Origin of the sequence: Nonomuraea sp. JJY05 (genome assembly GCF_043496855.1) — a bacterium.
Taxonomy (GTDB): domain Bacteria; phylum Actinomycetota; class Actinomycetes; order Streptosporangiales; family Streptosporangiaceae; genus Nonomuraea.
The window spans coordinates 1-57,671 of the sequence record NZ_JBIEIS010000045.1 but is presented as its reverse complement, the minus strand read 5'-3'; the positions used below and the strand labels follow the sequence as shown (position 1 = coordinate 57,671).

47 protein-coding genes (1 of these 47 running past the window's edge) are annotated in these 57,671 nt (G+C 70.3%); 29 read left to right on the top strand and 18 right to left on the bottom strand.

Annotated elements, in window-relative coordinates:
- The 4 genes from ACFKCF_RS48140 to ACFKCF_RS48125 all read right to left on the bottom strand — a co-directional run.
- Positions 1 to 489: the start of a DUF4132 domain-containing protein gene (locus ACFKCF_RS48140; RefSeq protein ID WP_394502245.1), read on the bottom strand. The gene continues 1,590 nt to the left of window position 1, outside the view; 489 of the gene's 2,079 nt are visible here — the first part of the coding sequence; its start codon is at positions 487 to 489; its stop codon lies beyond the left edge, outside the window.
- A 14-nt stretch (positions 490 to 503) separates the two neighbouring features.
- Entirely contained in the window at positions 504 to 2,954 is a 2,451-nt protein-coding gene (locus ACFKCF_RS48135) for a DUF4132 domain-containing protein (RefSeq protein ID WP_394502243.1), read from the bottom strand.
- Between the two features lies 1 nt (position 2,955).
- Complete coding sequence (locus ACFKCF_RS48130; protein ID WP_394502241.1) at positions 2,956 to 3,348, bottom strand: hypothetical protein; 393 nt, start codon at positions 3,346 to 3,348, stop codon at positions 2,956 to 2,958.
- 238 nt (positions 3,349 to 3,586) lie between these two features.
- The gene (locus tag ACFKCF_RS48125) at positions 3,587 to 6,658 is read right to left on the bottom strand and encodes a DUF3427 domain-containing protein (protein WP_394502239.1); all 3,072 of its coding nucleotides are present in this window, start codon (positions 6,656 to 6,658) and stop codon (positions 3,587 to 3,589) included.
- A gap of 64 nt (positions 6,659 to 6,722) precedes the next feature.
- On the opposite strand from ACFKCF_RS48125, the gene ACFKCF_RS48120 reads away from it, so the two are divergent.
- Both ACFKCF_RS48120 and ACFKCF_RS48115 read left to right on the top strand, forming a co-directional pair.
- Positions 6,723 to 7,601: a phosphorothioated DNA-binding restriction endonuclease gene (locus ACFKCF_RS48120; protein WP_394502238.1), complete on the top strand. Its 879-nt coding sequence runs from the start codon at positions 6,723 to 6,725 to the stop codon at positions 7,599 to 7,601.
- A 222-nt stretch (positions 7,602 to 7,823) separates the two neighbouring features.
- A complete protein-coding gene (locus ACFKCF_RS48115; protein WP_394502236.1) occupies positions 7,824 to 9,875 on the top strand; it encodes a YncE family protein in 2,052 nt (683 codons plus the stop codon).
- A gap of 145 nt (positions 9,876 to 10,020) precedes the next feature.
- Here ACFKCF_RS48115 and ACFKCF_RS48110 read toward each other — a convergent pair whose 3' ends face one another.
- Positions 10,021 to 10,518 carry a winged helix-turn-helix transcriptional regulator gene (locus tag ACFKCF_RS48110; RefSeq protein WP_394502234.1) on the bottom strand — a complete coding sequence of 166 codons (498 nt, stop codon included), beginning with the start codon at positions 10,516 to 10,518 and terminating at the stop codon, positions 10,021 to 10,023.
- A gap of 74 nt (positions 10,519 to 10,592) precedes the next feature.
- On the opposite strand from ACFKCF_RS48110, the gene ACFKCF_RS48105 reads away from it, so the two are divergent.
- The 3 genes from ACFKCF_RS48105 to ACFKCF_RS48095 all read left to right on the top strand — a co-directional run bounded on the left by ACFKCF_RS48105 (position 10,593) and on the right by ACFKCF_RS48095 (position 15,197).
- A complete protein-coding gene (locus tag ACFKCF_RS48105) occupies positions 10,593 to 11,189 on the top strand; it encodes a dihydrofolate reductase family protein (protein WP_394502232.1) in 597 nt (198 codons plus the stop codon).
- The gene (locus tag ACFKCF_RS48100; RefSeq protein ID WP_394502230.1) at positions 11,183 to 12,019 is read left to right on the top strand and encodes an MBL fold metallo-hydrolase; all 837 of its coding nucleotides are present in this window, start codon (positions 11,183 to 11,185) and stop codon (positions 12,017 to 12,019) included. Before ACFKCF_RS48105 ends, ACFKCF_RS48100 begins: the two co-directional genes overlap by 7 nt.
- Positions 12,020 to 12,572: 553 nt before the next feature.
- Complete coding sequence (locus ACFKCF_RS48095; RefSeq protein WP_394502228.1) at positions 12,573 to 15,197, top strand: DUF6493 family protein; 2,625 nt, start codon at positions 12,573 to 12,575, stop codon at positions 15,195 to 15,197.
- 286 nt (positions 15,198 to 15,483) lie between these two features.
- Here the strand turns inward: ACFKCF_RS48095 and ACFKCF_RS48090 are convergent, their stop codons facing one another.
- From ACFKCF_RS48090 to ACFKCF_RS48080, 3 genes are all read right to left on the bottom strand, one after another.
- Positions 15,484 to 15,954, bottom strand: a complete 471-nt coding sequence (locus ACFKCF_RS48090; protein WP_394502226.1) for a carboxymuconolactone decarboxylase family protein — start codon at positions 15,952 to 15,954, stop codon at positions 15,484 to 15,486.
- Between the two features lie 420 nt (positions 15,955 to 16,374).
- Positions 16,375 to 16,809, bottom strand: a complete 435-nt coding sequence (locus ACFKCF_RS48085) for a cupin domain-containing protein (RefSeq protein WP_394502224.1) — start codon at positions 16,807 to 16,809, stop codon at positions 16,375 to 16,377.
- A 145-nt stretch (positions 16,810 to 16,954) separates the two neighbouring features.
- Entirely contained in the window at positions 16,955 to 17,923 is a 969-nt protein-coding gene (locus ACFKCF_RS48080) for an NmrA/HSCARG family protein (RefSeq protein ID WP_394502222.1), read from the bottom strand.
- 94 nt (positions 17,924 to 18,017) lie between these two features.
- Here ACFKCF_RS48080 and ACFKCF_RS48075 point away from each other — a divergent pair, with 94 nt between their 5' ends.
- Positions 18,018 to 18,491: a MarR family transcriptional regulator gene (locus ACFKCF_RS48075; RefSeq protein WP_364027324.1), complete on the top strand. Its 474-nt coding sequence runs from the start codon at positions 18,018 to 18,020 to the stop codon at positions 18,489 to 18,491.
- Positions 18,492 to 18,742: 251 nt separating this feature from the next.
- Here the strand turns inward: ACFKCF_RS48075 and ACFKCF_RS48070 are convergent, their stop codons facing one another.
- From ACFKCF_RS48070 to ACFKCF_RS48060, 3 genes are all read right to left on the bottom strand, one after another.
- The gene (locus ACFKCF_RS48070) at positions 18,743 to 19,831 is read right to left on the bottom strand and encodes an MBL fold metallo-hydrolase (protein WP_394502220.1); all 1,089 of its coding nucleotides are present in this window, start codon (positions 19,829 to 19,831) and stop codon (positions 18,743 to 18,745) included.
- A gap of 67 nt (positions 19,832 to 19,898) precedes the next feature.
- Positions 19,899 to 20,321 (bottom strand): antibiotic biosynthesis monooxygenase family protein, encoded by a 423-nt coding sequence (locus ACFKCF_RS48065; RefSeq protein ID WP_394502219.1) that lies wholly within the window; start codon positions 20,319 to 20,321, stop codon positions 19,899 to 19,901.
- A 696-nt stretch (positions 20,322 to 21,017) separates the two neighbouring features.
- Complete coding sequence (locus ACFKCF_RS48060) at positions 21,018 to 21,392, bottom strand: hypothetical protein (protein ID WP_394502217.1); 375 nt, start codon at positions 21,390 to 21,392, stop codon at positions 21,018 to 21,020.
- An 840-nt stretch (positions 21,393 to 22,232) separates the two neighbouring features.
- Between ACFKCF_RS48060 and ACFKCF_RS48055 the strand changes: the two genes are divergently transcribed.
- Positions 22,233 to 22,835, top strand: coding sequence for a sigma-70 family RNA polymerase sigma factor (locus tag ACFKCF_RS48055; protein WP_394502215.1), 603 nt, complete (start codon positions 22,233 to 22,235; stop codon positions 22,833 to 22,835).
- A gap of 444 nt (positions 22,836 to 23,279) precedes the next feature.
- Here ACFKCF_RS48055 and ACFKCF_RS48050 read toward each other — a convergent pair whose 3' ends face one another.
- The gene (locus tag ACFKCF_RS48050; RefSeq protein ID WP_394502213.1) at positions 23,280 to 24,017 is read right to left on the bottom strand and encodes an SDR family NAD(P)-dependent oxidoreductase; all 738 of its coding nucleotides are present in this window, start codon (positions 24,015 to 24,017) and stop codon (positions 23,280 to 23,282) included.
- 406 nt (positions 24,018 to 24,423) lie between these two features.
- On the opposite strand from ACFKCF_RS48050, the gene ACFKCF_RS48045 reads away from it, so the two are divergent.
- From ACFKCF_RS48045 to ACFKCF_RS47990, 12 genes are all read left to right on the top strand, one after another.
- Positions 24,424 to 27,183, top strand: a complete 2,760-nt coding sequence (locus ACFKCF_RS48045) for an ATP-binding protein (RefSeq protein ID WP_394502211.1) — start codon at positions 24,424 to 24,426, stop codon at positions 27,181 to 27,183.
- Between the two features lie 120 nt (positions 27,184 to 27,303).
- A complete protein-coding gene (locus ACFKCF_RS48040) occupies positions 27,304 to 28,080 on the top strand; it encodes an SDR family NAD(P)-dependent oxidoreductase (RefSeq protein WP_394502210.1) in 777 nt (258 codons plus the stop codon).
- Positions 28,081 to 28,112: 32 nt separating this feature from the next.
- Positions 28,113 to 30,392, top strand: a complete 2,280-nt coding sequence (locus ACFKCF_RS48035; RefSeq protein ID WP_394502208.1) for a helix-turn-helix domain-containing protein — start codon at positions 28,113 to 28,115, stop codon at positions 30,390 to 30,392.
- A 203-nt stretch (positions 30,393 to 30,595) separates the two neighbouring features.
- Complete coding sequence (locus ACFKCF_RS48030; RefSeq protein ID WP_394502206.1) at positions 30,596 to 31,780, top strand: low temperature requirement protein A; 1,185 nt, start codon at positions 30,596 to 30,598, stop codon at positions 31,778 to 31,780.
- Positions 31,781 to 31,789: 9 nt separating this feature from the next.
- Positions 31,790 to 33,520 (top strand): L-aspartate oxidase, encoded by a 1,731-nt coding sequence (locus ACFKCF_RS48025; RefSeq protein WP_394502204.1) that lies wholly within the window; start codon positions 31,790 to 31,792, stop codon positions 33,518 to 33,520.
- 78 nt (positions 33,521 to 33,598) lie between these two features.
- The gene (locus tag ACFKCF_RS48020; RefSeq protein ID WP_394502202.1) at positions 33,599 to 34,378 is read left to right on the top strand and encodes a class I SAM-dependent methyltransferase; all 780 of its coding nucleotides are present in this window, start codon (positions 33,599 to 33,601) and stop codon (positions 34,376 to 34,378) included.
- A complete protein-coding gene (locus tag ACFKCF_RS48015; protein ID WP_394502200.1) occupies positions 34,375 to 34,605 on the top strand; it encodes a hypothetical protein in 231 nt (76 codons plus the stop codon). The genes ACFKCF_RS48020 and ACFKCF_RS48015 overlap by 4 nt, the downstream gene beginning before the upstream one ends.
- Positions 34,589 to 35,794, top strand: coding sequence for a ferritin-like domain-containing protein (locus tag ACFKCF_RS48010; protein ID WP_394502198.1), 1,206 nt, complete (start codon positions 34,589 to 34,591; stop codon positions 35,792 to 35,794). Before ACFKCF_RS48015 ends, ACFKCF_RS48010 begins: the two co-directional genes overlap by 17 nt.
- A gap of 20 nt (positions 35,795 to 35,814) precedes the next feature.
- A complete protein-coding gene (locus tag ACFKCF_RS48005) occupies positions 35,815 to 36,531 on the top strand; it encodes an alpha/beta fold hydrolase (RefSeq protein WP_394502196.1) in 717 nt (238 codons plus the stop codon).
- Between the two features lie 42 nt (positions 36,532 to 36,573).
- The gene (locus tag ACFKCF_RS48000; RefSeq protein ID WP_394502194.1) at positions 36,574 to 37,488 is read left to right on the top strand and encodes an RNA polymerase sigma-70 factor; all 915 of its coding nucleotides are present in this window, start codon (positions 36,574 to 36,576) and stop codon (positions 37,486 to 37,488) included.
- 46 nt (positions 37,489 to 37,534) lie between these two features.
- Positions 37,535 to 38,218 carry a hypothetical protein gene (locus ACFKCF_RS47995; protein WP_394502192.1) on the top strand — a complete coding sequence of 228 codons (684 nt, stop codon included), beginning with the start codon at positions 37,535 to 37,537 and terminating at the stop codon, positions 38,216 to 38,218.
- Entirely contained in the window at positions 38,209 to 38,715 is a 507-nt protein-coding gene (locus ACFKCF_RS47990; RefSeq protein WP_394502190.1) for an Ohr family peroxiredoxin, read from the top strand. The genes ACFKCF_RS47995 and ACFKCF_RS47990 overlap by 10 nt, the downstream gene beginning before the upstream one ends.
- A gap of 7 nt (positions 38,716 to 38,722) precedes the next feature.
- Here the strand turns inward: ACFKCF_RS47990 and ACFKCF_RS47985 are convergent, their stop codons facing one another.
- Complete coding sequence (locus ACFKCF_RS47985; protein WP_394502189.1) at positions 38,723 to 38,989, bottom strand: WhiB family transcriptional regulator; 267 nt, start codon at positions 38,987 to 38,989, stop codon at positions 38,723 to 38,725.
- A 67-nt stretch (positions 38,990 to 39,056) separates the two neighbouring features.
- Entirely contained in the window at positions 39,057 to 39,875 is an 819-nt protein-coding gene (locus tag ACFKCF_RS47980; protein ID WP_394502187.1) for an alpha/beta fold hydrolase, read from the bottom strand.
- Between the two features lie 275 nt (positions 39,876 to 40,150).
- Here ACFKCF_RS47980 and ACFKCF_RS47975 point away from each other — a divergent pair, with 275 nt between their 5' ends.
- Positions 40,151 to 40,783, top strand: a complete 633-nt coding sequence (locus ACFKCF_RS47975) for a sigma-70 family RNA polymerase sigma factor (protein ID WP_394502184.1) — start codon at positions 40,151 to 40,153, stop codon at positions 40,781 to 40,783.
- A 275-nt stretch (positions 40,784 to 41,058) separates the two neighbouring features.
- Here ACFKCF_RS47975 and ACFKCF_RS47970 read toward each other — a convergent pair whose 3' ends face one another.
- Together ACFKCF_RS47970 and ACFKCF_RS47965 are read right to left on the bottom strand one after the other, a co-directional pair.
- On the bottom strand, positions 41,059 to 41,883 hold the full coding sequence (locus ACFKCF_RS47970) for an alpha/beta fold hydrolase (RefSeq protein WP_394502182.1): 825 nt from the start codon (positions 41,881 to 41,883) through the stop codon (positions 41,059 to 41,061).
- A 34-nt stretch (positions 41,884 to 41,917) separates the two neighbouring features.
- Complete coding sequence (locus ACFKCF_RS47965; protein WP_394502180.1) at positions 41,918 to 44,734, bottom strand: helix-turn-helix transcriptional regulator; 2,817 nt, start codon at positions 44,732 to 44,734, stop codon at positions 41,918 to 41,920.
- 410 nt (positions 44,735 to 45,144) lie between these two features.
- Between ACFKCF_RS47965 and ACFKCF_RS47960 the strand changes: the two genes are divergently transcribed.
- The 7 genes from ACFKCF_RS47960 to ACFKCF_RS47930 all read left to right on the top strand — a co-directional run bounded on the left by ACFKCF_RS47960 (position 45,145) and on the right by ACFKCF_RS47930 (position 55,133).
- The gene (locus tag ACFKCF_RS47960; RefSeq protein WP_394502178.1) at positions 45,145 to 45,936 is read left to right on the top strand and encodes an SDR family NAD(P)-dependent oxidoreductase; all 792 of its coding nucleotides are present in this window, start codon (positions 45,145 to 45,147) and stop codon (positions 45,934 to 45,936) included.
- Positions 45,937 to 45,963: 27 nt separating this feature from the next.
- Positions 45,964 to 48,783 carry an AAA family ATPase gene (locus ACFKCF_RS47955; RefSeq protein ID WP_394502176.1) on the top strand — a complete coding sequence of 940 codons (2,820 nt, stop codon included), beginning with the start codon at positions 45,964 to 45,966 and terminating at the stop codon, positions 48,781 to 48,783.
- A 70-nt stretch (positions 48,784 to 48,853) separates the two neighbouring features.
- Complete coding sequence (locus ACFKCF_RS47950; RefSeq protein WP_394502174.1) at positions 48,854 to 49,606, top strand: SDR family oxidoreductase; 753 nt, start codon at positions 48,854 to 48,856, stop codon at positions 49,604 to 49,606.
- A 9-nt stretch (positions 49,607 to 49,615) separates the two neighbouring features.
- Positions 49,616 to 50,026 (top strand): cupin domain-containing protein, encoded by a 411-nt coding sequence (locus ACFKCF_RS47945; RefSeq protein WP_394502172.1) that lies wholly within the window; start codon positions 49,616 to 49,618, stop codon positions 50,024 to 50,026.
- A gap of 133 nt (positions 50,027 to 50,159) precedes the next feature.
- Positions 50,160 to 51,179, top strand: coding sequence for a ferritin-like protein (locus tag ACFKCF_RS47940; protein ID WP_394502170.1), 1,020 nt, complete (start codon positions 50,160 to 50,162; stop codon positions 51,177 to 51,179).
- A 23-nt stretch (positions 51,180 to 51,202) separates the two neighbouring features.
- Positions 51,203 to 52,162 (top strand): alpha/beta hydrolase, encoded by a 960-nt coding sequence (locus ACFKCF_RS47935; RefSeq protein WP_394502169.1) that lies wholly within the window; start codon positions 51,203 to 51,205, stop codon positions 52,160 to 52,162.
- 1,132 nt (positions 52,163 to 53,294) lie between these two features.
- Entirely contained in the window at positions 53,295 to 55,133 is a 1,839-nt protein-coding gene (locus ACFKCF_RS47930; protein WP_394502167.1) for a fibronectin type III domain-containing protein, read from the top strand.
- A 420-nt stretch (positions 55,134 to 55,553) separates the two neighbouring features.
- Here ACFKCF_RS47930 and ACFKCF_RS47925 read toward each other — a convergent pair whose 3' ends face one another.
- Positions 55,554 to 55,811 carry a winged helix-turn-helix transcriptional regulator gene (locus ACFKCF_RS47925; protein ID WP_394502165.1) on the bottom strand — a complete coding sequence of 86 codons (258 nt, stop codon included), beginning with the start codon at positions 55,809 to 55,811 and terminating at the stop codon, positions 55,554 to 55,556.
- A 148-nt stretch (positions 55,812 to 55,959) separates the two neighbouring features.
- On the opposite strand from ACFKCF_RS47925, the gene ACFKCF_RS47920 reads away from it, so the two are divergent.
- On the top strand, positions 55,960 to 56,670 hold the full coding sequence (locus ACFKCF_RS47920) for an enoyl-CoA hydratase/isomerase family protein (RefSeq protein WP_394502164.1): 711 nt from the start codon (positions 55,960 to 55,962) through the stop codon (positions 56,668 to 56,670).
- A 154-nt stretch (positions 56,671 to 56,824) separates the two neighbouring features.
- Positions 56,825 to 57,208 (top strand): hypothetical protein, encoded by a 384-nt coding sequence (locus ACFKCF_RS47915; RefSeq protein ID WP_394502162.1) that lies wholly within the window; start codon positions 56,825 to 56,827, stop codon positions 57,206 to 57,208.
- A 231-nt stretch (positions 57,209 to 57,439) separates the two neighbouring features.
- On the opposite strand, the gene ACFKCF_RS47910 is transcribed toward ACFKCF_RS47915, so the two are convergent.
- Positions 57,440 to 57,671: hypothetical protein (locus ACFKCF_RS47910; protein ID WP_394502160.1), on the bottom strand; the 232-nt coding region annotated here is incomplete at its 5' end.

Here is a 57,671-nt window from a genome sequence, read left to right as displayed (position 1 = left end):
GCGGGCCTCGGCCGTCTCCAGGGCCGTCCGGGCGAAGTCGAGGTAGCCGGGCAGGCCGCCGAGCCATTCGGTCACGCCGCCGGGCAGCGGCTCGTCCCACCGGACCCGCACCGCCTCGGCGAACAACGCCCGGCGCTCCACGTCCCAGCCGAGCAGCACGTCCGCCTCGGCGACCGCGATCGGCCCGCACTCCCCGACGAGCCGGGCACGCACTTCGGCGTCCATGCCCGCCAGCCCTGCCGCCACCAGCGCGGGGAGGCGTTCGTACGGCCGGGCCCCGTCCTCCGGCAGCAGGAACCCGACCAGCTCGCGGGCCGGCGCGGCCAGCTGCTGCCTGGCGCGCTCGTCGATCGCGTACTGCCCCGGCGCCGAGCCGCCGACGCCGGTCAGCCCGACGTTCAGCTGGGAGGCGTCGGGCCAGCGCGTGGGGTCGTTCGCGGTGCCGTTGATCAGAGCCAGCAGGCGCTGCGCGAGGGGGGAGAGGTGCATGCCGGTGGGTCCTGTCAGAAGTGGAGCTGGCGGGTGATGGACGGGTCGGTGATGGCGGCGTCGGCGGCCAGCAGGAACGCCTTGGACAGAATGACCGACAGCCTGCCGCCGTCCTCCTCGAAGGGCAGGAAGACCTGGTCGCCGGAGCCGTGGGGGACGATGCACAGGTAGGCGTCGTTGGGCTCCATGAGGATGTTGCCCGAGCCGAGATGGATCTTGTAGGTGCGCAGGTCGCCGCGTACCCGCAGGAACCGGTCCGCCAGGCTGCAGCGGTCCGCGATGGTCAGGCGGGGCAGCAGCCGGGCCAGGGCGTCACGCCGGACCTCCGCGCTCTCGGTCAGGTCGCCGAAGCCGTAGGACTGCCAGTAGTCCCCGTGGCCCTCGGGGTCCAGGCCGGTGGAGGTGACGCCGACGGCCAGGTCGGCGTCGCGCAGCGCCTCCGACAGGGTGAGCGGCGGGACCTCGGTCAGCGGGACCGGCGAGGTGCCGGCTTCGGCCAGGGGGACCGGTGAGGTGACGGCCCGGAAACGAAGGTCGCCGCTGACGCAGATGGAGGCGGTGGTGCCGTAGCCGTCGCGTTCGTAGGAGTGCTCGTCCAGGTAGAACTCCCAGGTGGCGGTCAGGCCACCGGGCAGCTCCTTGATGGCCTCGCACTGGCCGGACCCTCCGGCCGCGTCCCAGTGGCCCAGCGACATGCCGCTCCAGCCGCGCTCGGTGAGCAGCGCCTTGGCCTGGCCGTACCGGAGCAGGTGGCCGGAGAAGCGGCGCGAGCGGTCGTGCGTCGCCTCCTCGGCGGGGGTGAGCAGGTAGACCTCGCGGAAGGCCTGCTTGAACGGCTGGCGCAGGCCGACCGCCAGCAGGTGATCCCGCCAGGCGCGGACCTCCTCGGGAGTGCGGGAGATGGGATGCCACAGCCGGACCGGGGTCTGCGGGAGGGGCCGGATGCGGCGCCCGGCCGGATCGGTCAGCTCCCACGCCCCGTCGACGTGGACGGGAAGCCCGGCAGAGCCCTGGATGACCTCCCAGATCAGGGTACGGGCGAAGGCGCCGGTGACCGGGTGGTCGAGGTAGAACTCGCACACCTCCCGCCAGGGCCAGGTCCGGCCGGTCGCCAGCGCACGCTCGACGCGGAGCCGTTCGGCGGGGACCGTCTTCTTCAACTCCTTCGCCGTGGCCCTGAACTCGGCCAGCAACTCCCGGTCGACGCTCCTGGGGACGGTCTTGCGGCCGTTGTAGGTGATCGCGCCGGTCACGGCCAGGGTCAGCCCCTGCTCGGTGCGCGTGCCGTCGTGGCCCAGGCCGAAGGTGGGGACAGTGCGTTCGACCAACTGCTCCGGAGACAGCCCGGTCTGTACGGCTATCGCGTCGAGGATCTGCTTGACCTTGGTCAGGATGCTCTTCCTGCGTACCTTGGCCTGGATGCGGGCGAGCTGGGCGACCACCTCCGTGCCCCCGCGCCGGGCCAGCACGCCGAGGGCCGCGTTGGCCACTCGCTCGCTGCGGGAGTTCGGGCCTGATCCGCCCATCCCGATGCCGGTGGCCAGGGCCACGTCACCCAGGAGCCCCGTCACCCAGGGCTCGTCGATCAGCTCGCAGGTCCAGATCATCCCGCGCAGGAGCTCGGCGGTGCGCTCGTGGAGGTAGGTGACGACCTCGCGGTAGCCGTTGTGCCAGAGCCCCTCACGGTAGGCGGGCACGCGCCCCAGGATCTCCTGGATCAGCTCGGCGGCGTGGGGTGTGAGCAGCTCGCCCGCGCCTGCCGTCCACTGCGGCGCCGGGGTGGCGGAGGTCGCGGTGGCCCAGTGTCGCACGAGTGGGAGGGCGTCGGGCTCGCCCAGCCGCTCGCCGTACTCCTCGCGCAGCAGCGCGGCGAAGCCGTCGCAGTCGGGTACGAGGGAACGCGTGGCAGCGGCGGGGTCGTCGGCGAGGTGCTCGGCGATGAAACCGTCCAGCAGCCGCCTGATCGTCCAGCCGGCCGAGAGCGGGATCGCCTCCATCTCCCGCTGCGCCTGCATGAGGAGCGGCAGGAGCGGTTCGCGCTCGCTCGCCGGTAGCTCCTTGATCGAGGACATCGGAATGCGGTAGATGAGGTCCTTCCAGTGCGGCTCCGGCCGGCTGAGCGTGGTCCGCCAGAGCAGCTCCCGCTCCCGCGCGGACCAGCACAGCTTGCGCTGGGCCAGCCTGGTGAGGAGCGTCTCGCCGGCGATGCCGCCGTCGGTGGCCCGCGTGAGCAACTGCGCCCACAACGCGGTCGTCCGCCATTCGGCCTCGCCCCAGCCGATGGAGAGCTTCTTCAGCAGCGCCTCATCGACGAAATGGTAGGTCTCCTGAGGGCGCAGGGTGGCGTCGAGCCGGCGGAACATCTCCAGAGCCGCCTGACCCGATCCACCCTCGCTTCCGCTCTCGCTTCCGCCTTCGTCGAGCCAGCCGCGGACGTCGGCCGGGAGGCCGTGGAGGACGCCCATGTCAGCCTCCGACCAGCGGGACCAGCTTGACGAAGGAGACGACGGGGTCGGCGACCAGGTCGATCTCATCGTCCAGATCCAGGATCTGCCGGTCGCCGACCAGCAGCAGGAAGCCGTTGCGGGCGAACGCGGCCTCGGCGGCGCCGGCCTGCTTCTCCCAGTCCAGCCGGCGCGCGCTCCGCAGCCGGTAGCCGTTCAGCTCGGCCTCGGCATCGGTCGGTTTGACCAGACCGCGGAAATGATGAGAGGGGGAGGCGTTGTAGCGGGCCACCTCCTCGCGTACGCGCAGCCGTACCAGCTCCCGGGCCGAGATCCGCTCGGGCAGCTCGGGCACGGAGAACTCCTCCAGAGCCCGGCCGGTCGCGGTCTCGTCGCGAAACGTCACTGATGCCATCGGACACCCTGCTTCCATGAAGATCAGGCGGTGCGGCAATCTATAGCAGCGGCGAACGACAGAAACCCCGATGGCGGCGGGCTCGCTGTTCGAGACCTGCGCCCTCTTCCCTGAGGGCCGAATCCGTCAAGGACGTCGTGGCCTGGGCAGCGCCGCGACCCTCGGGGACGCCTCCGAGTCGCCGCACCGAGGAACGCTGTCCACTTCGACCTGCCGGCCTCATGACGCCCGCGTCCGCTCAGCCCGCGGTGGCCTTGGCGTAATGGAACACCTCGGGTGGGAGCGGGTGGTCCAGGCGCCAGACGAAGCGGATGGGTCGCTCGCCCTCGTGGCTCACGTACCGCATGGGCCCGGCGTACGTGTACGGCGGAGCACCAAGCCCTTCGTCACGTTTGGACTGCCGGATCAGGAGATGGACCGTGGACTCACCCGTCAGATAGCGGCGGGCGGTGGCGGCGGAGGCCCGTACCGTGCTCTGCGACTCCCACTGGAACAGCTCTTCGCTGATCGCCCGGTCGTGGTAGAGCGTGGTGGGCGAGTAATGGTCCTCGGATTTGTCGACGGTCACGAAGAACAGGTCCGCCCGATGCTCCTGGACGTACTTGACCCCTTCCCGCATGTGCGCGGGCCGGTCGATGCCGAAGGCCGCCAGCACCTCGTTCTTGCTGTAGCGGGCATGGACGTGCAACGGCACGACCGGGTCCAGCGGCGGGGCGACGTGCCGGATTCCCGAGCGGAGCACGTCCGCCAGTTCCCCGAGCTCCGCGGCACGGGCACCGGTGAGCCGCGCGAGGCGGGCTTCCATGCCGGAGACGGGCTCGGTGCCGCCCCACAACATCGCATCGAGCATGGCCATGAGGCGTAGCTCGCGCGGTGACCGGGGAGCGCGCCCGCCCAGCACCTCGCGCACAAAGGTCAGGCGCTCGACGTCGTCGATGTGCAGCATTCGGCCCAGGGCGCGCCCGAGCCCTTCGTCCGGGGCCGCGACCTCGAGTCCCGCGGTGTGCCGCAGGGCGGCCCAGCCCTGACGGCGCCGGTAGAGGTCCTCCACGTCCAGTCCGGTCTCCCGCAGGAACGCGGACATACTGACGTCCCCCAGCTCGCGGAGCTCGCGTGCCAGGTCCCGCCAGTTCAGGCTGAGCGCCTGCCGTACGTTCTCGAGGACCAGTCGGCGCACGTCGCGGTCCAGATCGATCACGCACCCGGCCGGCAGTGTCGGGAACCCCTGCTCGATCTCCCGCGCGATGCCGGTACGGCTCGCGCCCGTGAGCGCCCGGTAGCGCCGGTCGAAGCGGAACTGCTTGTGCTGATGGCCGACGAAGTCGAGCACGGTCAGGCACGGCTTGTCATCGGCCAGCCGCAACCCACGCCCGAGCTGCTGCAGAAAGACGGTGGCGCTGTCGGTGGGCCGCAGGAAGAGCACGGTGTCGATCTCCGGGACGTCGACGCCCTCGTTGAAGAGGTCAACGGTGAACACCGCGTTGATCCGACGCTCTCGCAGGTCACGCAGCGCCTGGTCACGCTCGTCGTTCCGGCTGTGCGTGGTGACGGCCACCGACGGGAGCCCCGCGCGGGTGAACCGGTCGGCCATGAACCGGGCATGATCGACGCTCGCGCAGAACCCGATGGCCCGCATCCGCCCGACGTCGCCGACCTTGCGCCGCAGCGTCTCCAACACCACGGCGGCGCGGCGGTCGTTGCCGGTGTAGACGTTCGAGAGCTGGCCGAGGTCGTAACCCTGGCCCCGGCGCCAGCCGAGCTGGCGCAGGTCGGTGCCGTCGTGGACGCCGAAATACTGGAACGGGGCCAGCAGCCCGCGCTCCAGCGCCTCCCACAATCGCAGCTCGGCGGCGATCCGGCCGTCGAACCAGTGCTTGATGTCCTGTCCGTCGGCGCGTTCCGGCGTCGCGGTCAGCCCGAGGAGCACCTTGGGCCGCACGCCGGAGAGCAGCTGCCGGTACGTGGCGGCCTCGGCATGGTGGAACTCGTCCACCACCACCATGTCGAACCGGTCCGGCTCCGGCAGCGGGTTGGCGTGCAGCGTCTGAACCGAGGCGAACACGTGCCGCCACTGCTCCGGGCGGGCGCCGTCGACGTACAGCTCGCCGAAGGTCTCGTCCCGCATCACCTGCCGGAACGTGAGCAGGCTCTGCCGCAGGATCTCCTTCCGGTGGGCGACGAACAGCAGCGACTCCGCCTGCCCGGCCGCACGCAGCCGCCGGTAGTCGAGCGCGGCGACCACGGTCTTGCCGGTGCCGGTGGCCATGACGACCAGGTTCCGCCACCGGTCGTGGATCTGCCGTTCCGCGGCGAGCTCGTCGAGGATCTCCCGCTGGTAGGAGTACGGGCGGACATCCACGTGCGCGAAGTCGAGCACGACCGCCCGGCCACCGGCCCGCTCGGCCGACAGGGCGCGGTCGAGCCGCTCGGCGTCCCGCGCCGGATCGTAGGGTTCGAAGGACGGGTCGCCCCAATAGTCGTCGAACGTGGCCGCGAACGTGTCGATCAGGTGCGGTTGTTCGGCCTGAGCGAGGCGTACGTTCCACTCCAGGCCATGGCTGAGGGCGGTGCGCGACAGGTTGGAGGAGCCCACATAGGCCGTGGACAGGCCGTTGTCCCGCTGGAACAGCCACGCCTTCGCGTGCAGCCGGGTCATTCGCGTGTCGTAGGAGACGCGGAGCTCGGCGCCCATGGCCACCAGCCGGTCCAGGGCCAGGCGGTCGGTGGCGCCGATGTACGTGGTGGTCACCACCCTCAGCCGGCCGCCCCGCGCCACGAACTCCTCGATCGCCTCCGCCAGCACCCGCACGCCGTTCCACTTCACGAACGCGCAGAGCAGATCCACCCGATCGGCCGAGGCCAGCTCCCGCTTGAGCTCATGGCCGATCTCCGGCTGTCCGCGGCCGTTGACCAGCAACGCGCTGCCGGTGAGGGGGATCACCGGCCGCGCCGGAAACCGTACCCGACCGGCCGCATCCCGATCCCGGCTCCTGGCGACGCCCAGCAGCTCCTCGGCGGCCTCCAGGAGCTCCTCGGGCGAGGCGGCCTCGGGCACCAGATCGCCGATGAGGTCGGCGACCCGGTTGACGATCTCCACCTGCCGCGCCAGCCGTACCGCGTCGTTCTCGCCCCGTACGGAGCGCAGCGCCCGGCGCGTGAGCGCGGCCAGATGCCGGGCCAGCGTCTCGTGGGAGTCGGCGATGTCCAACGATCGCCGGTCGACCAGGTCGCGATCGGGAACGGCACGCAGCAGGCCGTCCAGCTCACGGGTGATCAGATGCTGGTAAACGCCCGGCCGGAGATCGCTCACTCGGTGACTATAGGGCGCGGCCGGCCACCGCGACCCACGGAATATCGCCTTACACTGGCCGATCGTGGACTGGATCGAGCGGGTCGCCGAGATCCGGCGCTGGACCAGGGGCGGCGAGCGCGCACCGCACAAGCCGCTCCTCCTCCTGTACGCCCTGGGCCATTTCCAACGGCACGGTAACCGGCCCATCCCGTTCAGCGCCGCCGAGGCCGAGCTCAGGAAACTGCTCAAGGAGTACGGTCCGCCCCGCGACACCAGCCCCGGTTACCCCTTCCACCATCTGACGAACGACGGCCTCTGGCTGGTCGACACCCGCCACGGCGCAGGCAGCCCGGGCCCGGAGCTGGGCCGCCTGCGCGACAGCCAGGCCACCGGCCGCCTACACCCCGACCTGGCCCGCGCCCTGTCGGAGGAGCCCGGCCTGCTGGGGCGGATCGCCCGCCACCTCCTGGACGCCAACTTCGCCCCGTCCCTGCACCCGGACCTGTGCCTGCTGGCCGGCCTCGACCTGGAGCCGGGCGAGGCGCTCAGGACACCGCCGGTCGCGCGCCGTGACCCGGGCTTCCGCGACCGGGTGCTCATGGCGTACGAGTACTGCTGCGCGTTCTGCTCCTACGACGGCTGGCTCGACGGCGCGGCGGTGGGCCTGGACGCGGCACATGTGCGCTGGTGGGCCTTCGACGGGCCCGACGACGTGGCGAACGGCCTGTGCCTGTGCGCGATCCACCACAAACTATTCGACAAGGGCGTCCTCGGCCTGACCATCGACCGGACCATCGCCGTCTCCGCCAGGTTCGTGGGCCGGTCGCAGGCGTCCCGCGACATGGTCCTCTCCCTGTCCGGCCGCCCCGCCCGAAGCCCCCAGCCCGGCCTGGACGCGGTGGAGCCTGACCACATCAGCTGGCACAGCCGCCAGGTCTTCCGCACCCCCGCCCGCAGCTGACACCACCGGACCGCCACGGTCTGGGTTGACGCCGTCGGCATGATCCGCCCGCGCCGAGTACGCCGACTCTCCGATCAACGGGGCTTGACGGTCGTCGGCAGCGACCGGAACCCCCGGATGTTGGGATGGTGCACGCGCGTCGGTCGCGATGTGCGCCTGATCGACCCGCAGTTGTGACCCGACTGCGGTCCGTCAAGCTTGACATCCGATCACTGTCATGGCTTGATCGTATGGCTTCTCGCACTGATGAACGATTTTGAAGGAACCATGTTGTCAACGCGACGCCTTGATCGCGCTCCATCATCGCCTCGACCCGCGGTCATTCGATTAGCCCGCCGGCTGCTCACCCTCTGCACCGTACCGATCGTCGCAGCAGGCCTGATCGTGGCCCAAGCGCCCGCCGCCAGCGCGGCCGACTCCAAAACGGACCTCGGCGTTTCTCTCCCGTCCGGCCTGAGAAGCGGCGACATCGCCGCGGGCCGCGACAAGCTGTTCGTTTCCGCCGCCGACCGCATCGCCGTCGCCAACGCCCAGGGCTCTGTCACCGACACCATCCATGACCTCCCGGGCGTGTCAGAGCTCGCATCGGTGGCCGACGGCTCGCGCCTGTACGCGGCGGTCAGGGGCGCGAACCAGGTCGTGGAGATCGACACCGAAACCCTCGCCATCAAGCGGCGCATCGACCTGACCGCCTATCCGTGCCCGTCGACGATGTCGCTGGCAGGCAGTCGCCTCTATGTCGGTTACGGCTGCAGCATCTACGACAACAAGAACGGTGTCGTCAGCTTCGACGTGTCCGCGGCGGAGCCGGGGTTCACGCAGGTCGAGACCGGGCTGCCCAGCCCTCCGCTCCTGGCCGCCGCAGGCGGGACGCTGGCCGTCGGCATCACCGGCAGGACCCCCAGCGATCTCTTGATCTACGACGTGTCCGGTGCCACCGTCACCCGCCGCGGTGTCATCAGCGGCGTCACGAATGACCTGTCCAACCCGAGCGACCTCACCATCACCTCGGACGGCGCCACGCTGTTCTCCGCTTTCGGCTACCCGTACAGGGTCGACAGCTGGGACACCACCGCCATGACCCGTGTCCGCAGCTACGGCACGCAGCCGGGGAGCGCCATCACCCTCGATCCGGACGGCTCCCATCTGGTGGGCGGAATGGCGCGTCGTCCGACCGTCGAGATGTTCGACGTCGCCACCGCGGAGCGGACGTTCGAATACACGCACCAGGCCGACCAGGCATCCGTTGTCCCTGGCGGCATCGCCATCTCCGGCACCACGGTCTTCGTCGTGCTGAGGGGACAGTCGGACCGGCTCTACCTGGCACGGCTGCCCGACGTCACGCTTCCCGCGGGTACGCTCAGCCTGACCGCTCCCACGCGGGCGACCGTGCTCGAACCTCTCACGCTGACCGGTCGGCTCACCTTGCCGGACGGCTCGACCCCCGGCGTACAGACGTTGTCCGTCATCCGTCAGCGACCGTACGGCATCGTGGAATCCCTGCCCGAGGTGAAAACCGCCGAGGACGGCACGTTCACTGTCACCGACACCCCACAGGCCGTCGACTTGCACAGGTACGAGGTCGTCTGGGAGGGCACTTCGACCTTCCGGTGGACCACGGCCTGGTCGCCGTGGTTCACCGTGGACAAGCGCTCCTCCTCGGTGACGGTGACGTCGTCGCCCGAGCCGGCCGTCTTCGAACCGCTTACCCTGACCGGCCGCCTCGCCCTGGCAGGCGGCTCGGCTCCCGGCGCGCAACGCCTGGCGGTATCCCGCAAGCTTCCCGGCGACGTCAAGAAGCCCCTCACCGAAGTGACGACCGCCGATGACGGCACATTCACCGTCACCGACACACCGTCGGTGGGCGGCGTCATCTACTACGAGGTGAGCTGGGCTGGGGACTCCGTCTATAGCTCGTCCCTGGCCTGGTTCCCGGTGACGGTTGCCAAACGCCAGACGGTCCTCACCCTGTCGGGCCCCGAGAAGGCGATCGCCGGAGAGCAGCTCGAAGTCAGCGGCAAACTGGACGGCGGTGGCCGGCTCCCTTCACCGAATGCCGTGCTCACGGTGCAACGCACCTTTGTCGGCCGCGACGGCACCGTCAGGAAGGCGTTGCCGGACGTGACGGTGTCCGATGACGGGTCGTTCACCTTCACCGATACACCTGATGATGGCGGCGAATACACCTACAGCGTCAAGTGGGCCGGCGACTCGACATTCGCGGCTGCCGCGGAAGCCACCCACCTGGTTACGGTTCGCGGGCGACCCGGTTAAAGAACGGAGCCGCTGAGCCGACGATCCCCGGGCGGCCCGGGTGGCTGCCCCGCCACCCGGGCCGCCCGTTTCGTGCTCACGCGTCGGACAAGTCGCCTTGTCATCGGCCCCAAACATGCGGGAGACCACCGCCCGGCCCGCTTGATCACGACAGGTGTTCTTGCTCAGCGGCCGCGGCGTAGGCGGCGTCGAGGCGCTCGAACGGGCCCGGACCGTCGTGCGGCTTCGGCGGGGCGCCGAGGTGGCGGACGCGAAGCTCGTCCATGAGCTCCTCGATGAACGCCGGACCCTCATCGCGCATGAGTTGCTGCCGGCTCCGGAGCTCGGCGCTGCCCGGGCGCCAGTCGAGGCTCCAGTTGCCGAGGGCGTACATGATCGGAAGAGTCTGGATACCGGCTTCAGTGAGGCTGTAGCGAGCGCGCTGCCCCCTCGCGGCGGTGCCGCGGGTGAGGATCCCCGCGTCGACGAGCCGCACGAGGCGGTCGGCGAGGATGTTCGAAGCGATGCCCTCGATCGATCCGGTGAGCAGCGCCCGAAAGTAGCGGCGGTCGCCGAAGATGACGTCGCGCAGCACGAGCAACGACCAGCGATCTCCGAGCACCTCGACGGCGGCGTTGATCGGACATCCGGACCGTGGTTCCACGATTCCTCCTTGACAGGTATTTCACCCCACCTATAGTAGTTGCATAATACAATCACTTTTGGGAAGAGGAGCTGATGGGCCGCCTTATCTACTCGATGCAGGTGTCCCTCGACCTGCGGATCGAGCAAGTGCCGGGGGACAACGGTGCTGGCGAGTGGCTGCGCATCGACGAGGAACTGCACCGCGAGTGCAACGCGCTGACGCAGACGCTCGCGCTCATGGTTCAGGGCCGGGTCTACTACGAGGTCATGGAGGAGTACTGGCCACGGGCGCGCGAGGACGCGTCGCTGCCGGACTACATGCGTGAGTACGGCGAGATCTGGACCGCCAAGCCCAAGGTGCTCGTCTCCCACACCCGCCGCAGCGCCGATCACAACACCCGGATCATCGGCGGAGACGACGCGATCGAGCAACTCGCCGCCCTGCGGGCCGGGACCGACGGCAGCATCAGTGTGGGCGGCGCGGCGCTCGCGACGCAGCTGCTTCGGGCGGGGCTGCTCGACGAGCTGCTGCTCTTCACCCATCCCGCGATCCTCGGCTTCGGCAGGCCGCTGTTCGACGACTACGACGTGCCGATCGAGCTCGACCTGCTCGAGCAGCGATCGTTCAAGCAGGGCGTCACGATGCACCACTACGCCATCCGGGACGCAAGGGAGGCGAGCTCGTGCTGAGGCAGGTCGCGGAGGGTGTGCTGGTCCACGAGAGCGAGTTCGTGCAGAGCAACGCCGTTGTGGTCCAGGGCCGGGCCGGTGCGTTGCTCATCGACCCCGGGGTGACCGGCTCTGAGATCGACTGCCTCGCGAACGACCTTCGCGAGTTGGGCCGGCCCGTTGTGGCAGGGTTTTCCACGCATCCGGATTGGGATCACCTGCTCTGGCACGCCCGGCTCGGCGAGGCGCCCCGTTACGGCACGGCGCGCTGCGCGGCCACTGTCCGAGATCAGCTATCGGACGCAGGTGCGAAGGCCCGCATCGCCGCCCACCTCCAGGAGACGGAAGTCGCCGGGCAGGTACCGCTTGACCTGCTCGGCCTCATCACCGGCCTGCCCGCCGAAACCGCGCAGATTCCTTGGGATGGCCCTCAAGTCCGGATCATCGAGCACCAAGCGCATGCCCCGGGCCACGCGGCGCTGTTGATCGAGGAACGCGGGGTTCTCGTCGCCGGCGACATGCTTTCTGATGTCTTGATTCCGATGCTCGACTTGGACGGCACGGCTGACCCGATCGAGGACTACCTCACCGCGTTGCGGCTGCTCGAGGGCGTGGCGGGCGACGTCAATGTCATCGTCCCGGGCCACGGTTCCGTCGGCGGATCCGACCAGGTACAGGCACGGATCGACCAGGATCGGGCATACGTGTACGCCTTGCGTGACGGCCGGGATCCCAGCGACCCGCGGATCGGCCCATCGGCCAAGCCTGGCTGGGAATGGGTGAGCTATGTGCACACAGGGCAACTCCAGCGCCTGGCCCAAAGAAGCGAGCGCGACGGGACACCCCGCTAGCGATCGGTGTGCGACACGGCCGCAAATCCGTTGGACGACGCTCTACGGCACACCAGCAATGCCGATGGGCGCGCATGAGCTGAGGCCAACATGCCGCTACCCGACCTGACCAAGGAGGAATTACGTGCGTTACGGTCCTACGGCGATCCCGGCTACCTGAAAAGTGCTGGAAGGCGGCGGGCGGAGCAGCGTTCGGTGGTGCACGGTGTGCTCCACCTCGATGCCGTCCAGTCCGACCCACGGTGTCTTCCGCGACGGTAGGAGACCGAACGCCGAGCCAGGCAGGGGATCACGCAGTACGAGAGCGCCTGCCAGGGCGGCGCCGATCGGCGTCAAGCGGACGCCGCCCACGTCGTTCGGGAAAGAGTGCTCTTTTCGGTTGCGCGCGAGGGCTTTCTTTGCATCTGCTCAAGCCTGGCAGCTCACAAGCTTTCCTTGGGAAGCTTACGCACGATGGCTACAGAGGTGAGCCACACCGATTGTCGGTGTCGATCAATAGGCTGCGGCCCGTGATCGAGAACAGATTATGCTCCGCCTGCATCGAGGCACTCGCGTGAACCCCGTGCAGGAGGTGCTCGACCGCATCGAGACTGGCTCCGCCGCAAGCCTCGTAGCGTTCCTGCACGGGCTCAACGACGACGACAGACGCGCGGTGGCCCGGCATCTGCCCGCCCACCTGAGCGAACGCAGGCGCGCCGGGTTCGAGGCCGAACGGCGAATCTGGGAGCTGGCGCCCCTTTATCGCCTGGCCGGGGCGGCCTGCTTGAGCGGGGCGGAGCAGGTGGCGTCTTGGCTCAACCGGCGGGAGCTGAGTGGGGTGGAGCCGAAGGCTGACGCCGTACAGGTCATGTCCGTGCTCGGGAACCGGCCGCTGGAGTGGCGCCGCGACCTGGCCGTCCGCCTGGTACGGCGGTTGCGGCCGGCCCCCTCCGGTTCGACCTGGCGGCGCGTGCAGTCACTGAGAGCCTGGGACCTGGCCGCGGCGCTGGTGATCGAGACGGGCGTTGAGCCGCCAGAGAACGACGCGTTCGTGTCCGGGTGGGTGTTGCGGACGGTCGAGCGGCATTGGATGAACAACGGGATCCCCGTGCTCGCCGATGATCGGCTGCTCGATCACATGCTGCCGCGCCTGTTCCAGGCGGCGGGCGTGGCGGATGGGCTGGGCTGGAATCCACCCTGGGAGGGAAGCCGGACCATCATCAGCGAGCTGGTCGAGCTGGCTCGGACGGGCCGCGTGCCGCGTCAGGCGTTGCTCGACGGCTGCGTGAGCCGGTTCCTGACCGGATGCGATGCGGCTGAGGCCGCTTCCTTCATCAAGTTGTGGAGGGCGCTGAAGCCGGAGGCGGCCGAGATCCCGGTGACCGACTTCGTCCGCGTGCTGCCGTCGGCGTCCTCGCCTTTGGTTCAGCTCGCGCTGGAGGAACTGCACCGGGCGGAGTCCGCGGGAGCGCTCGAGGCGGACCTGTTCGCCGAGGCGGTCCAGGCGCTGGCGTACCGGCCGGAGAAGAAGAACATGGCGGCCGCGGTGAAGTGGATCGCCGACGCGCCCCCGGCCAGGGGCGCCGCCGCAGTGGCCGCGCTGGCGCCCGTGTTCGACGTCGACACTCCTAGCCTGCGCGAACGTGCGGTGCGCGTCGCGGTCAAACTCGCCCCGCACACCGCCGAACCCGATAAGGAGGCGGTCCGCGAGGCGGCCACCCGGCTGCCTACCGACCTGCGCCAGCGGCTGGCCGCCGCTTTCGGCATGGTGGACGAGGCTGAGCCTGAGCCCATGGCCACCGTGCTGACCGTGCCGGCGCTACCGGCCCTGCCCCCGCCCATCGTGTCAGTGGCGGAACTGGCCGCCGAGCTGGACAAACCGCTCTGGCCACAGGATCCAGCGCGGATCGAGCGTGTCCTGTCCGGCCTGGTCGAGCTGACCCACGAGGATCGTGACGCCGTCGTAGCCGGATTACAGCCCTGGTGGCGGGCGAACTGGCAACTTCCCTTCGAAGCGCGAGCCTACGCGTACGGCATCTCCGGCACTGACGAGAACATCGGTTTCCTGCTGTGGCGCTGCGCGCTGGCCATCGTGTCGCCCTCCAACAGCCGCGAGTTGACCGCATTGCTGAATGACGACAGCAGTCGCTGGCCGAGCTCCGAGCCTGCCCCACAACAATTCGTCCAGCAGCGCTTCCGTGAGGTCCTATCCCTGCTCGAACGGGATGAGACGGTTCCCGTGTTGCTGGCCACGCCGACCGCGCCCACCGGGCACGTCGACGCCACCACCTTGGTCGCGCGCATGGAGCGACTGGGCGGCGCCGATCCGCTCGAGTACGACTTCCTGCAGGCGTTGCTGCGACTGTCACGCAGGATCGATCCGGAACTGGCCGTGCGGGCGGAGAGGCTGCCGTCGGAGGCGGGCCGCCGGCTGGCAGCTTGCCTGCGCGACGGCGGCTTGCCCGACCCCGTCGTGACCTGGGAACTCGGAGCGTTCGACCGCCCGGCGTCCTACCACCAGTCGCTGCAGGAGGCGCACGCCCGCCTCGCACCACCCGAGGGCGTGCCTGGGCCGCTCGCCGAGCTGTGGACTCTCGCACCCAAGACCGGTTATCCCGCCTTCTCCCGGAACATGGTGTGGTGGCCTTCGATCATGCCGTCGCATCGGGAGGCCCTGGCCGCGCACCTCCTCGAGTGCCTTCCATCGAGCGGTCCGGTGGAGGTCGTGGCCGCTCTGGCGCACAACGCCGGCCCGGCAGGCATCGCGACCGCGAGCACGATCGTTGTCGCCATGAACCATCCCAGCCCCGCCCAGCGGGGTCTGGCCGCCGACGCGATGCTCACGCTGGTCGCGTACGGGGAACTGCCCGCAGCTGACCTCGGCCGGGCCGTGGGCCACATGGTCTGCGGTGAGCAAGTGAAACTCAACCGGATCACCGGCGTCCTCGACGAGGTCACGGCGGCCGGGGCGCACGCCCACGTGTGGGCGGCCCTGGCCCAGGCGGTGCCGCTGCTGTTGCCCGGATCCGGTGAGAGGGCCAGGCCGGGGCTGGGCGAACTGCTCAAGGTCGCCGTGCGCGCGGCGGTGCTCGCCGGGGCGCGCGACGACCTACCGGGGCTGGCGGAACTGGCGGCACGCAAGGGCTCGAGCCTGCTGGTCCATGAGGCGCGGCGTCTGCACGAGACAATTTCCGCCTGAGGCATCATCTCGAACCCTTGCTCGTGATCAAGGTCTGGGGCGGGAACGGTGGCGGCGATTGCGCGAATGGCATCGGTCAGTGCGTCATCGCTGCGAGCCTTTGGTTTCTGTTGCCCGTGGGACAGCCACGGTCTGCCGGGGAAGCGGTGACCCTCGGACGAGGGCGGCGGTCGGTGTGCGTACCGCGCGGCTCGGCGGATGCCGGGCGGCCGGTCCGCCGCCTGGCCGAGGGTCGGGACGGCCAGGCGACGGACGGTATGTGTCCGGGCGGGCCGGAGCGGCCGACTCAGCCGAACATGCCCGGTGTGTAGTCGCCGGCGGGCTGCCGGTTGATGACGTTGATGCGGTTGTAGGCGTTGATGACGGCGATCAGCGAGATGAGAGCGGCGAGCTGGTCGTCGTCGTAGTGCTTCGCGGCGTTCGCCCATGCCTCGTCCGACACGCCACCCGCGCCGTCCGCGATGCGCGTGCCCTGCTCGGTCAGCTCCAGCGCCGCGCGCTCCGCGTCAGTGAAGATCGTGGCCTCGCGCCACACGGCCACCAGGTTCAGACGCTGCTGTTCCTCACCCGCGGCGAGGGCGTCCTTGGTGTGCATGTCGGTGCAGAAACCGCAGCCGTTGATCTGGCTGGCACGGATCTTCACCAGCTCCTGAGTGGCGACCGGGAGGGCCGTCCGCACCGCCGCGCCGGTCGAGTTGAGGTGTTTCATGACCTTGCCGGCGAGGGCGTTGCCGAAGTAGTCGATACGCGCTTCCATGACGGATCTCCCTGGGTACGGAACAGTTACCACCTAATGACCGGGAGCCTCCCGCATCTGTGACAACCCGCGCGTACGCCGGCACGGAACACGTGTGAAGACAACCTGTGTTTGCGGCCCCGACCTCGAGAACCACCGACGTGTGCAGCCGCTGGCATCGAACGCGTGGGCGAAGGCCGTCGGCCCGGCGACCGCGGCCGTCCAGGTCGATGAGCAGCCGCTCCCAGCAGCGCCGATGCTTCATCGTGCTGGTCTTGTCCCACCGCGGCCAGCGCGGTTCTTCCCGTGTCGTGGGCACGCGCGCGCTGGATCGTTCTGGACTTCCATCTACGCTTGGTGACCATTTCCACACTGGAGTGATGCCCTGGCCCCGGCGGAGTGACCGGCGTCACTCCGTCAGGGCTGGTGCGGGGTGGTTTCCTACTGGAATTCGCACCCCGGGTTCGGCGCGTCCACGGAGAGCGGCGCGCCGTGCGGGATCACGTACAGCACTTCCATGACGACGGGCTTGTCGCCCCGGTTCTGGCCGATGTGGACGTGGTCGGAGCCGCTGGGCTCGACGATGGCCTGCCCGGCCTCGTACACGCCGTCAGACTCGCAGGTGGAGCGGAAGTGGCTGAGCGTTCCCTTGCGGATGACGCCGTAGAGGGTGCCTTCGTGGTAGTGCCAGCCGGTGCTGCCGCCCGGCTCGACCGTGATCTCGCGCAGGATGTAGTCCTGCTCGCCCACTGTCCTCTGGAAGAGAACCGTGGCGCTGACGCCGCTGCTCGGGGTGGCGTTCGCCGTGCCGGGAAGCAGGGCGAGGCTCGCGGCGGCGGCGGTCGCCGCGAGTCCCATGCGATGGAGCTTGTTCATCTCGTCCCTTCTGAGGCGTGGCCGCCGTGTGCTTGGGGGCGCGGCCGCCGGTTCGTCCCTGTAGACAGGGCAGCTCCCGATCTTGTGACACGGCTCCGCGACGTTACCCGGGGGCGACCACGCGCGGGGAGGGGACGGGTGCCGGTCAGCGCGGGATGGTGTCGCGGTGGGCGGCCAGCCACGTGTCGAACGACTGCAGCCTCGGGTTGAGCTCGCGCAGCAGCTCGAAGTCGATGAGCTCGGCGATGTCCGGGGCGGCCGCGATCAGGTACTGGAGCATGTTGCCGACCTCGCCCGCGCCCGGGAACCCCGCGGCCCGGATCATGTCGGGGCTGACCGCCTGGTAGGTGACGGGCTCGCCGAGCGCCAGGCTCAGCGCGGCGGCGTACTGCGCGCCGGTGAGCACGGACCCGGCGACGCTCACCCGCCTGCCGGCCATCCCGATCCCGCGGCGGAAGATCCCCAGCGCGGTCCTGCCGACGTCCTCCGCGGCATGCGCGGCCACCCGCGCCTCGCCGAACCCGAGCGGCAGCACCAGCGCGCCCGTCTCGTCACGCCGGGGCGCGAACATGTCCCGGAACGCCTCGTAGTAGACGTTCGCCTGCAGGAAGGTGGTGGGCACGCCCGACTCCAGGAAGAACCGGTCGGCCTCGGCCTTGCCGTCGGCGTGCGGCACCTTGTACGAGCCCTCGAAGCTCGGCGTCCCGTCGCCCGGCCGGAAGTAGCCGCGGGTGTCGGACAGCGTGGACCAGACGAAATGCCGTACGCCGGCCTCCTGCCCCGCCCGCGCCGCGTTGCCGGCCTGCTCCCGCTCCTTGGTGGTCGCGGGCCGCGCCCGCTCCTCCTCGGGCGTGCGAGGCTCCCAGAAGTTGGTCACCACGAAGGCGCCGTGGGCGCCGTCGAACGCCTTGCGCAGGCTGCCCGCGTCGTCGAGATCGGCCCCGACGACCTCGGCCCCGAGCGCGGCCAGCTCCCTGGCCCGCGCCGAACCCGGGTCCCGGGTCAGGGCTCGCGCGGCGAACCGCCCACTGCGGTCGTCGAGGATCGCGCGGACCAGCCCGCCCCCTTGCGCTCCGGTCGCGCCCACCACGGCGATGATCTGCTGCTCGCTCATAGAGACAAACCCCTCACGTGTTCAGGTTGATGTATCAACCCGTTCACCATACAGCGCCAGGTTGATACGTCAAGCAACGGGTAGGGTGGGCGTCATGGGATGGGAACAGGAGCTCGGCGAGGCCGACCGGATGTGGCGCACGTACATCGAAATGGCCAAGCACCTCAACTCGCACCTGCAGCAGCACCTGCAGCGCGAGTGCGACCTGTCCGCGGCCGACTTCGAGGTCCTGGTCCGGCTCACGGAGTCGGAGCGGCGGGAGATGCCCGTCGCGGAGGTGGCCGCCGCGACCCAGTGGGAGAAGAGCCGCCTGTCCCACCAGCTCACCCGGATGGCGCAACGCGGGCTGGTCGAGCGAGTGGACTCCAACGACCGCCGCTACCCCGACGTGCGGCTCACCGACAAGGGCTACGCGGCGATCAACAAGGCCGTCCCCGAGCACACCGAGATGGTTCACGCCCTGTTCGTCGACGTGCTGGGGCCCGAGCGGCTGGCCGGCTTCGCGCAGGCCTGCGCCGACGTGCTCCGCGCCCTCGACGAGCACCGGGAGCGGGACTGCTCGTTGTGATCATGCTCCCGCGCCGCGGAAAGCACCCCCAGGGTGTGGCGAAAAACGGAGATCATTCGTGCCCCGATTGCCCCTGCTCTCCTGGGTGGCCACGCTGGCCGCCGCCGCGTATCCGACCTCAAGAACATCTGGGCGGAACAAACGGCAGGAGCGCCGGCGAAGAACTGCAGTTCGGCTGCGCGGACCTTGGGTCCACGCAGCGGGGCTCGACACGGTTCTGTAGGACCGTCAACCACGCCCCGAACCGGGTGTCACGGTCGGGTGCCGAAGGGGCCGAGCTCGCCGAAGTCGATGCGCAGCGACTCGACCATGGTCATGGCGTTGTCGACGGTGAAGACGTCGGCGGCGGCGAGAACGCCGGTGTACTTGGCGGCGACGGGCGCGGCGGCTGCCGTGGCGACGGCGTCCAGGTACGCCTTGAAGATAGCCCAGGCGTTGCCGGCCGGCCCGTACTTCTCGTAATAGGGGGTGGGGTCGACCGAGGCGGAGGCGGCGCGGGTGCTGGCCAGGAGGTCGGCCACGTACTGCTTCTGGAGGGTGGCGTCGGCGCGGACGCCAAGACGGCCGAGGTGGCCGCCGACGAGGGTCCGCCAGGGGTACTCCATGGCGATGTCATGGGCCTTGATCCAGGCGGGGATGTCCTGGGAGGCGGCGAGGCCCTTGAAGGGTACCCAGCCGGGGAAGAGCACGTCGACGACCATGAGCGTGGCGTAGTCGGGCGCATAGACGAAGATGTTGTCCGGGGAGTGGTTCGGGCCGCGGTAGGCGAGTTTGAGGCGTTCGCCGCCGACCTGCAGGACATAGTGGTCGTCGAAGGTCACCGTAGGTGCCGGACGGTTGGGGTCGGCATCGATGCGCAGCAGGCGGCGGGTCTCGGTGTGGCCGATGCGCACCACGTCCTTGCCGAATATGGAGGCAGCTCCGATGTGGTCGGCGTGAGAGTGGGAGTACACCAGGTGCGTGACCTTGGAGGGCCTGCCGTTGGCACGGGTCACCTCCTGGATGGCCCGCAGCAGGTTGTGCCCGATGGTGGGCGGGGCATCGACGAGCACGACGCCGTCCCGCGTGGTGAGGAACATGGCCTGGTAGTAGGAGTCGGTGACCCAGTACAGGTTGCCCTCGATGTGTCCGACGAAGTAGCCGTCGGCGTTGGGCGCGGGCCCGACCGATGCGGAAGGGACCGGCGCGTAGTCCGGAAGGCCGGGCGAGTCGGTCGCGGCAGCGGTGCCCGAGAAACCGCCGAGCAGCGAGGCGGCGGTGGGAACTGCGGCGGCGACCGACGCGCGCCTCAAGAACGTGCGGCGGTTGGTTGTGCTCGTCTGTGCGGACTCAGTAGTCATGTGTTGTCCTTGTGAGCATTGGTCATAGGTCAATGCCGGCTTGTGCTGCGGGTGGCAATCGCTGTTGTCAGGAGGGGTGAAGTTCGACAACGACGCGATAGCTGGCAGGTTCTGAGGTGATGTGAAGGCCCGGATCGTCGAACATGCGCTGCAACGAGGCATGCCACTCGGGATTGCCGGTGGCTTTGTCGAGCGCGGTGCCCGAGGTCCACTCGGCGATGTGGACGAACCGCACCTCAGGGGCGTCGGCGAGCGGCCTGTGCAGGCGGGAGCGGAGGAAGCCGGGCTGGGTCGACATGATCCGGGCGTTCTCCTGGTACACCTCGACGAAATAGTCGGCTTCGTCCGCCGGCACGGTGTAGCTCTTGATCACAGTTACCGGCCCGTCAACGCCGGTCTTCGATTCCAGGGATTGACTCATACCCATGGAGACCGGCGACGCCTCGAATTTGTGACACCAGCCGGCTGTTGACCTCGATGCCTCAGCCATCAGCCGACTCGGGTGAGGGCCTCCGCTTGGCGGTGGTTTTCGCCTGATCATCCGTTTTGTGTTTCCGTACGGCGTGTCGTGGACGCCCGAGGCGCTTGGGTGGGCGTCGGCTTCCATGGGCCCAGGGCGGTGCGGTCACTCCTTCCGTGCTCGGCGGGGTGTCTTTGTGCTGGTCAGCCGGGTGCTGGGAGCGCACGAAGGCTTTGCGGGCAGGTGAGGAACGCGCTCTTCCAGGGCCAGATGGCGCTGATCTTCAAGATCCTGGGGCGGGCGTGGGTACGCGGCCAAATCTCCACGGCTTGGTGGCATCCCGGTTGCGCCGCATGGCCTCTCCTTCTGATAGGGGGAGCGCGCACGTACGGCCCTCACGTGCGTGATCGCTGGAGCGACCGCGTCACACCCGCCGCCTCGCGGGGGGCGCCGGGAGCGGCCATGGACCGTCCCTGCGTGCGCGGGGAGCGCGGGCACGTAATACGTGCCAATGAGGCGGTCGAGGGACCATCCCCGCGGCTTAGCTCACATGATCGAGAAGAGACAAGCGTCATCGGCCCTCCTCAGGGCCGCTGTGGCATACAACCGTCTCCACGATCCCGGAGGATTGACAGTGATGAGACCTACGTCACACCCAGCTTCCTGTCACACATAGCCTGGGCTACCCGGTCAACCGTGTGTGGAGCCTCGACCTCGTCGCCGTCATCAACGCCTGCACCGCATCAATGTCATCAACCGGCAACCTTGAGCACTACTAGCCTGGCCAGTTCGGCTTGCACCAGATCGCCCAGACACGATCCGGTCCCGGACCTGCTCGTCGAGTCGTCCAGGAGTCACGGAGTCCAGCAGAGCGCGGGCATCGCTGTCGCTCAACCGCCCCACTTCGAGCTGTGGCAGCCCCGTCAACTCGTGTTCGAGGCCGGGCTCGCGCACCGCGAGCATCAGCCCGATCGGCTCCGCGAACAGGCGTCGCGCGACGAAGGCGAGGGTCTGCGCGGGGACTTGATCAAGCCACTGGGCGTCATCGACGAGGCAGACCAGCGGCTCTCTCTCGGCCACTTTGGCGAGCAGGCTGAGCACCGCGAGCCCGACCAGGAAGCGGTCCGGTGGAGTTCCCGCGCTCAGGCCGAACGTCGTCTCGAGCGCGTCGCGTTGCGGGCCCCGGCAGGCGACCGAGATGTTCCAGGAACGGGGCGCACAGCTGATGCAGTCCGCCGAAGGCCAGCTCCATCTCGGACTCGACGCCGGCCGCTCTGGCTATCCGGCAGCCGGACGCGCTGGCCCGCGCGTACTCCAGCAGCGCCGTCTTGCCGATGCCGGCCTTGCCGCGCAGGACCAGGACCGAGCTGTGGCCGCCCTGCACCGTCGCCACGAGCTGGTCCAGCGTCTCGCACTCGATCTGCCGCCCACTAAGCCGCGACCCGGGACTTCTGCTTGCCATGGGCACCGCCCGCCGTTGACCCTTGACTGTCGAACGTAGGAGGATGCCGACGCTACGTCTTAGATCGACGGGTAGCCTACCGTTCTGCCGTCAACCCGGGCAATTTGCCGGTGACACTGGCCGCGGGGTGAGCCGGTGCACAGATCGTCGATCAGGTGGACGATGATCAAACAGGACGTCAGTCTCTGAACGGCGGCACGACCGACTGCCCGCTGAGGTCCCCGGTGGCACCGCCGAGGACCTCACTGTTTGAAGGGCCTCTCCTGCCCCCGGTACCTACTACGGGGCCAGTGGGCACCCGTAACTCCGGGCCAGGGTACCGACCAGGGTGTCCCCAGGGCGCGATGGAGGGGCCCGAGAGGCGACCGTGATCGCAGTGGCATCGCCGGATGCCAGGGGCGAACGGAGCCGGGACCGTGACCATGAACCTGTTCGAGTCACACAGAGACCACGCAGAGCAGACCGATGACCGGTCGATCATGAGATGGGACGGAGACGCTTCGGCGTTCGTCAGCGCCGCGCCCCGGCTTTTCGCGATCGGTCTGCGCGTCCTGCAGGACGTGGGCGAGGCCGAGGACGTGGTGCAGGAGACGTGGCTGCGTTGGGCCCGCTCCGACCGGGCGGTCGTCATCAGCCCGCCCGCGTTTCTCGCGCTGACCACCACGAGGCTCGCCATCAATGTCGCTCAGTCCGCCCGCAGGCGCCGCGAGACCTCCGTCGGCCCCTGGCTTCCCGAGACAACAGACCTTTCTGTCGGCCCCGAGACGGCAGCCGAACGACGCGAGGCGGTCGATACCGCGATCCGGCTGCTGCTGGAGAGACTGACCCCCGGCGAACGAGCGGTCTATCTCCTACGCATAGCCTTCGACTACCCGTACCGCCAGATCTCCGGGATCCTCCACCTGAGCGAAGACCATGCGCGGCAACTCCTGCGACGCGCCCGCGACCACCTTGCCACCGAGCGACACCACCAGGTGAGCACCACCGCGCACTGGCGCCTCGTACGGACGTTCGTCGCCGCCGCGCAGTCCGGCGACCTCGCCGGACTGGAACAACTGCTCGCCGCCGACGTCGCCCGCTAGGTCCGATCAGCGTCGGGCTACGGCCCGTTTGCGGATCCCCGAAGTTATCCAGAAGGTCGTCGGCGTACCGGCTGGCGCGCCCGCACCCGGCCTGGACCGGTCATGGTCACGCCTGCTCCGGCGTCGCGTCAATGGTGATCGCGCGGGTGCAGCGGTACTGGGCTCGCGGTAGCAGCCTGTCGCCAGGCATCGACGCGCCCGCTTCCGCCGGGGTGGCGCCCTCAGGCCAGGTGTCGACGTCGCAGCAACGGAGCGACGAGAAGGCGGTCAAGCCATCGATGACGTCTCTGACCTGAGCGCCCAGCTCGGCCCTGCGCGAGGAGGTGACGCGGGGATGCCGACGCCTTCCTCGTGACGGTGTGTACGGCCGCCGCGTTCGGTCCTGCGACCAATGGCACGTCCGGCGTGGCGAAGGTCGCCCTTGCGAGGGCCGGTGTCACTCCCCTATTGGATCTGGTCGGTCGGGCGGATGAGGATCTCGTTGACCGCGACGTGCTCCGGCTGGGTGACCGCGTACACGACGGCGTTGGCGATGTCCTCGGGCTGCAGGGTGCGCATGGAGGCGGCCATGTTCTGTGCGGCGGCCCGCATCGTGGGGTCCGTGTTGTGGCCGGTCAGCTCGGTGGCGACGAAGCCGGGCTCGATGACCACGACACGCACACCCCGGCTGGTGACCTCCTGCCGCAGCGACTCGGAGAAGGCGGTGATGCCGAACTTCGTCGCGGCATAGACACCGGCGTAGGCCGACGCGATCCGGCCCGAGGTCGAGGAGACCTGCACGATCGTGCCCCTGCGCTCCAACAGGTGGGGCAGACCCGCATGGACCATGTACATCGAGCCGAGCAGGTTGGTCTCGACCATGCGGGTCCATTGCGTGATGTCCGCACCCACGATCGGGCCGTTGAGCATCACCCCGGCGTTGTTCACCAGGACGTCCAGGGCGCCGAAGCGCTCGACGGTCGCCGCGACCGCGGCCCGCACCGACTCTTGGTCGGTCACGTCCAGTTCGAGGGCCAGCACCTCACCGGGCGCCTTGCGCGCCAGCGACTCCAACCGGTCGGCGCGCCGGGCCCCGACCGCGACACGTGCCCCTTCCGCTGAGAGGGCCAGCGCAGTGGCCTCGCCGATGCCCGACGACGCTCCAGTGACGAGGACGACCAGTCCATTCAACGTGTTGCTCATGTGCTTCCTTTCCGGAGGGGTTCACAGGTTTCGTCATGCCGCAATAGCTCCGCCGCGCTCCTCGTTGCCCCCAGTCGCCAGCTAAGACCGGGCAGCCTCCAGGCTTGTGACAGCTGCCGCGAAATGGCGGCGTCGTGGCGAGGCGCGTCGCGGGGAACCAGCTGTGTCAACCCGCCACAAGCCACACGGGGCGGCCCATGGCCCCGCACCGACCTCGTGCCGTTCGCACGCCCGGCCGGACATGGAACACTGCCTCAGCCCCGATGGTGTCGTATCCGAGCTCGTGGACGGCATCCGCGACGATGATCTACCGGCTCAGCTGGTGAGACGCAGACCGTACCACTTGGCCTGGCGCGTGCCTTGGGTGTATTTAAAGACGTGCAACTGGTGCAAAAAGCGGGGGACCGTGAACCGACGTAGGCGGGGCTCCCGGGAGGGTCAGAACACCGGGCTGGTCGGGCGGGAACCGGAGCGCGCTCTCCTCGATCAGACGATCGCGGCTGTCCGTATGGGCGAGAGCCGCGTGCTCGTCGTGCACGGCGCGCCGGGAGTCGGGAAAACAACGCTGCTGGAGTACGCGGCGAACTCGGCGACGGGCATGCGGGTGCTGCGTGCGGCCGGCGTCGAGTCCGAGATGGAACTGGCTTTCGCCACCTTGCACCAGTTGTGCGCACCGCTGCTGGATCAGCTGGAGAACCTTCCCGCACCGCAGCGCGACGCCCTCGAGACGGTCTTCGGGATACGAGGGGGAGCGCCGCCCGAGCGCTTCCTGGTCGCGCTGGCCGTACTGAGCCTGCTGTCTGACGCCTCGGAGAAGGGTCCCCTGCTCTGCGTGGTCGACGACGCGCAGTGGATGGACCGGGCCTCGGCGCAGGTCCTCGGCTTCGTCGCTCGGCGGCTCCTCGCGGAGTCGGTCGCCCTCGTCTTCGGCTCTCGCGAACAGACCCAGGATCTGCGCGGACTGCCGGAGCTCGAGGTCACCGGCCTGACGGCGGAAGACGCGCACGCCCTGCTGACCGCGGTGACGCACGTCCAGATCGATCAACACGTCCGCGACCGGTTCGTGGCCGAGACCAGGGGAAACCCGCTGGCCCTGCTGGAGCTGCCGCGTGATCTGGCGGTGACCCGGATGGCGGGCGGGTACGGCGTCCTTGACGCCGACACGCTGCCCGGCAGGATCGAGCAGAGCTTCCTGGCCAGGATCGAGGGCCTGCCCGCGCAGACCCGGCTGCTCTTGCTGGTCGCCGCGGCCGAGCCGGTCGGTGACCCCTCGCTGGTGTGGCGTGCCGCCGAACGGCTCGGCGTCACTCCCGCGACAGTCCTGGCGGGCGGGACGGACGGGCTGCTGGAGTTCGGCGTGCGGGTGATCTTCCGTCACCCGCTCGTGCGGTCTGCCGTGTACCGCTCGGCGGAGGAAGGGGATCGCCGGGCGGTCCACCTCGCGCTGGCGGAGGTCACCGACGCGAAGGCCGACCCGGACCGCCGTGCCTGGCATCTCGCGTCCGCGACCGCCGCGCCCGACGAGGGCGTCGCCGCCGAGCTGGAACGGTCTGCCGGCCGGGCACAGGCGCGCGGCGGGCTGGCGGCCGCGGCGGCGTTTTTGCAGCGATCCGTGGCTCTGACCATCGACACCTCGCGGCGTGCCGAGCGTGCCCTGATGGCGGCGGACGCCAGCCTCAGGGCGGGTGACATCGAGGCCGCACGGCGCTTCGCCGACATCGCCGACCGGGATGCCCAGAGCGAGTTCCAGCGCGTACGAGCGCACCTGACGCGCGGTCACATCACCTTCGCGACCGGCTTCGACAACGAGGCGCCGCTGATGCTGTTGGAAGCCGCGCGGCGGCTGCAGCCGTTCGACCTGGACCTGGCGCGGGAGACGTACCTCATCGCCTGGGGCTCCGCGTCGTTCGGCGCGGCGAACCGAGGCAGCCTCCTGGCCGTCTCCCAGGCGATCAGGGAACTCCCCGCGCCCGAGGGCAGCCCGCGGCTCCTGGACCTCGTGCTCGAGGGTTTCGCGCTGCTCATCACCGACGGCAGGAGCGCCGCGCTTCCCACGTTGCGCAGGGCGCAGGCCGCGCTCGCCGACTGCCCCGTTCAGGACCTCCTGAAATGGGGCTGGGCGGCCTTCGGCGTGAGCCCGCTCGTCTGGGACGACCTGGCCATGCCCGAGACCCGCGCCAGGGCACTGGACGAGGTGCGCAGATCCGGCGCCGTGTCCGACCTTCCCGTCTATCTCCACTCGCTGGGGATACCGACCGTGCTGAGCGGGGACCTCGCCGCCGCGGGCGCGCTCGTCGCAGAAGCGGAAGCCGCCGCCGATGCGACGGGCGTGCCCATGGCGCAGCACACGCAGCTCCTGCTGACGGCGATGCAGGGCAAGGAGGCCGAGGCCATGGAGCTCATCGAGGCCACGATCGAGGAGGCAGCCGCCAGCGGCCAGTTGAACGGTGCCGCCACCGCACAGTGGGCGGCCGCGATCCTCTACAACGGCCTCGCCCGCTACGGGCTTGCGCTCCCGGCGGCCCATGCCGGCAGCGAGAGCGCCAACCTGATCGTCTCCAACTGGGCGCTGCCCGAGCTCGTCGAGGCGGCGGCGCGCGCCGGGGACGACACGGCTGCTCGCGGGGCGCTGGAAGGCCTGGTGGACGCGACAGAGCCGTGCGACACGGACTGGGCACAGGGAATTCTGGCTCGTTGCCGTGCGCTGCTGACCGACGCCACCGCCGCGGACGGGCTTTACCGCGAGGCGATCGAACGGCTGGGCCGTACACTCCTGCGCCCCGAGCTGGCACGCGCTCACCTGCTGTATGGCGAGTGGCTGCGCAGGGAACGGCAGCGGGCCGAGGCGCGGGTCCACCTGCGGACGGCGTACGAGATGTTCGTGTCGATCGGGATGGAGGCGTTCGCCGAGCGTGCCCGCCGCGAGCTCCTCGCTACAGGGGAGAATGTCCGCGAGCGCAAGAGCTCCTCGATGAGCGGCGAGCTGACCGCGCAGGAGAAGCAGATCGCCCTGCTCGTGCGAGACGGCCTGTCCAACCCCGAAGTCGCGGCCCGGCTCTTCCTGAGCCCGCGCACGGTGGAGTGGCACCTCCGCAAGATCTTCACCAAGCTCGGGATCAGCTCCAGAAAGCAGCTCGGCGACGTCCTGTCAGGCGGCGAGGCGTAGCCCCGCCGCCGGGGCACTCCCTGGCCCCGGTTGACCAGTGAGACACCCTGGTTCGGCCCGGGGGTCGGCTGCGCGAGTCTCGTCGCGTAGGCAGTTCGGCTGAACGCGGGAGACACGGTCGTGGGGACAGTTCATGATCAGCCGCTGGACGGCGCCGTCGCGCTCGTCACCGGCGCGAGCAGCGGAATCGGCGCCGCGACCGCGTGCCGCCTCGCCCGTGAGGGCGCGGCGGTCGCTCTCGTAGCCCGCCGCCGCGACCGCCTGGACCGGGTCGCGAGCGACATCGCGATGCTGGGCGGCGAGGCCGTCGGGTTGGAGGCCGACATCACCGAAGCCGAGCGCGCCGAGGACGTGGTGCAGGACACGCTGGACCGGTTCGGACGGCTGGACATCCTGGTCAACGCCGCCGGGATCATGCTGCTCAACTCGGCGCTGCACACCACCATTGAAGAGTGGGATCGGATGATCTCGCTCAACGTGGCAGGGCTGTTGCACGTCACGCACGCCGCCGTCCCGCACCTGATCTACGCCGCGTCGACATCCCCCCGGCAGGTGGCAGACCTGGTGAACGTCAGCTCGACGGCCGGGCGGGTCGCCCGGCCGGGGAGCAGCGTTTACGGCCTGACCAAGTCCGGTGTGAACGCGTTCACCGAGTCGCTTCGCCAGGAACTGCTCGGCGAGCGCGTCCGGGTCAGCGTGGTGGAGCCCGGGGCCGTGGACACCGAGCTGGTGAACCACCTGAGCGACACCGTCCGGGACGCGGCCCGCCGGCGGATCGACGGAATCGAAGCGCTGCGCCCGGAGGACGTGGCGGACGCCATCGGCTACATCGTCACGCGAGACCGGCGGGTCGCGATCAACGAGTTGCTGGTCCGCGCCGGCGACCAAACCTGGTAACCGCGTTCGATCGAGGAGACCGAGGAGGACGGATGGTCAGCTCGTTCGGCCCGCTCCTGCGCAGGTTGCGGCAGGAATCGGGGTTGACGATCGAGGAGCTTTCGCACGCCTCGGGCGTGAGCGTGCGGGCGATCGGTGACATGGAGCGAGGTGTCAGCCGCAGCCCGCAACGGCGCACGGTGCAGGCGCTGGCCGAGGCGTTGCGGGTGGATGAGGAACAGCGAGCGGAGCTGGCCGAGGCTGCACGGGTGGGGCGGCCGCGGCTGAGCGGCCCGGTCACCGGTGCGGGCCAACTGCCGCGCGGTACAGGGGATTTCGTCGGCCGCCTGCGGGAGTTCGATCTGCTGCGTGACCTCGCCGAGCAGGCGGAGACCGGGGAAAGCGCGGTGGTGGCCACCATTTCCGGTCCCGCCGGGATCGGGAAGACAGCCCTGGCCGTTCACGCCACCCGGCACTTGGGGGAGGCGTTCCCTGACGGCTGCTTCTACGTGGACCTGCGTGGTATGGACAGCGTCCCGCTGGCGCCTGGGGCCGTGCACTCGCGGTTGCTGAAGGCTCTGGGTGTGGTCGAGCGAGAGATCCCGAGCGATGAGGATGAGCGGGCGGGACTCTACCGGGCGGTGCTGGGTCATCGCCGGTGCCTGATCGTGCTGGACAACGCCGCCGATGAGGCACAGGTACGGCCGCTGCTGCCGGCGCGCGGGCCGGGGATGACGATCGTCACCAGCCGCCGCTCACTGGCCGGGCTGGAGGGAGTGCGGCAGATCCCACTGGACCAGCTGTCCAGCGAGGAGGCGGGCAGGCTGCTGCGGGCTATCGTCGGGGAAGAGCGTGCCGCGGCGGATTCCAGTGGCGTGGCCGAGCTGGCCAGGCTGTGTGGGAACCTTCCGCTGGCGGTGCGGATCGCCGGTAACCGGCTGCAGAGCAGGCCTGGCTGGACGATCAGCCAGCTGGCGGACCGGCTGGGCGATGAGGAGCGCAGGTTGGCGGCCCTGGCGGTGGGCGACCTGGCCGTGGCCGCCGCGTTCACGCTGTCCTACCAGCAGCTGTCCGGTACGGCGCGCTGCGCGTTCCGGCGGCTGGCGCTGGCGGCCGCGCCTGACTTCGGGGTGGCGATGGTCGCGGTGCTGGCCCAGGTGGACCTGATCGAGGCCGAGGACGCGCTGGAGGAACTGGCCGAGCTGGGCCTGCTGAGCTCGCCGTACGCCGGCCGTTACGTCTTCCACGACCTGGTCAGGTTGTACGCCCGCGCCCGGTTGTCGGAGGAGGAACCGATCGAGGCGCAGGAGCGGGCCAGGCGGCGGATGGAGTCGTGGTTGCTGGAGGTCGCGGTGGTGGCCGGCCGCTGGTTCGAGCCCGAGTACGGCGCGCCGCCCCCTGACTGGCGGTCCCTGGTCCCGCTGGGCAGCCAGGAGGAGGCGAGCGACTGGCTGCAGGCGGAGGGCACGGCCTGGCTGGAGGCGCTGCGTTCGGCGGCCCAGCGTGGCGAGCACGCGACGGTGGTGGAGGTGGCCGAGTCGATGCACTGGTTCTCCGACCAGTGGATACGGTGGGGCTACTGGCGCGAGGTGTTCGAGTTGTCGTCGAGCGCGGCGCGGGCCATGGGCGACCGCCTCCTGGAGGCCGTGCACCTGAACTACCTGTCCTGGGCGTTGGTCACGTGCGAGGGCCGCGTCGAGGAGGCGGAGGCGGCCGCGCTGCGGGCGCTGGAGCTGGCCCGCGACGTCGGCGACATACGCCAGCAGGGGTGGGCGCTGGTGTACGCCGCCTGGGCGATCTGGCGTACCCCGGGAAGCCTGGAGCGGCACCTCGACTACACCAGGCGCGGCGCCGAACTCCTCCTGGAGGCCGGAGACCTCGAGAGCTATCCCCAGGCTGCGACGTCCTACATCACCGCCCTGCGAAGGGCGGGCCAGATCTCGGAATCCTTGGACCGCAATCTCGCCCTGGTGAAAATGCTGAGTGACCCTTCGTACGGCGGTTCCCCCGCCATCACCAGTTTCTCTCTCGGGACCGCCTTGGACCATCTCGGCGCCGCCTACGCCGAGCTTGAGCGCTGGGAGGAGGCGATCGAGGCCTACCAGCAGGCGATGCCGGCACTGCGCGCGCACCCGATCGGCCTGGCGCTGGGCCGCACCCAGGCCAGGCTCGGCTTCGTCTTGTGGCGTGCGGGACGGGTCGAGGAGGCCAGGGAGGCGTACGCAGAGGCGCTGCGGCAGTTCGAGCGGTCCGGTGACGTGGAGAGGGCGGCGGAGGTGCGCGCGGAATTCGAGAAGCTGGTGGCTACTGTGTCTGATCCGTTGGGCGGATGAGGATCTCGTTGACCGCGACGTGGTCTGGCTGGGTGACCGCGACACGTACGCCCTGGGTGGCGATCTCCTGCCGCGACGATTCGGAGAAGGCGAGGAGCGGCCTCCCGACTTGTGACAACCACCGCGACGAGCTGTCACAGATCGCGACGCCGTCCGGTCTTTCTTGGCGAACCGGACACCGCAAGAGCGACAGGAGCGTGAGCGTGCCATCAACCAGGACCACCATCCGGATCCGGGTCAGGATGAGCTCCCGGCCCGTCGACGAGCCGCATCGCGCCTCGAGCCAGCTCGAGCTCCTCTTCGACCTCACCTTCGTGGTCGCGGTCGCGGCCATCACGGCGCAGTTCGCGCACGCCATCGCTGAAGGTCATGGCCTGACCGGGCTGGTCCCGTTCCTCCAGGTGTTCTTCGCGATCTGGTGGGCGTGGATGAACTTCACCTGGTTCGCCTCGTCCTACGACACCGACGATGTTCCCTACCGGCTGCTGACCATGGTGCAGATGGCGGGGGTGCTGGTCCTCGCCGCCGGCGTGCCCGCCGCGGTCGGCCACTCCGACTACGGGATCATCACCCTGGGCTACCTCATCATGAGGATCGGGCTTGTCGCCCAATGGCTGAGGGCCGCGTTCGAAGATCCGGCGAGCCGTCGTACGGGGCTCCGCTACGCCGCGGGCATAGGGCTGGCCGAGTTGGGCTGGTTGCTCCGGCTCGCTCTCGTGGAGGCGGGCCTCCTGCCGGCGTCACTCCAGCTGCCGATCTTCGCCTGCCTGGTCGTCCTGGAGCTGGCCGTGCCGTGGTGGGCGGAGCGGGTCAGGGCAACCACCTGGCACCCGCACCACATCGCCGAGCGCTACGGCCTGTTCACGATCATCCTGCTGGGCGAGAGTGTCCTGGCCGCGAGCAGAGGGGTTGAAGGGGCGCTCGAAGCGGGTCCCCTCGTCGTCATCGCCGGATCCGGTCTCGTCCTGCTGTTCGCCCTGTGGTGGCTGTACTTCCTGGTCGAGGCAGGGGAGGGGCTCAGCGACCGGCGTCATCGGTCGTACTGGTGGGGGTACGGCCACTTCGGCATCTTCGCCGCGCTGGCGGCTCTTGGCGCCGGGCTCGAGGTGGCCGTGGAGCAGAGCGGGCGCCAGGTGGCGGCATCGCCGATGGCGATCGGCTACGCGGTCGCCATCCCGGTCGGGGTGTATCTCATCCTGCTCCGGGCGGTGCACGCGCTGGTCGACGCGGACTCCGTCATCCCCCGCACTGCCGTGGCAGGGTGCGTCGGCGCCGTCGTGTTGTCGCCGCTCGCGGCGCCGTGGACCGGGGTGGCCGCCGTGGTCGCGCTGATCGCGGCCGCCTGCGTCGCGCTGGTCGCCGTCTCCATCTGGGCGGCACGTAGCTGAAGGAGCATCATGCACGCATCAGAGAACAGAATCGCCACGTCCGTCCTGGTCATCGGGACCGGAGGGGCCGGGCTGCGGGCGGCCGTCGAACTCGCCGAGCGCGGGGTGGATGTCCTCGCGGTCGGCAAACGGCCGAAGGCGGACGCACACACCTCGCTCGCGGCGGGCGGCATCAACGCGGCGCTCGCCACGATGGACCCCGAGGACACCTGGCAGCAGCACGCGGCCGACACTCTCAAGGAGAGTTACCTGCTGGCCAACCCCGAGACGGTGCGCATCGTCACCGAGGGGGCCGCGCGTGGCATCGAGGACCTCGTGCGGTACGGCATGCCGTTCGCACGCGAGCAGGACGGGCGGATCTCCCAGCGCTTCTTCGGCGCCCACACCTTCCGGCGCACCTCGTACGCGGGGGACTACACCGGACTCGAGATCCAGCGCACGCTGATCAACCGGACGACCCAGCTCGACGTCCGCGTCCTCGACACGGTGTACATCACGCGGATTCTCGTGCGCGACAACGCGGTCTTCGGCGCGTACGGGTTCGACCTGACCGACGGCAGCCGCTACGTCATCCATGCCGATGCGGTGATCCTGGCCGCGGGCGGCCACACCCGGATCTGGCGGCGCACCTCCTCCCGCAGGGACGAGAACACCGGCGACTCCTTCCGCCTGGCCGTCCTGGCCGGCTGCCGCGTCCGCGACCCCGAGCTGGTGCAGTTCCACCCGTCTGGTCTCATCGCGCCGGAGAACGCGGCAGGCACGCTCGTATCCGAGGCGGCACGGGGCGAGGGCGGGATCCTGCGCAACCGGCTCGGCGAGCGGTTCATGTCCAGGTACGACCCGGAGCGGATGGAGCTGTCCACGCGCGATCGGGTCGCGCTGGCCGCGTACACAGAGATCAAGGAAGGTCGCGGCACCCCGGACGGCGGCGTGTGGCTGGACGTGTCGCATCTGCCGCGCGAGACGATCATGACGCGGCTGCCTCGCGTCTACCAGACGCTCCTGGAACTCCAGATGCTCGACATCACCAAGAAGCCGATCGAGGTCGCGCCGACCGCGCACTACTCGATGGGCGGGGTCTGGGTACGCCCCGAGGACCACGGCACGGGCGTCGACGGCCTGTACGCGATCGGGGAGGCGGCCAGCGGCCTGCACGGCGCCAACCGCCTGGGCGGCAACTCGCTCATCGAGCTCCTCGTCTTCGGCCGCATCGTCGGCCAGGCGGCGGCGGAGTATTCCGCGGGTCTCGACGCCCAGCGCCGCTCCGCCGAGGCGCTCGCCGCGGCGCGGGAGGAAGTGGACGAGCTCCTGTCTGCCGACGGCCCGGAGAACGTGCGGTCGCTGCAGCGAGCGCTCCGCGACATCATGACGGAGCACGCCGGAGTGGTACGCGACGAGGGCGGCCTGCGAAAAGGCCTCGCCGAACTGGCCGCGGTCGAGGCGCGCATCAGCGGGATAGGCGTGCACCCGGACATCGCCGGCTTCCAGGACCTGGCCCACGCCTTCGACCTGAAGTCCGCGGCGCTCGCCGCGCGCGCGACCATCGAAACCGCGATCGAGCGCCGCGAGACCCGCGGCTGCCACAACCGCTCCGACTACCCGGAACTCGACCCCGCACTGCAGGTGAACCTCGTGTGGTCCGGCCCCGGCTCGGTGGAGCGGGAGAGCATCCCGCCGATTCCCGCCGAGATCGCGGCGCTCATGCGCGAGGTCTCGACCGCGGGAAAGCTCGTCGAGTAGCCGGATCTTGTCACAAGTGCCGGGGCTGTCCTGTCTTAGCTGGCGATCGGGCCACATCACTGAACGGGAGAAGTTGCTGTGACCGCGTTGGCGATGGTCGCCGAGTTCGACGATGTCGCGGGCTGGACCGCCGACGCCGTCAAGCTGCTCGGGGAGCGGCATGCCGTACCGGCTGCCTGCCGTGGCAGCGCGAGCCCCGCGGCGCTGGCATGGCTGGCCGAGGCGTGCGAGCTGGCGCCCGGGATGCGGCTGCTCGATGTGGGCGCGGGAGTCGGCGGGCCGGCGGCCTGGGCGGCCGAGCGGTTCAGGGTCCGGCCGATCCTGATCGAGCCGATGCCGACCGCCGGCCGCGCGGCCGCCCGGCTGTTCGGACTGCCGGTCATAGCGGCCGACGGGCGAGAGATCCCGCTCCGCCCGGCAACCGCCGACGCCGCCTGGTGCCTGGGCGTGCTGTGCACCGTGCGGGACAAGGCCGCGGTGCTCAGGGAGATCCAGCGGGTGCTCAAGCCCGGCGCCTCGCTCGGGCTCTCGGTGGCCGTGGCCAGGGGCCCGCAGGTTCTCCAGGTCCCCGACGGCAACCACTTTCCCACCTGCCGGGAGCTCGACGCGCTGCTCGAAGGCGCCGGGTTCGAGGTTCTCGAGCAGCTCGACCAGCCCGGCCGGGCGCCTCTGTCGTGGTCGCGGCGCGCCGACCAGGTCGCCGCGGTAGTCGCCCGCCGCCACCGGGCTGATCCCGCCTACGCGCTCGCTGCCCGCCAGGGCGAGCGCTTCGCCCGCCTGTTCGCCACCGGCCAGATCGCCGTCCGTCTGATCCACGCGGTCAGCAGGCCGGCCGTACAACCCATGGAGGAGACATGAGCACCCCGAACGGTGAGAACGAGTTCCTGTACGAGCTCCACGTCGAGATCGAGGAGGAGCTGATCATCGCCGAGGCCAGCCACCCGGAGGAGGAGATGGAGCGGCCGGTCACCGAGTGGCTGTACGACCCGACGGACGTCGAGCGCGAGGAGATCGAGCTGCGGGTGCTGCGCGACGCGGTCGAGGGGCTGGAGGACGGCTCGCGGCCGGGTGACGACGCTGCCTGAGCCGCGGATCGACACGCTCGCCAGCCTCCGCGAGCACCTGCAGCGGGCGATCGAGCTGGAGCACGCGACGCTGCCGCCGTACCTGACGGCGCTGTACTCCCTCGACCCGGAGCGCAACCCGGCGGCCGTCGAGGTGGTGAGCAGCGTCTTCGTGGAGGAGATGCTGCACCTGGCGCTGGCGGCGAACCTGCTCAACGCCGTCGGCGGCGCCCCGCGGCTCGACACGCCCGAGATGCTGCCGCCTCACCCCCGCAAGCTGCCCCACGGCGACCTCGAGCTGTCGCTGGTGCCGTTCGGCCCGGAAGCGCTGGAGATGTTCCTGCGCCTGGAACAGCCGGCACCGCCCGGCGCCCCGCCGGAGGACGACGACTACGAGACCATCGGGCAGTTCTACGCCGCGATCGAGCAGGGGTTGCGCTACTTGTGCGACACGCTCGGCGAGAAGGAGGTCTTCTCCGGCGACCCGGCCCGGCAGGTGAGCGGCGGCGACTTCCGCCATACCGGCGGCAGGCTGGTCGCCGTCACCGACCTCGCCTCCGCGCTGGACGCGCTTGAGGAGATCGTCGAGCAGGGGGAGGGCACCGCCCGCAGCGAGGTCTGGGACGGTGACCAGGACGAGGTCGCCCATTACTACCGCTTCATGGAGCTGAAGCTCGGCCGCCGCTACCGGCGCGGGGACACCCCTGAGTCCGGGCCCACCGGTGAGAAGCTCTCGGTGGATCTCACCGGGGTGTTCCCCATGACGCCCAACCCCGCGGACCGCGCCGCGCAGGAGGAGTTCAACCACACCTACTGCGCGATTCTCCATCTGCTGGAGCTGGCCTTCAACGGCAGCCCGAGGATGCTCGCCGTCGCTACCGGGGAGATGTACGCGCTCAAGGTCCAGGCGCGGGAGCTGATGCGGCGGGGCGGCCCGACCTTCGAGTACGTCCCGCCTGAGCTACGCCGCTGGAGCGCGGGCGACCACCAGCGGATCGTCGTGCTCCGCGACGGGCCGTACGTCGTGTACGCCCGCGTCCCCCTGCGGCGCAAGCGGAAGATCGTCTCCGCCGAGCAGAAGAACGCCCTCACCTGGAAGACCGGCGAGCCGCTGGAGACCAGGAACCGGATGACGCTGTGCCGTTGCGGCCACTCCGGCAACAAACCGCTGTGCGACGGCACCCATCGCGAGATCGGCTTCCACGAGTGAACAGCCAGAAAGGCAATCCCATGAACCAACCCGTCGTCCTCCTGGTCCACGGCGCCTTCGCCGAGTCGGCCGGCTGGAACCGCGTCATCCAGCGCCTGCGCAGCAACCAGCTCACCACGGTCGCCGTGGCCAACCCGCTGCGCAGCGTGGAGGGCGATGCCACCTACCTGCGCGACGTGATCGACGGCATCGGCGGCCCTGTCGTCCTGGTCGGCCATTCCTACGGCGGCATGGTGATCAGCCAGGCGGCGGCGGGCAACCCGGCCGTGCGCGCCCTGGTCTACGTCGCCGCCTTCGCCCCCGAGCCCGGCGAGAGCGCGCTGCTGCTGTCGAGCAAGTTCGAGGGCAGCACGCTCGGCCAGGCGCTGCAGGCCTACCCGGTGGCCTCCGGCGGCAACGAGCTCCGCATCGACCCCGCGAAGTTCCACCGCCAGTTCTGCGCCGACCTCGACACCGAGGAGGCCGCGCTGATGGCCGCGACCCAGCGGCCGGTGACCGAGCGCGCCCTGTCCGACGGGCTCGCCGTCGACGAGGCGCCCTGGCGCACCATCCCGTCCTGGTTCGTCCACGGCGACAAGGACCTCAACATCCCGGCTGCCGCACTGCGCTTCATGGCCGAGCGCGCGGACTCGCGCGGCACCCGCGAGGTCGCCGGCGCCTCCCACGCGCTCGCGGCCTCCCAGCCCGACGCCGTGACAGCGACTATCCTCGACGCTGCCGACCACGCGCGAGGCTGATGAACCCCTGCCCAGGCCAACGGGCGAATCGATGTGGGGCACATGAACGCGAAATCCCCGGAACAGGCGGACGCTCTCGATCGAGCGGCGTCCGCCTTCATCGAGCTGCGCCCGCGGCTGTTCGGCATCGCCTACCGGATGCTCGGCAGCGCGGCCGAGGCCGAGGACATCGTCCAGGAGGCGTGGCTGCGCTGGCAGGACACCGACCGCGAGACCATCGAGAACCCGCCGGCCTTCCTGTCGCTGGTCACCACCCGGCTGGCCATCAACCTGGCCCAGTCCGCGCGCGTGCGGCGGGAGTCCTACATCGGCCCCTGGCTCCCGGAACCCGTGGACACCAGCCTGGACCCCACTGTCGGCGCCGAACGCGGCGAAGCGCTGGAGCTGGCCTTTCTGCTCCTGCTGGAGAGGCTCAATCCCACAGAGCGCGCCGCTTACGTCCTGCGCGAGGCCTTCGACTACCCCTATCCGCAGATAGGGGAGATCCTGCGGCTCACCACGGTCAACGTCAGGCAGATCGTGAGCCGAGCCCGCAGGCGCCTGACCGCCGTACGCCACGAGCCCATCGACCGGCTCGAGCACCGGCGCCTGCTGGAGACCTTCCTCGACGCCGCCCAGACGGGGAACGTCGGCGCACTGGAGAAGCTCTTCGCCGCCGACGTCGTCAGCTCCTCCGACGGCGACGGCATCAGGGGATCGGCCAAGTTCCCCGTGCTGGGCAGCGAGCGGGTGGCCAGGTTCGTGGCCGCGTTCTCGCCACGGTTCTGGCCGGGCACCGCCATCACGTGGGTCGAGATGAACGGCCTGCCAGGAGTGCTCGTCACCCGGGGCGGCAGCGGCGTGGCCCTGCTCGCCATCGAGGCCTCCGGCGAGGGGATCCACCACCTGCTGTGGATCCTCAACCCGGCCAAGATCGAGGCATTCGAGCGGTCTCGTAGCCGCACTGTCACAACGTAACGGGCTGTCCGGTCTTATCTGCCAACACCGAAGGAGGCGGCAGACCATGACCGAGGCGGGCGCCGAGTCGCTGGCGGAGATGCTCGACGAACGGCAGCACCTGCTCGAGATCGCCCTGTGGATGTTCGGCTCGGACACCACGGCCGACCACGTCGTCCAGGAGACCTACCGCCGCTGGTACGCCCTCGACCAGGAGGAACGCGCCGCCATCGCGGTGCCGCGCGCCTGGCTGACGCGGACAGCGGGCAGCATCTGCCTGGAGCTCCTCGCCGACCCCGAAACCGACCCTGACCACGTGCCCGGCGGTCCGGTCACCCCGGCCCAGCCCGTGCCGGGTCCGGCCTCGCACCAGGTCGGGTACGGCCAGGCGATGCTCGCCAGGCATGACCGGGTGGCTCGCAGGTTCGCCGCGGCCTGCCAGGCGGGCGACACCGAGGCGCTGCGGGAAGTCCTGGCCGCCGACGCGATGGTCGTCAGCGATGGCGGCGGCAAGGTGCGCGTCGCCGTACGGCCGACTTACGGTGCGGACGCGGCCGCGCGGGTCGTCACAGCGCTGCTGATCGACCAGCCCGGAACCGAGCTGGCCATCGGATCGGTGAACGGCAGGACGGGGCTCGTGCTGCGGCGGGCGGGCAAGGCCGTGGCGGTGGTCAGCGTGAGCGTGGCCGGAGCCGAGGTCACGGCGGTGTGGATAGTCCTCAACCCCGACAAACTCCAGCGTTGGCACTGAAGGGCATGCCGGTGAACGACCAGATCCTCTCCACGGACCACGACTACAACGGGGCGGAGTTCAAGCCGCTCTACTCCACGCGCGTCGCCGTGACCGGCGGCAGCTCCTCCCACGGGCGGGCCAGCGGCCACGCCAGGTCCGCCGACGGCACCCTCTCCCTGGAGCTGCGGATGCCCGACGAGCTCGGCGGCGACAACCCGGGGCCGAACCCCGAGCAGCTCTTCGCCGCCGGATACGCCGCCTGCTTCCACGGCGCGCTCAGCCTGCTGGCCAGGCGGCACCTGCTCGACCCGGCCGCGATCTCGGTGGAGGCCACCGTGGCCTTCGGCAGGGATCCCGCCGACGGCGGGTACCAGCTGCGCGCCGACCTCGTCGTCAACTGGCCTGGGGTGGACACGGCTGCGGCCGCCCCGCTGCTGGAGCAGGCGGCCGCGCTGTGCCCGTACGCGAAGATGACCCGGCAGGGCATCCCCGCCAGCATCAGCCTCGCCTCCTGACCATGCCTCACCCGGCCCGCCGTTCGCGGGTGGCGCGGATGCGGCGGCGCTCGTCAGGGGTGGTGCCGCCCCACATCCCGTCCGCCTCGCCGGTTTCGACGGCCCAGGTCAGGCACTGCACGCGCACCGGGCAGCCCTGGCAGATCCGCCGGGCGAGCGCGAGGTGCCAGGCGGGCAGGCCCTCCCAGGAGAACGGGAAGAAGAGCTCGGGGTCGCTGTCGAGGCAGGCCCCGCGGTCCGCCCAGCGCAGGGGCGTGATGGGTGCTGTGTTCATGGTCGCCACCTGAAGGGTTGGAGGTCTGGGGACCGGCGCGCGAGGAGCGGGCCGGTCCTGCCCGGTGTCAGCGGGTACCGCGGTCGGCGTCGACGATGGCGTCGGCGACGGCGCCGGGGTGACTGACCGAGATCGCGTGCGAGGACTTCACCTCGACGACGTGGGCCTTGGCGCGCTTGGCCATCCACCGCTGGCCGTTGGGATCGATGGCCTTGTCCTGGGTGGTGATGATCGCCCAGGTGGGGATCTTCTTCCACGCCGGGGAGCCGGACGTGCCGGAGTAGGCGGCCACGCCGAAGGGCCGCTGCTCGGCGGCCATCCTGCGGGCCTGGGACAGCGGCAGGTCGGCCGCGAACACCTTGGGGAAGCTGGCCTGCTTGATGTACAGGTCGACGCCCTTGCCCGCGGTGTCGGTGTAGGGACGCTGGTCCAGCGTGGCTGGGCCGAGCAGGCTGCCCGGGTACTTCTTCGGGTCCAGCACGGTCTGCGTGCTCTCGCCCTTGTCCAGCAGGAACGCCGCCACGTACACCAGCGCCTTGACGTTGGAGGCCTGGCGGGCGGCGTTGGTGATCACGCTGCCCCCGTAGGAGTGGCCGACCAGGATCACGTCGCCGTGCACGTTCCTGACGACGCTGGCGATGTAGGCGGCGTCACCCGACAGGCTGCGCAGCGGGTTGGCGGGCGCGATCACCGGGTACCCGCGCCGCTGCAGCCGGGCGACGACCCCGTCCCAGCTGCTGGCGTCGGCGAAGGCGCCGTGGACGAGCACCACCGTGGGCAGGCGGCGCGCGGAGCTGTCGGCCATGGCCGGGGTGGTGGACACCGCGACGGCGGCCAGGCCGAGAGCCGCGGCGGCACCCCGCCATGCGGTCGATCGACGAAGCATGAGAAAGCCTTTCGACAAGGAAATCAGGGCCGGCGACGCGCTGGTGCGATCCCCGTGGCCGCACCAGCGGTCGCTTTGCGTGCTCCACCGTTCCAGCCGCGCCCGTCGGGGACATCACACGAAGACTTGAGATCACCTTCCCGGCTTCGCGGGCTCGCGGCGGGGAGCGACGGTGGCGGCTTCATCCCGAATGTCAAGCATCCGTGCGATGTCGCCGGATCCCGCCCGGCGTTTGCTGGGGTCTCCGACTGACGCTGACTCTCGCTGGAGAAACGATGACGACCGTCTGCCAACGCCACCGGGACAAGGGCGAGTCGATGTTCGTCACCACTCGTCCCCGGCTGTTCGCCATCGCCTACCGCCTCCTCGGTGACGTGGGCGAGGCCGAGGACGTGGTGCAGGAAACCTGGCTCAGATGGGAGCGCGCCGACCGCTCGGTCGTCATCAACCCGCCCGCGTTCCTCGCGATCACCACCACCAGGCTCGCCCTGAACGTCGTCAAGTCCGCCAGGAAGCGCCGCGAGACGTACGCGGGTCCCTGGCTTGTCGAGTGGGGCGACAGCAGCGCGGGGCAGGAGGCGGCGGCCGAGCAGCACGAGGCCGTTGACGTGGCGGTCCGGCTGCTGCTGGAGAAGTTGACGCCCGCGGAACGCGCCGCCTACATCCTGCGCAAGGCCTTCGACTACCCCTACCGGCGCATCTCCGAGGTCCTGCACCTGGCCGAGGCCCACGCCCGTCAGCTCGTACGGCGAGCCCACGAGCGCCTGTCCACCGACCGCAGCCAGCCCGTCGACACCGCCACCTACCAGCAGCTCGTGCGGGCCTTCCTCGACGCGGCGCGCACCGGCGACCTCGGCGACCTGGAAGGGCTGCTCGCTGCCGACATCCCGCTGAGGAAGACCGCATGAGCGCCAAGGAAGAGGGCGGCCGCTTCCTTCGGTCTCGGAACCGCCGTCGCGCTTGTGGTCGGCTCGGTCATCGGGACGGGCGTGTTCGCCCTGCCGTCCGCGCCTGCCGCGTTCGGCCCGATCTCGCTGGTGGCGTTCGTGCTCGTCACGGCCGGCGCGACCGCGCCGGCGCTGATGTTCAGGTCGCCGGCCGACCGGCTGCCCGGCGCGGGCAGGCCCCCACGTCTACGCCCGCGACGCCGCCGCGGTGCTCGAAGGGAGGGCGGGAACCACCATCACCCGCCGTTCGCCAGGAACCGCAGCAGCTCGCGGTTGAAGCGCAGGGGGTGAGTGGCCTGACAACCGTGCGGCGCGCCCTGGATGACCTCCAGGGCGCTGCCCCCGACCAGCTCGCCGATGGCGGCCAGCGGGGCGATCTCGTCGTGCTCGCCGTGGATGACCAGTGCGGGCACGTCCATGGCGACCTCTCCGCGCAGGTCGCTGCGAGCCAGCGTGGCCAGCCCGGCGCCGAGCGCCCGCGGCGAGGCGGCCACGGCCTGGGCGCGGTAGTGGTCGCGGTGCTGCTCACTCAGCAGCACCTGCCCTTCGGCGCGGAACATCCGGGTGACGTACGCGTCGACCATGGCGAACCGGTCGGAGCTCAGCCGCGCCTGCAGCCGATCGAAGTCGGTGGCGCTCCACGGGCCCTGCGGGTTGTCGTAGGACCGGTACAGGTACGGCAGCGCCGCCCCCGCCAGCACGACCCGGCCGATCCCGGCGGTGCCGTACCTGCTGAGGTAGCGGACGATCTCTGCCGCGCCCATGCCGGCGCCCACCAGCGCGGGCTCCTCCAGGTCCAGCCGTTCCAGCACGGCGCGCAGGTCGCCGGCCAGGGTGTCGTAGTCATAGCCGTCCCACGGGCGGGAGGAGTCGCCGAACCCCCTGCGGTCGTAGGCGATCACCCGGTATCCGGCCTCCACCAGCGCGGGCAGTTGTGCCGCCCACATGTGCCTGGACAGGGGCCAGTCGTGCAGCAAGACCACGGGCCGGCCCTCACCGTAGTCCTCGTAGCAGAGCTCGACCGGATTGCGGCCGTCTTCGCCGATGGGCAGGTAGGCCATGAGGCCGTCTCCTCCTTTTCCGATGGGTCGCGGTTCAGCCGTCGTGCTCGACGACCAGCCGGGTCAGCTCCACGCGCGAGTTGACGTCCAGCTTGGTATAGGCATGCCGCAGGTGGGTGTTGACCGTGTGCGGCGACAGGAACAGCCGCTCGGCCACTTGCCGGTTGGTCGCGCCCTGCGCCACCAGCCGGACCACCTGCAGCTCGGCGGCGGTCAGGCTGTCCCAGCCGTGGGTGGCACCGGATTTGCGGCCGCGGCGGCGGATCCCGGCCTCGCGCAGGCGCTGCCGTACACGGGCCGCGTCGCGCTGTGCGCCGGCTTGTTCATACAGCTCCAGCGCGGTCCCCAGGTGGCTGACGGCCGCCCGCCGGTCCGTGGCCGCGAGCGCGCGGCCGACGTCCTCCAGCGCCGAGGCCCGCACGATAGGCCGCGGGAAGCCGGCGAACGTCTCGGCGGCTCGGGAGAGCATCGCCGCGTCGCCGTCGAGCAGGCCACAGGCGTGCTCGGCGACGGCGACGAGGAAAGGGAAGTCCGGATTGCGCCCAGCTCTGTCCTCGGCCACGCGCACCATGTCCGCGGCGGCCTCGCGGTCGCCCGCGCGCAGCGCCATGCGGACGAACACCACGTCGTCAGCCGAGTCCACCGGGGTGCTCGCGGCCGCGCCGCCCGGCACCGCCACCCGCGCGTACGCCATGGCGCGGGCCGGGTCGTTCTCGCCGTCGGACGCCAGCGCGAGCATCCAGGCGCCCGTCCTGGCCACCGACGGGGCCTCGTCGCCCGCCATCCTGCGGCCGTCGGAGACCAGGCGGGCGATGCCGGGCTGGTCGCCGGCGTACAGCGCGGCCCTGCCCAGGGCGTAGCGGGCGGTCAGGTCGGCGGCGTTACCCGCCTCCTGGCACTCCAGCACGGCCCCGGCCTCGGCACGGGCGTCGGCGAGCCGTCCCGCGTCGAGCAGGATGCGGGCGCGGTACATCGACCACAGGTTGACGATCGCCGGCTGGCTGTTCTCCCGCGCCCTGCGCAACCCGAGGTCGATCTCCTCGAGCCCGCGCAGCGACTCGCCCGCCGAGCTCCACAGAAAGCTCTGCCAGGAGGGCTCGGGGAGCCACAGCGAGTGCAGAATGCCCGCGTCGCCTGCCAGCCGTACGGCCTCGTCCTGGCGGTCCAAGGCGTGCCGCCAGTTCGTGCGGTGGGAGGCGAGGCTGGCCTCGACCGCCATCGCGGTGGCCTCGATGGCGCGGTTGCCACAGGAGGCGGCGGCGCGCAGCGCGGGACCGACCACGCGGCCGGTCTCCACGGTGTCGCCGGCCACGATCAGCGCGAGGGCCTGCAGGGTGAGCAGCTGCGCCCTGGTCGTCGGCGACAGCCCGGGCAAGGCCAGCGCAAGGCGGCACTGCCTGACGGCCTCGGCGAAGGAGCGCTGGCTCCACACTCTGGCCAGGCTGAGCCGGACCTGCGCCTCGGCCTCCGGGTCCAGCAGCCCGGCCAGGGCGTTGTCGGCGACCGACTGCGCCTCCAGGTCGTGGCCGTTCAGCCAGAGCAGGATGATCCGCTCGGCGACCAGCGCTGGGCGGTCGGGGTGGTCGGCCGGGGTCAGCTCCAGGGCGCGAGCGCTCAGCGTGGCCGCGGTGGCAGGGGCGGTGGGCGCCAGGTCGGTGGCGGCCCTGCGCAGCAGCGATACGGCCTCGTGGTCGCCCGGCTGGGCGACCTGGGCCAGGTCGGCGGCCACCTCCATGACCGCCGCGCCGCGCCGCAGGCGCACGTCGACGGCCTGGCGGCGGACCAGGTTCTTGAACGCGGCGGGCACGCTGATCCTGACGGCCTCGCGGACCAGCTCGTTGCGGAGCGCCAGCCGCCCGCCGGTGTCGGTCAGCAGGTCGGCGCCCACCGCCTCCTGCAGGGGGCCCATCAACTCGACGGGCGAGCACTTCAGCAGCTCGGCCAGGACCTCGACGTCGACGTCGCGGCCGAGCATGGCGGTGAAGCGGACGCTGTCGCGGGCCAGCTGCGAGAGCTGGTCCAGCCGATGCCTAACGGAGGAGCGAAAGCGCATCGGGATGCGCTCGGCGGCCCGCAGGTGCGCCATCCCGTTCCTGACGGTGACGGCGCCCTCCTCGCGGATCCCGTTCAGCAGCTCCACCAGCAGCAGCGGGCGGCCGTCGGCCTTGCGGGCCAGCTCCAGCAGCGCGGGCTCCGCCACGGCCTGCAGGATGTCCTGGGCCAGGAGCGCCACGGCCTCCGTCGACAGCGGCCGCAGCACGATCCGCTCCACCTGCCAGGCGCGCGCCGGGCCGCCCTGGTACTGCTCGCGCCCGGCCAACACCCACAGGATGGGCGCCCCGGACAGGCGGGCGGGCAGCGTGCGCAGCGCGCTGCGGGTTGCGGCGTCGCACCACTGGAGGTCGTCCATGATGATCACCAAGGGCGTCTCGGCCGCCGTCCGCGCCAGCTCGTGCTGCAGCTCCCGCAGCAGCCAGAACCGGTAGTCCTCTGCCTGGCTCAACGCCAGCAACTGCGCCCGCGCCACCAGCGGCGCTGGGCCGGACAGCAGCGCGTCAAGCAGCGAGGCCAGCGGGAAGGCGGGCCCGTCGGGCACACCCGCGCCCGCGTGGACGCGCAGCCCCGCAGCAGTGGACAGATCGGCGATCTCGGCCAGCAACCGCGACTTGCCCGCGCCCGGCGCGCCCTCGATCAGCACGGCGCCGCCCTGCCCTCGCCGCAGGGCGTGCAGCCGGTCACGCATGATCAGCAGCTCGGCATCCCTGCCGCGCAGCGGCAGCATGGGGAAGTCGGTGGCCGCCGGCAGGTCCTCGGAAAGCTCGGAGATGCCCGCTGTGGCTGTGCGGCTCATGTGCTCGTCCTTTCCGTGGAGGGCAGCTTCCACATCTGTCGGTTCCGGGGGTGCGCAGAACAATGCAAGCAAGTAGTTCAGTTTTGGACGAGGCAGAACGACAGGCAGAAGTTGCCGGTTCCGCCTTCCGCCTGACAGGGGGCGACGGTCGAACGACTTCGGTACGCTGCTGCGGGCCTACCGGCAGGCGACCGAGCTGACGATCGAGGAGCTCGCTGCCTGGAGCGAGGCGCTGTGCGCGGCTGCCTGTCGGGGCGAGCACGCCAAGGTCGTCGAGGCAGCTAAGGAGCTCGAGCAAGCTGGCCGTACCGTGAAAGATCGCACGATCGTGTGATGTGTCGCGCGGCCCACGGATGGCACGGTGCCATCACCCGCCTCCCACCCGGGGAGGCCGACCCCGGGGGGCAGGCATGGCTGTCTGGTTCGTCACGGGCGCTGCACGGGGCATCGGCCACGAGGTAGCCCGCGAGGCGCTCAGGCGCGGGCATCGGGTGGCCGCCGCCGGCCGCGACCTGACGACCGTCACGGCCGCCTTCGCCGGGGCCATCGGCGAGGTGCTCCCGCTCGAGCTGGACCCCTCCCACCCGGAGGCGGCCGTCGAGCAGGCGATGCGCCGCTTCGGCCGGATCGACGTGGTCGTCCACGACGCGGCCAGGACCGCCCGCGCCCCGCTGCGGGAGACGACGGACGCGCAGGCACGCGCCCTCTTCGACGCCAACGTGGTCGGGATGCTCGCCGTGACCCGTGCGGTGCTGCCGGTGCTGACCGCGCAGCAGACCGGGCGGATCATCGCGGTCGGGTCGGCGGCGGGCTTCTCCACCCCGGCGGGCTCCGGCCTGTACGGCGCGACGATGGCGGCCGTCGAGGCGCTGTGCGAGGCGCTGCGCGCGGAGCTGGACGACACCGGCGTCTGCACGACCGTCGTCGAGCTCGGCCGCTTCAGCATGCTGCCCGCGGCCTTCGACCGCGGCCCGCTCCCGCCGGGGGATCCGCGCAAGGCGGCCGCCGCGATCGTCGACCTGCTCGACGTCGACGACCCCCCGCTGCGGCTGCAGCTCGGCGCCGACGCCGTCGCCCGCGTCGAGGCCAAGCTCGAACGGGTGGCCCAGGAGCTCGACCAGTGGCGGCCGGTCTCGCTCAGCACCGGCGCCGATGAGTACCTTCCCGGGCAGAACGGCCACAGGCCAACGGAAGGCATGTGACACCTACGACACCCAGCGGAGGGCAGCGTGAACGCTCGCGAAACGAAGGCCGGCGCCGCGTCGGAGTTCGGCCAGTACCGGCTGCGCGGGCGGCAGTCGGAGGTCACCGCCCTGCGCGCCTGCCTGGCCGCGCTGTCGCGGGGGCGGGGCGCGACCGTGCTCATCCAGGGCAGCCCGGGCATCGGCAAGACCCGCATGCTCGCCGAGGCGCGCCACATGGCCGAGGAGGCAGGGCTCCGCGTCATCCACGGCGGGGGCGACCCTGACGCCCAGACCATCCCCTTCGGCGCCCTGCTCGGCGCCCTGCACACCGGCGGGGAGCGGATCCTCCCCGCCCAAGCCGTCCAGGCCGCTCCTGCGACCTCCTCCGGGCGTTACTGGCTGCTGCAGGAACTCCAGGAGTACCTGGAGCGCGCCGCGCTCGCCGCGCCGCTGGTGATCGCCATCGACGACCTCCAGTGGTGCGACGAGGGCACCCTGCTGGCCCTGCGAACGCTGCCGCAGCGCCTGTCCCCGCACCCCCTCGCCTGGATCCTGGCCGCCAGGACCGGGCCGCTCACCCCCGACGCGCGCGCCACGATCTCCGCGCTGAACCTGCCCGGCGGCCACCTGCTCACGCTGGCCCCGCTGGCGGGCAAGGCCGTCGCGGCGATGACGGGCGACCTACTCGCGGCCACCCCCGACCGCGGCATCCTGGAGCTCGCCCAGCAGGCCGAGGGCCGCCCGCTGCTGATCAACGAGCTGATCAACGGCGTGCTCGACGAGGGGGCGGTGACCGTCGCCGACGGCGTCGCGCGGCTGACCCACCGGCGCCTGCCGCTGCGCTTCCACGCCTCCGTCCAGCATCGTCTGGAGCAGGTGTCCCCGGCCGCCAGGAAGGCCGCGCAGATCGCCTCGGTCCTGGGCAGGACCGTCTCCCTCGACCAGCTCGCCGAGCTCACCGGCGAATCCGCCGTCGCGCTGCTCGAACCGCTGGACGAGCTGCTGATGGCCGACCTGCTGACCGAGAGCGACGGCGCGTTGGTGTTCAGCCACGACCTGATCCGCGAGGCGATCCAGGCGGCGCTGCCCGCGACGCTCCGCAAGGCGCTCCGCCGCCAGGCCGTGGACCTGCGGCTGGCCCAGGGGATCCCGGTCGTGCGGATCGCCGCCGACCTCGCGGAGACCGCCGAGCCCGGCGACGGCGCCGCCGTTGGGCTGCTCCGCCAGGCCGCCCGCGACCTGGCGATCGTCACACCGTCGGCCGCCGTGGAGATGAGCCGCCGCGCGATCGAGCTGTCGGCCCTCGACCCGATGCGCCAGGCGGGCCTCATCGCCGAGTCGCTGCCGCTCTTCACCAGGACGGGCCGCGTGGGCGAGGCCCTGGCGCTGGCCGAGACCGCGTTGCGCCGGCCGCTGCCCGTCGACGTCGAGGCAGGCATCCGGCTGGGCCTGGCGCTCGTGGCCGGCCAGCAGTCCTTCACCGAGGCCGTACGACACAGCCGCGCGGGCATCGCGCTCCCCGGCCTGCCACCCCGCACCCGGGCCCCGCTGATGTCCCTACTCGCCTTCAACCTGGCGCTCATCGACGCCGAGGAGATCGCCGAGGCGGAGGGCCTGCTCCCCGAGGCACTAGCCACCGCGGACCAGGCCGCCGACCTGGCCTCGCGCGCCACGCTGCTGGGCGTGAGCTCGATCGTGGCCGAGCACAGGCTCGACGTCCACCGCGCGCTCGACCTGGCCGGCCAGGCGGTCGCCGCCTCGCGCGACGCCCGCCGCACCGATGTGCTGTGGCTGCCGGGCGTCTGGAAGTCCCTCCTGCTCAGCATGCTGGGGCGGGTGGAGGAGGCGCTGGCCCAGGCCGACGACGGCGTGCGCAGGGCCAGGCACCACGGCCAGGCCGACCAGCTGCGGCTGTGGTGCATGGCACGCTGCCGCATCTACCTGGACGCGGGCAGGCTCGGAGACGCCAGGGCCGAGGCGGAGGCGGTCCTGGCCATGTCCGACGAGCTCGGGCCCGGCAACTTCGACGACATCACGGCCCGCTACGTGCTCGGCCGCGTCGCCCTGAACACCGGCGACCCTGAGGAGCTCGCGCGCGGCGAGGAGTTCGCCGCATCCATCATGCGGGTCGAGGCCGGGCAGATCCGGCGGGCGGGCGCCTGGCTCGCCGCCCAGGTCGCCGCGGAGGGTGGCGACCACGCGCGGGCCATGGAGCTGACAACCGAGGCCGCCGGGTCCTACCACAGGCCCGCCTCCGCGCTGTCCTGCCCGGCGGACCCGGCCGACGAGGTCGCCCTCGTCCGTCTGGCGCTGCGGGCGGGGGATCGCAGCCGGGCGGTCCTGGTCACCGAGTTCGCCGAGACCCGCCACCGCCTCAACGCCGACATCCCCATCTTCGCGGCCACCGCGCTGCACGCCCGCGCCCTCGTGGACGGCGACGACGCCCTGCTCGACCGCGCCGTCGAACTGTACGGGGACATCCCGCGGCCGCTCGTGCTCGCGGCGGCGCTGGAGGACACCGGCACGGTCGGCCACCTGGACACCGCCCTGCGGCTCTACGAGCAGGCCGAGGCCGAGCACGACGCCACCCGCGTCCGCGACCGCCTCAAGGGCCTGGGCGAGCGCCGCTCGCGCGCGGTGTCCGGCAGGCCGACCGCGGGCTGGGACAGCCTGACCGCCTCCGAGCTGCAGATCATCAGGCTCGTCGCGGGCGGCGCCACCAACAAGCAGGTCGCCGATCGGCTCTACCTGTCGCCGCACACGGTCAGCACGCACCTCTGGCACGCCTTCACCAAGCTCGGGGTCAGCTCGCGCGTCGAGCTCACCAGGCTCGTCCTCGAACACGAGGCCACCTGTCACAACTGAGGGGGCTGCCTTGTCTTAGCTGACGACAGGGGCGCACCACAGCGCCCCGAAAGCCAGAAGGGTGCCAACAATGAAAATCGTGGTGATCGGCGGGACCGGGCTCATCGGGTCGAAGCTGGTGAAGAAGCTGGGCGAGCACGGCCACGAGGCCGTGGCCGCGTCGCCGAACACCGGCGTCAACACGCTGACCGGCGAGGGCCTGGCCGAGGTGCTGAAGGGCGCCCAGGTCGTGATCGACGTGTCGAACTCGCCCTCGTTCGAGCGCGAGGCCGTCATGAAGTTCTTCCAGACCTCCACCGGCAACCTGCTGGCAGCCGAGGCGGCCGCGGGCGTGGGCCACCACGTCGCGGTGTCGATCGTGGGGACCGAGCGGATGCCGGAGAACGGCTACTTCGCGGCGAAGATCGCCCAGGAGAAGCTGATCGAGACGTCGGGCATCCCGTTCTCGCTGGTGCACTCCACCCAGTTCTTCGAGTTCGCCCGCGGCATCGCCGACGAGGGCACGGTCGACGGCAAGGTGCACATCGCGCCGGTGCTGTTCCAGCCGATCGCGGGCGACGACGTGGCCCAGGCGGTCGGCAGGACCGCGGTGGGGACGCCGCTGAACGGACGGATCGAGATCGCCGGACCGACCCAGTACAAGATGGACGAGTTCTTCCGCAAGGCGCTGGCCGCCTGGGGCGACACCCGCGAGGTCGTCACCGACCCGCAGGCGCGCTACTTCGGCAGCGTGCTCGGCGAGCGGTCGCTGGTGCCCGGTGACGGCGCGCAGCTCGGCACCATCACCTACAAAGACTGGCTCGACCAGTCCACCACGAAGTAGGGCCGGGCGATGGACAAGCCACGATCGACCGCGTGGCAGACGGCGCTGACCGTGCTGCAGGAGGCGCAGCCTCCGTTCATCCCCGAGGGCGCGCACGCGATGACCGTGGTCATCGAGTACCCGCCCGGAGACCCGGGCGCGCCGCCGCATCGCCACCCGGGTCCCGCCTTCGGCGTCGTCCTCGAGGGCGAGATGCTGATGGAGCTGGAAGGGGAGCCCGAGCGGGTGATCCGCGCCGGCGAGGCGTTCTGGGAGCCGGGTGGCGACGTCATCCACTACCAGGACGGCAACAATCGCGACGATGTCCCGGTACGGTTCACGGTCACCATGCTGTGCGAGCCGGGCAAGCCGATGTTCACGCTGGTGGAAGAGGCCGAGCTGGCCCAGCGCACGGACCGCCGCGCGCCACGCCCGTCCTGAACCCCGGCGAAGTACCCGCAGCGTGACGGCACCGGCTGCCGTCATCGCTGCCTGATCCCAGGATCGAACCAGGCCGCCGGCCCACCGGCCGGCGGTCCGATCCGCCATGCCAACAACCCGAGGTATGACACGAATGAACCACGAACGACCGGTTCGGATCGGCACGCTCGGCAGCCTCCGCGAGCACCTGCAGTGGGCGATCGAGCTGGAGCACGCGACGCTGCCGCCGTACCTGACCGCGCTGTACTCCCTCGACCCGGAGCGCAACCCGGCGGCCGTCGAGGTGGTGAGCGGCGTCTTCGTGGAGGAGATGCTGCACCTGGCGCTGGCGGCGAACCTGCTCAACGCCGTCGGCGGCACACCGCGCCTCGACATGCCGCAGATGCTGCCGCCGCACCCGCGCAAGCTGCCGCACAGCGATCTGGAGGTGTCGCTGGTGCCGTTCGGCGCGGAGGCGCTGGAGATGTTCCTGCGCCTGGAACAGCCGGCGGCACCGAGCGCGCCGCCGGAGGACGAGGGCTACGAGACGATCGGGCAGTTCTACGCGGCGATCGAGCAGGGGTTGCGCTACCTGTGCGACACGCTCGGCGAGAAGGAGGTCTTCTGCGGCGACCCGGCCCGGCAGGTGAGCGGCGCCCGCTTCCGTCACACCGCCGGATCGCTGTTCGCCGTCGAGGATCTGGAGTCCGCGCTCGGCGCGCTGAAGGAGATCGTCGAGCAGGGGGAAGGCAACGCCCGCGCCGAGGTGTGGGACGGTGACCAGGACGTCCTCCACCCCGAGCGGAAAGAGGTCGCCCACTACTACCGCTTCCAGGAGCTCAAGCTCGGCCGCCGTTACCAGCGGGGCGACACCCCGAAATCCGGGCCCACGGGGGAGGAGCTCGTGCTCGACCCGGCCGGTGTGCTCCCGATGCCGCCCAACCCGCGGCCCGCCGAGCCGGGCAGTGCCGTACGGGCGGCGCAGGATCTGTTCGACACCACCTACAGCACCCTGCTGAACCTGCTGGAGCAGGCATTCAACGGCGACCCGAAGCGGCTCACGGACGCCACCCGCACCATGTTCACGCTCAGGGCCCAGGCGCAGGCCCTGATGGCGCTGCCCGGCGGCGCCGGTCCCACCTTCGCCTACGTGCCGCCCGAAGCACGCAGCTGATCCATAGCGAAAGAAGGCACATCATGAACAAGCACATCCTCGAGCCCGCCGCCTGGGAGCTGGCGCAGGCCACCTCGAAGCCGCCGTTCCTGTACGAGCTCGGCCCCGAGGGCGCCCGCAAGGTCCTCGACGACCTGCAGGCCGCCCCGATCGCCAAGCCGGACGTGGACGAAAAGTGGATCGTCGTCCCCGCCGGGGTCGGCGACGTCCGGGTGCGGATCGTCAAGCCGGTCGGCTCGACGGGCACGCTCCCCGTCGTCCTGTACGTGCACGGCGGCGGCTGGGTCATCGGCAACGCGGGCACCCACGACCGGCTCGTGCGCGAGCTCGCAGTCGGCGCGGGCGCGGCCGTCGTCTTCGTCGAGTACGACCGCTCGCCCGAGGCCCGCTACCCGGTGGCCCTCGAGCAGGCTTACGCCACCGCCCAGTGGATCGTCAAGTCCGGCGCCGAGGAGGGGCTGGACCCCTCCCGGCTGGCCGTCGCGGGCGACTCGGTCGGAGGCAACATGACCGCGGCGCTGACCATCACGGCCAAGCAGCGCGGTGACGTGCATTTCGTGCACCAGTCCCTGTACTACCCCGTCACCGACGCCGGCCAGGACACCGACAGCTACCGCGAGTTCGCCGACGGGCCGTACCTGACGGCCAAGGCGATGGCCTGGTTCTGGGACGCCTACACCACCGACCCCGCCCAGCGCGCCGAGATCACCGCCTCGCCGCTGCGCGCCTCCCTGGCCGACCTCGAGGGCCTGCCGCCCGCGTTCGTCGTCGTCGACGAGAACGACGTGCTGCGTGACGAGGGCGAGGCCTACGCCCGCAAGCTGATCGCGGCCGGGGTGCCCACCTCCAGCGTCCGCTACAACGGCACGCTGCACGACTTCATGATGCTCAACCCCGTCCGCGCCACCGAGGCCACCAGCGCCGCCATGGCCCAGGCCATCGACGTCCTCAAGACCGCCTTGAAAGCCGGAGAGTCTCGGTGAGAATCGGCGCCGGTGTTGTCGACTACGTGCTGATCTCGGTCTACTTCGCGGTGGTCCTGCTGATCGGGGTGGCCGCGCGCAGGAGAGTCTCCGGCAGCCTCGACTTCCTGCTCTCGGGGAGGTCGTTGCCCGCCTGGATCACCGGGCTCGCCTTCATCTCGGCCAACCTCGGCGCAGTTGAGATCACGGGATGTCGGCCAACGGCGCCGAGTACGGCATGCCGACCATGCACTACTACTGGATCGGCGCGCGATCTGCAACCCGAAAGGCCAGTACGGCGCTGCCAAGATACGGGCGGCATTCGGCGATCCAGACGACGAAGAGGTCCCAACGAAATGGCGACTTCCGTGGCCTTCTCGGCATCGACTTCCTGGAACCCGGGTAGCCCCATCCACTGCACGTCAGTGATCACGCAGACCACGTTGCAACGGTATGAACTGGGCGTGAGCGCTCTCCGGGGTGGCCTGCGGGTCCCCGGCGGATCCGGTGGATCTCGCCGGCTCTGATGGGCCGCGGGATGAAGAATTCGTACCCGCGTGGATCCGACTAGGCGGCGATTAGCGCAGCGGCTTCGGTATGACCCGCGTGTGGGTGACCGAGGCGGGAGACCGCTTCCACGCATCGAAAGACTGCATGGCTATGAACGTGAGAACGCCCCTGGAGCGAACCGGTTCGATGCTTTCGAAAATTGTCCGGTCAATGTTCAGGAAGTTTCGAGGAGCGTTTGGAAGCAGTGCGGCCGGGGCCGGGCAGGGTTGGATCCAACCTCATAGTTTTCTGGGAAACTCGGCGTCGGCCAGGCGTAGCATGTTTGCTGCCCTGAAACTTTCAGTACGTTTCCGGGTGAACGATGCGATACGTGCCAGCAAGGCAGGCAAGAGTTCGCCGCTCGTCCGACAGAGGAGCGAGCCACGCCTTGACGGGACCTGCACGCCTCGTATTTGCTCCGTCGCACCCCCACCCATCGGCGGAGGGCAGGCCCGGCGGAGCGATGTTACCGATAACACAATGCTTCCGTCACGCCTCCAGCCGCCGCCAGGTCTGCACGGATGAGAGGACTGATCAACCTCATGTTGACGCTAACCGAGGCCCTGGTGCCGCCCCTCTCCGCAGTGCCACCGGCAGGTGAGTGATGTTGCGGCGTAAATCCGTCTTCGCCGCTGTCATAGTCGCGGCGCTTCTCGTGGTGGCCACCGGTGGTACGGCGCTGAGCAGCAGCGAAACCACGTCACGCGCGGCGAGCGCCGCCGCGGCGACGCCAGGATGCGGCAAGACTCCAACGCTCAGAAGTGGTGCGCAGTCGATTCAGAGCGGCGGCCGGTCTCGCTCCTTCATCCTGAGGATTCCCGACAACTACAACAACAACAACCCCTACCGGTTGATCTTCGGGTTCCACTGGAACGGCGGCACCGCCAACGACGTCGACTCAGGCGGGAGCAGCGGATTCACCTGGTCCTACTACGGGCTCAGGCAACTGGCGAACAACACCGCGATCTTCGTCGCCCCCCAGGGCCTGAACAACGGCTGGGCCAATTCCGGCGGCCAAGACCTGACCTTCGTCGACGACATGATCAGGTTGATCGAAGCGGACCTGTGTGTCGACACCACGCAGCTGTTCGCCGGAGGCTTCAGCTACGGCGGCGGCATGAGTTACGCCCTGGCCTGCGCCCGGGCGACGGTCTTCCGCGCGGTCGCGGTCTACTCAGGCGGACAGCTCAGCGGATGCAGCGGCGGCACCCAGCCCATCGCCTACATCGGGCTACACGGCCTCAGGGACAACGTACTCAACATCTCGCTGGGCCGGTCGCTGCGCGACACGTTCGTCAGGAACAACGGTTGCACCGCCCAAAACCCGCCCGAGCCGGCACAGGGCAGCCTGACGCACGTTGTCACCGCCTACTCGGGATGCCGATCCGGGTACCCGGTCGTATGGGCGGCGTTCGACGGGGGGCACACCCCCGGCCCAGTGGACGGGTCCACCGCCGACGACGGCGCACGGACCTGGACCAAGGGAGTGGTGTGGAACTTCTTCAACCAGTTCCAGAGCACGAACGACACCACTCCGCCGACCGCTCCGGGCACTCCCGCCGTCTCCAACGTGACCGCTACCAGCGCCACCCTGACCTGGACGGCATCCACCGACCAGGGCGGCTCCGGCCTGGCCGGCTACAACGTCTACCGGGAGCAGGGCGCCACCGACCCGCTACTCGGCCAGTCCACCACCAACTCGATCACCCTGACCGGGCTGACCGCCGAAACCCAATACCAGGTCTACGTACGAGCACGGGACGGCGCGGGCAACTTGTCGGCCAACTCCGCGTTCGTCACGTTCACCACGGCCTCCACCGGAGGCGACATCACACCACCGACCGCCCCGGCCGGGCTGGCGGCCTCCGGCACCACCGCCGGGAGCACTAACCTTTCCTGGACCGCTTCCACTGACGACGTCGGGGTGACCGGCTATGACATCCTGCGCGCACCCGGTGCCACCGGCGGCACCTTCGCCCAGGTCGGCACCTCGGCCACGACCTCGTTCGGCGACACGGGCCTGACCCCGAGCACCACCTACCGTTACCAGGTCCGCGCGCGGGATGCCGCCGGCAACGTCTCGCCGGTGTCCGACACGGTCCAGGTCACCACCACCGGCGGCGGCGCCGGAGCCTGCACGGCCACGCCGACCGTGCAGACCCAGTGGGGTTCGGGCTATGTGATCCAACCGCTGACCATCACCAATACCAGTACCTCGACGATCACCAGTTGGACGGTCACCTTCACGCTCCCGGCCGGGCACACGCTGACCGGCTCGTGGAACGCCACCGTCACCACCAGCGGGCAGACCGTCACGGCCAAGAGCGTGAGCCATAACGGCACGTTGGCCCCCGGAGCCAGCACCACCAGCTTCGGCTTCCAGGCCAGCCGTCCCGACGGCAACACGGCCCTGCCATCCGGATACACCTGCACCAGCGCGTAAACGCCATTCAAGGCCGCCCACACCGGCACCCGCCGGTATGGGCGGCCCCATCGCGCGAGCAGCGCGGCATTGCCGCTCAAGCGCGGGGACGATGGACGCGCCTGCTCTCCTGCCACCCCTCGCGCAGCAACGCCACCAGACCTTTCCGGAACCTGTCAAACCAGATGAGACGTCAGGCTACTTGTGTGGTTCTGGAGTGTCGTTCTGCAGCGTGGTGGGTGGCTGGTTGATCCACACCTTGGTCGGTAGTGCCGGCGGGTAGGGGCGTCGGCCGCGGAACACACCCGCGCTCAGCCGTCACTGGGTGGGTGGGCAGGTGTGGAGCGTGAGTCGTAGGCCCGCTGCCGGGCGACGATGTCGTCGGCGTGTTCGACCGCCCAGGTGTAGAGGTGAGAGAACGCAGCGACTCGCCGAGTGGCGTCAGCGAGTACTCCACCCTACGGGCGAGGTCGGCAGGACGCGGCGTTCGATCATGCCGTTGCGTTCCAGGCGGCGCAGGGTATGGGTGAGCACGCGCTGGGTGACTCCTTCGAGCCGGCGCTTGATCTGGTTGAACCGTTTCGGCTCGGCCAGCACCGCCATCGTCATCATCGACCACTTGTCCGCGATCTGGTCGAGGATCGGTCGTGTCGGGCAGTCGGCGCGGAAGACCCACTCCGGCTCGCTCGTATCGGTCACCTAGGTATCCTCCGCGAGGCTTGAGATGCCAAAAGTGCGTTATTGACGCCCCTCGGCGATCACCCAACCATAGGTATACATCAGATACCTAGCGGCGCGGCAGCCACGTCGTATTGCCGTCGCCGCCTCCGGATAGGAGTCCCCCGGCGTGAGCCAGCCCACCTTCGCCACCCTGCACGTGACGCGCGACCGCGGCGTCGTCAAGGTCGTCATCGACAACCCACCCGTGAACGTTCTCAGCCTGGCGATGATGGCCGACCTGATGACGCTGCTGACCACGTTGCGGGAGGACGAGACGGCCAAGGTCGTCGTGTTCGAGAGCGCCGATCCGGAGTTCTTCATCGCCCACGTCGACATGACGCTCGTAGACGACGAGGACGCCGCCGCCGACCCGACAGCCGGGGCGCCGGCCGGGCTCAACGTCTTCCAGGCACTCGGCGAGGCTCTGCGCACCCAGCCCCAGGTGACGATCGTCAAGCTGACCGGGATGGCTCGTGGTGGAGGGGCCGAGTTCGTCGCGGCGGCCGACATGAGTTTCGCGGCGATCGGCCGGGCCGGGCTCGGCCAGATGGAGGTGCTGGGCGGCATCGTGCCCGGTGGCGGCGGCACGCAGTACCTGCTGAACCGGGCGGGCCGCAACCGCGCTCTGGAGATCGTCCTGGGTGCGGAGCTGTTCGACGCGCAGACGGCCGAACGTTACGGCTGGATCAATCGCGCGCGGGTGTGCGGTGCCGCCGTCGGCGAGCGTTCCGTCTCGGGCCAAGGTCGGCTCCAGGAACACCTGGGCCGGTTGGGGAGCAACGGGCGCGACGAGACGGTGTTGGTTCGGCATCTGGCGTGCCGCCTGTCTCCGGCGTGAAGGACCGGCTACGACCGAGGCGATGTCAACGCGGCTGCCGACATGCGGAAAGTCTCAGGCCAGACCAGCCTACGCCTAGCTGTGCCGGAAAGGATGCCGCACCGTGCCGGAGGCGTGAGTGATCGCGTCGGGGAAGTCCGGGAGGGCAGCGGCGGTGGAGCTGGCAGATCTGGACATGCTCCATGCCTCACGGGGCGCGGTCGAGGAGCGGTTGCCACGCTCGACGGTCCTGTTGGGCGCTGAAGGGCTGAACGAGCGCCGGCCGAAGAGCGCGACCTTGTCACAGCTTCACGAGCTTGGCGTACGGCGCGGCTATGCGGTACGTCTCAGTGCCGAAATCGACGAGAACGGCAACATCCTGCTCAACCGCGATGACCCGACCGAGGCCGTATTTGTCGTGGCTCGCCCGATCTCCTGCCACAAAGTGCTCGACAGGGGGCAGGGGAACGTCCGGAACGTTGAAGGGACTGTTAGGCAAGGGTCGCCGGGGCACGGCTTGGGGCCTCATGGTCTCAGTATGCGCCCTGTCAGTGACTAAATGGACATGCATTGTGTGAAATATGGGCGGTCCGCGAACGTCTCCCCGGCTCGGCCCTTGCACGCTGGTTCCTAGGAGGACGTTCCGTACCGTGTTCTCGCCCCGGGGCCGGAGGCCGGAGCGGAGTGTTCGCGCTCATCCTGACCTTCGCAGAGATCGAAGCCGTCACACTGCAGGTCGCGCCGCCAGGTGCTGGACCCGGCCAGCCGGCGCGATCGGCATTCTGGCTGGTCAGCCGGCCGAGACGTTCGGACACGCCGCCACGCCCTGACGCAGGTCGCCGGGCGCGCTGTCTGTGGTGAAGACGAGCCCGGTGCCGTCCACCGTCACCTTGACGACGTGCCCCGGCCGGAGCTCGCCGTACAGGATCTTCTCCGACAGCGAGTCCTCGAGCTCTCGCTGGATCGTACGGCGGAGCGGACGGGCGCCCATGACCGGGTCGTAGCCCCGGTCGGCCAGCAGC

Excerpts from the sequence above, each read along its gene's own strand:
- ACFKCF_RS48135 (WP_394502243.1), bottom strand. The coding sequence starts at position 2,954 with ATGGGCGTCCTCCACGGCCTCCCGGCCGACGTCCGCGGCTGGCTCGAC.
- ACFKCF_RS48130 (WP_394502241.1), bottom strand. The coding sequence starts at position 3,348 with ATGGCATCAGTGACGTTTCGCGACGAGACCGCGACCGGCCGGGCTCTG.
- ACFKCF_RS48105 (WP_394502232.1), top strand. The coding sequence starts at position 10,593 with ATGGGCCGCCTTATCTACTCGATGCAGGTGTCCCTCGACCTGCGGATC.
- ACFKCF_RS48090 (WP_394502226.1), bottom strand. The coding sequence starts at position 15,954 with ATGGAAGCGCGTATCGACTACTTCGGCAACGCCCTCGCCGGCAAGGTC.
- ACFKCF_RS48085 (WP_394502224.1), bottom strand. The coding sequence starts at position 16,809 with ATGAACAAGCTCCATCGCATGGGACTCGCGGCGACCGCCGCCGCCGCG.
- ACFKCF_RS48080 (WP_394502222.1), bottom strand. The coding sequence starts at position 17,923 with ATGAGCGAGCAGCAGATCATCGCCGTGGTGGGCGCGACCGGAGCGCAA.
- ACFKCF_RS48075 (WP_364027324.1), top strand. The coding sequence starts at position 18,018 with ATGGGATGGGAACAGGAGCTCGGCGAGGCCGACCGGATGTGGCGCACG.
- ACFKCF_RS48070 (WP_394502220.1), bottom strand. The coding sequence starts at position 19,831 with ATGACTACTGAGTCCGCACAGACGAGCACAACCAACCGCCGCACGTTC.
- ACFKCF_RS48065 (WP_394502219.1), bottom strand. The coding sequence starts at position 20,321 with ATGGCTGAGGCATCGAGGTCAACAGCCGGCTGGTGTCACAAATTCGAG.
- ACFKCF_RS48055 (WP_394502215.1), top strand. The coding sequence starts at position 22,233 with ATGAGATGGGACGGAGACGCTTCGGCGTTCGTCAGCGCCGCGCCCCGG.
- ACFKCF_RS48050 (WP_394502213.1), bottom strand. The coding sequence starts at position 24,017 with ATGAGCAACACGTTGAATGGACTGGTCGTCCTCGTCACTGGAGCGTCG.
- ACFKCF_RS48035 (WP_394502208.1), top strand. The coding sequence starts at position 28,113 with ATGGTCAGCTCGTTCGGCCCGCTCCTGCGCAGGTTGCGGCAGGAATCG.
- ACFKCF_RS48025 (WP_394502204.1), top strand. The coding sequence starts at position 31,790 with ATGCACGCATCAGAGAACAGAATCGCCACGTCCGTCCTGGTCATCGGG.
- ACFKCF_RS48015 (WP_394502200.1), top strand. The coding sequence starts at position 34,375 with ATGAGCACCCCGAACGGTGAGAACGAGTTCCTGTACGAGCTCCACGTC.
- ACFKCF_RS48005 (WP_394502196.1), top strand. The coding sequence starts at position 35,815 with ATGAACCAACCCGTCGTCCTCCTGGTCCACGGCGCCTTCGCCGAGTCG.
- ACFKCF_RS48000 (WP_394502194.1), top strand. The coding sequence starts at position 36,574 with ATGAACGCGAAATCCCCGGAACAGGCGGACGCTCTCGATCGAGCGGCG.
- ACFKCF_RS47995 (WP_394502192.1), top strand. The coding sequence starts at position 37,535 with ATGACCGAGGCGGGCGCCGAGTCGCTGGCGGAGATGCTCGACGAACGG.
- ACFKCF_RS47985 (WP_394502189.1), bottom strand. The coding sequence starts at position 38,989 with ATGAACACAGCACCCATCACGCCCCTGCGCTGGGCGGACCGCGGGGCC.
- ACFKCF_RS47980 (WP_394502187.1), bottom strand. The coding sequence starts at position 39,875 with ATGCTTCGTCGATCGACCGCATGGCGGGGTGCCGCCGCGGCTCTCGGC.
- ACFKCF_RS47975 (WP_394502184.1), top strand. The coding sequence starts at position 40,151 with ATGACGACCGTCTGCCAACGCCACCGGGACAAGGGCGAGTCGATGTTC.
- ACFKCF_RS47970 (WP_394502182.1), bottom strand. The coding sequence starts at position 41,883 with ATGGCCTACCTGCCCATCGGCGAAGACGGCCGCAATCCGGTCGAGCTC.
- ACFKCF_RS47965 (WP_394502180.1), bottom strand. The coding sequence starts at position 44,734 with ATGAGCCGCACAGCCACAGCGGGCATCTCCGAGCTTTCCGAGGACCTG.
- ACFKCF_RS47960 (WP_394502178.1), top strand. The coding sequence starts at position 45,145 with ATGGCTGTCTGGTTCGTCACGGGCGCTGCACGGGGCATCGGCCACGAG.
- ACFKCF_RS47950 (WP_394502174.1), top strand. The coding sequence starts at position 48,854 with ATGAAAATCGTGGTGATCGGCGGGACCGGGCTCATCGGGTCGAAGCTG.
- ACFKCF_RS47945 (WP_394502172.1), top strand. The coding sequence starts at position 49,616 with ATGGACAAGCCACGATCGACCGCGTGGCAGACGGCGCTGACCGTGCTG.
- ACFKCF_RS47940 (WP_394502170.1), top strand. The coding sequence starts at position 50,160 with ATGAACCACGAACGACCGGTTCGGATCGGCACGCTCGGCAGCCTCCGC.
- ACFKCF_RS47935 (WP_394502169.1), top strand. The coding sequence starts at position 51,203 with ATGAACAAGCACATCCTCGAGCCCGCCGCCTGGGAGCTGGCGCAGGCC.
- ACFKCF_RS47930 (WP_394502167.1), top strand. The coding sequence starts at position 53,295 with ATGTTGCGGCGTAAATCCGTCTTCGCCGCTGTCATAGTCGCGGCGCTT.